General features: G+C 63.7%; 55 protein-coding genes (1 of these 55 only partly in view). 34 read left to right on the top strand and 21 right to left on the bottom strand.

The window, feature by feature from the left end:
* Positions 1-105: 105 nt before the first annotated feature.
* Complete coding sequence (locus AC0L2R_RS05280) at positions 106-684, bottom strand: histidine phosphatase family protein (RefSeq protein WP_473507955.1); 579 nt, start codon at positions 682-684, stop codon at positions 106-108.
* Between the two features lie 351 nt (positions 685-1,035).
* On the opposite strand from AC0L2R_RS05280, the gene AC0L2R_RS05275 reads away from it, so the two are divergent.
* The 3 genes from AC0L2R_RS05275 to AC0L2R_RS05265 all read left to right on the top strand — a co-directional run bounded on the left by AC0L2R_RS05275 (position 1,036) and on the right by AC0L2R_RS05265 (position 3,409).
* The gene (locus AC0L2R_RS05275; RefSeq protein WP_473507954.1) at positions 1,036-2,106 is read left to right on the top strand and encodes an alpha/beta fold hydrolase; all 1,071 of its coding nucleotides are present in this window, start codon (positions 1,036-1,038) and stop codon (positions 2,104-2,106) included.
* Positions 2,107-2,193: 87 nt separating this feature from the next.
* Positions 2,194-2,946, top strand: coding sequence for an OsmC family protein (locus AC0L2R_RS05270; protein ID WP_473507953.1), 753 nt, complete (start codon positions 2,194-2,196; stop codon positions 2,944-2,946).
* A 232-nt stretch (positions 2,947-3,178) separates the two neighbouring features.
* Positions 3,179-3,409: a tautomerase family protein gene (locus tag AC0L2R_RS05265; RefSeq protein ID WP_473507952.1), complete on the top strand. Its 231-nt coding sequence runs from the start codon at positions 3,179-3,181 to the stop codon at positions 3,407-3,409.
* A gap of 229 nt (positions 3,410-3,638) precedes the next feature.
* Here the strand turns inward: AC0L2R_RS05265 and AC0L2R_RS05260 are convergent, their stop codons facing one another.
* Positions 3,639-5,186 carry a bifunctional AfsR/SARP family transcriptional regulator/alpha/beta hydrolase gene (locus AC0L2R_RS05260; protein WP_473508078.1) on the bottom strand — a complete coding sequence of 516 codons (1,548 nt, stop codon included), beginning with the start codon at positions 5,184-5,186 and terminating at the stop codon, positions 3,639-3,641.
* Positions 5,187-5,296: 110 nt separating this feature from the next.
* Between AC0L2R_RS05260 and AC0L2R_RS05255 the strand changes: the two genes are divergently transcribed.
* The 8 genes from AC0L2R_RS05255 to AC0L2R_RS05220 all read left to right on the top strand — a co-directional run bounded on the left by AC0L2R_RS05255 (position 5,297) and on the right by AC0L2R_RS05220 (position 12,512).
* Entirely contained in the window at positions 5,297-6,103 is an 807-nt protein-coding gene (locus AC0L2R_RS05255) for an alpha/beta fold hydrolase (protein ID WP_473507951.1), read from the top strand.
* A 3-nt stretch (positions 6,104-6,106) separates the two neighbouring features.
* Positions 6,107-6,778, top strand: coding sequence for a class I SAM-dependent methyltransferase (locus AC0L2R_RS05250; protein WP_473507950.1), 672 nt, complete (start codon positions 6,107-6,109; stop codon positions 6,776-6,778).
* Positions 6,779-6,791: 13 nt separating this feature from the next.
* Positions 6,792-7,892, top strand: a complete 1,101-nt coding sequence (locus AC0L2R_RS05245; protein WP_473507949.1) for a phosphatase PAP2 family protein — start codon at positions 6,792-6,794, stop codon at positions 7,890-7,892.
* 6 nt (positions 7,893-7,898) lie between these two features.
* Entirely contained in the window at positions 7,899-8,183 is a 285-nt protein-coding gene (locus AC0L2R_RS05240; protein ID WP_473508077.1) for a phosphatase PAP2 family protein, read from the top strand.
* Between the two features lie 31 nt (positions 8,184-8,214).
* Positions 8,215-9,045 (top strand): class I SAM-dependent methyltransferase, encoded by an 831-nt coding sequence (locus AC0L2R_RS05235; RefSeq protein WP_473507948.1) that lies wholly within the window; start codon positions 8,215-8,217, stop codon positions 9,043-9,045.
* Between the two features lie 99 nt (positions 9,046-9,144).
* Entirely contained in the window at positions 9,145-10,305 is a 1,161-nt protein-coding gene (locus tag AC0L2R_RS05230; protein WP_473507947.1) for an acyl-CoA dehydrogenase family protein, read from the top strand.
* 82 nt (positions 10,306-10,387) lie between these two features.
* The gene (locus AC0L2R_RS05225; protein WP_473507946.1) at positions 10,388-10,840 is read left to right on the top strand and encodes a nickel-binding protein; all 453 of its coding nucleotides are present in this window, start codon (positions 10,388-10,390) and stop codon (positions 10,838-10,840) included.
* A 268-nt stretch (positions 10,841-11,108) separates the two neighbouring features.
* A complete protein-coding gene (locus AC0L2R_RS05220) occupies positions 11,109-12,512 on the top strand; it encodes an MATE family efflux transporter (protein ID WP_473507945.1) in 1,404 nt (467 codons plus the stop codon).
* A gap of 40 nt (positions 12,513-12,552) precedes the next feature.
* Here the strand turns inward: AC0L2R_RS05220 and AC0L2R_RS05215 are convergent, their stop codons facing one another.
* The 5 genes from AC0L2R_RS05215 to speB form a co-directional block, all read right to left on the bottom strand.
* Positions 12,553-12,918: a hypothetical protein gene (locus AC0L2R_RS05215; protein WP_473495071.1), complete on the bottom strand. Its 366-nt coding sequence runs from the start codon at positions 12,916-12,918 to the stop codon at positions 12,553-12,555.
* 112 nt (positions 12,919-13,030) lie between these two features.
* A complete protein-coding gene (locus AC0L2R_RS05210; protein WP_473507944.1) occupies positions 13,031-13,678 on the bottom strand; it encodes an amino acid ABC transporter permease in 648 nt (215 codons plus the stop codon).
* Positions 13,675-14,343 (bottom strand): amino acid ABC transporter permease, encoded by a 669-nt coding sequence (locus tag AC0L2R_RS05205; RefSeq protein WP_023801531.1) that lies wholly within the window; start codon positions 14,341-14,343, stop codon positions 13,675-13,677. The genes AC0L2R_RS05210 and AC0L2R_RS05205 overlap by 4 nt, the downstream gene beginning before the upstream one ends.
* A 21-nt stretch (positions 14,344-14,364) precedes the next feature.
* Positions 14,365-15,162, bottom strand: a complete 798-nt coding sequence (locus AC0L2R_RS05200) for a transporter substrate-binding domain-containing protein (RefSeq protein WP_473507943.1) — start codon at positions 15,160-15,162, stop codon at positions 14,365-14,367.
* Between the two features lie 77 nt (positions 15,163-15,239).
* Positions 15,240-16,301 carry an agmatinase gene (gene speB / locus AC0L2R_RS05195; RefSeq protein ID WP_473507942.1) on the bottom strand — a complete coding sequence of 354 codons (1,062 nt, stop codon included), beginning with the start codon at positions 16,299-16,301 and terminating at the stop codon, positions 15,240-15,242.
* A gap of 223 nt (positions 16,302-16,524) precedes the next feature.
* Here speB and gcvA point away from each other — a divergent pair, with 223 nt between their 5' ends.
* The 8 genes from gcvA (at position 16,525) to AC0L2R_RS05155 (ending at position 25,422) form a co-directional block, all read left to right on the top strand.
* The gene (gcvA, locus tag AC0L2R_RS05190; RefSeq protein WP_236393237.1) at positions 16,525-17,499 is read left to right on the top strand and encodes a transcriptional regulator GcvA; all 975 of its coding nucleotides are present in this window, start codon (positions 16,525-16,527) and stop codon (positions 17,497-17,499) included.
* Positions 17,500-17,689: 190 nt separating this feature from the next.
* Entirely contained in the window at positions 17,690-18,994 is a 1,305-nt protein-coding gene (pncB, locus tag AC0L2R_RS05185) for a nicotinate phosphoribosyltransferase (RefSeq protein ID WP_023801535.1), read from the top strand.
* A gap of 194 nt (positions 18,995-19,188) precedes the next feature.
* Positions 19,189-20,646 carry a hypothetical protein gene (locus AC0L2R_RS05180; RefSeq protein WP_473507941.1) on the top strand — a complete coding sequence of 486 codons (1,458 nt, stop codon included), beginning with the start codon at positions 19,189-19,191 and terminating at the stop codon, positions 20,644-20,646.
* Positions 20,647-20,812: 166 nt separating this feature from the next.
* Positions 20,813-22,117 (top strand): ABC transporter substrate-binding protein, encoded by a 1,305-nt coding sequence (locus AC0L2R_RS05175; RefSeq protein WP_473507940.1) that lies wholly within the window; start codon positions 20,813-20,815, stop codon positions 22,115-22,117.
* 26 nt (positions 22,118-22,143) lie between these two features.
* Positions 22,144-23,025 (top strand): branched-chain amino acid ABC transporter permease, encoded by an 882-nt coding sequence (locus AC0L2R_RS05170; protein WP_473507939.1) that lies wholly within the window; start codon positions 22,144-22,146, stop codon positions 23,023-23,025.
* The gene (locus tag AC0L2R_RS05165) at positions 23,022-23,984 is read left to right on the top strand and encodes a branched-chain amino acid ABC transporter permease (protein ID WP_473507938.1); all 963 of its coding nucleotides are present in this window, start codon (positions 23,022-23,024) and stop codon (positions 23,982-23,984) included. The genes AC0L2R_RS05170 and AC0L2R_RS05165 overlap by 4 nt, the downstream gene beginning before the upstream one ends.
* Positions 23,981-24,706, top strand: coding sequence for an ABC transporter ATP-binding protein (locus tag AC0L2R_RS05160; protein ID WP_473507937.1), 726 nt, complete (start codon positions 23,981-23,983; stop codon positions 24,704-24,706). Before AC0L2R_RS05165 ends, AC0L2R_RS05160 begins: the two co-directional genes overlap by 4 nt.
* The gene (locus AC0L2R_RS05155; RefSeq protein WP_473507936.1) at positions 24,703-25,422 is read left to right on the top strand and encodes an ABC transporter ATP-binding protein; all 720 of its coding nucleotides are present in this window, start codon (positions 24,703-24,705) and stop codon (positions 25,420-25,422) included. Before AC0L2R_RS05160 ends, AC0L2R_RS05155 begins: the two co-directional genes overlap by 4 nt.
* Here AC0L2R_RS05155 and AC0L2R_RS05150 read toward each other — a convergent pair whose 3' ends face one another.
* Both AC0L2R_RS05150 and pncA read right to left on the bottom strand, forming a co-directional pair.
* Positions 25,423-26,853 carry a sodium:proton antiporter gene (locus AC0L2R_RS05150; RefSeq protein ID WP_473507935.1) on the bottom strand — a complete coding sequence of 477 codons (1,431 nt, stop codon included), beginning with the start codon at positions 26,851-26,853 and terminating at the stop codon, positions 25,423-25,425. It abuts the gene before it with no gap.
* Between the two features lie 41 nt (positions 26,854-26,894).
* The gene (gene pncA / locus AC0L2R_RS05145; protein WP_473507934.1) at positions 26,895-27,494 is read right to left on the bottom strand and encodes a bifunctional nicotinamidase/pyrazinamidase; all 600 of its coding nucleotides are present in this window, start codon (positions 27,492-27,494) and stop codon (positions 26,895-26,897) included.
* Between the two features lie 305 nt (positions 27,495-27,799).
* On the opposite strand from pncA, the gene AC0L2R_RS05140 reads away from it, so the two are divergent.
* From AC0L2R_RS05140 to AC0L2R_RS05115, 6 genes are read left to right on the top strand one after another with little or no spacing between them, the layout of a single operon-like run.
* Positions 27,800-28,663, top strand: coding sequence for an FAD binding domain-containing protein (locus tag AC0L2R_RS05140; RefSeq protein ID WP_473507933.1), 864 nt, complete (start codon positions 27,800-27,802; stop codon positions 28,661-28,663).
* A 59-nt stretch (positions 28,664-28,722) separates the two neighbouring features.
* Entirely contained in the window at positions 28,723-31,602 is a 2,880-nt protein-coding gene (locus AC0L2R_RS05135; protein ID WP_473507932.1) for a molybdopterin-dependent oxidoreductase, read from the top strand.
* Positions 31,599-33,140 carry a 6-hydroxynicotinate reductase gene (locus tag AC0L2R_RS05130; RefSeq protein WP_473507931.1) on the top strand — a complete coding sequence of 514 codons (1,542 nt, stop codon included), beginning with the start codon at positions 31,599-31,601 and terminating at the stop codon, positions 33,138-33,140. Before AC0L2R_RS05135 ends, AC0L2R_RS05130 begins: the two co-directional genes overlap by 4 nt.
* A gap of 2 nt (positions 33,141-33,142) precedes the next feature.
* Complete coding sequence (locus AC0L2R_RS05125) at positions 33,143-34,024, top strand: UPF0280 family protein (protein WP_473507930.1); 882 nt, start codon at positions 33,143-33,145, stop codon at positions 34,022-34,024.
* On the top strand, positions 34,017-34,601 hold the full coding sequence (locus tag AC0L2R_RS05120) for an amino acid synthesis family protein (protein ID WP_023801548.1): 585 nt from the start codon (positions 34,017-34,019) through the stop codon (positions 34,599-34,601). The genes AC0L2R_RS05125 and AC0L2R_RS05120 overlap by 8 nt, the downstream gene beginning before the upstream one ends.
* Positions 34,598-35,059 carry a MarR family winged helix-turn-helix transcriptional regulator gene (locus tag AC0L2R_RS05115; protein ID WP_473508076.1) on the top strand — a complete coding sequence of 154 codons (462 nt, stop codon included), beginning with the start codon at positions 34,598-34,600 and terminating at the stop codon, positions 35,057-35,059. Before AC0L2R_RS05120 ends, AC0L2R_RS05115 begins: the two co-directional genes overlap by 4 nt.
* A gap of 138 nt (positions 35,060-35,197) precedes the next feature.
* Here AC0L2R_RS05115 and AC0L2R_RS05110 read toward each other — a convergent pair whose 3' ends face one another.
* From AC0L2R_RS05110 to AC0L2R_RS05100, 3 genes are read right to left on the bottom strand one after another with little or no spacing between them, the layout of a single operon-like run.
* Complete coding sequence (locus AC0L2R_RS05110; protein WP_473507929.1) at positions 35,198-36,166, bottom strand: substrate-binding domain-containing protein; 969 nt, start codon at positions 36,164-36,166, stop codon at positions 35,198-35,200.
* Positions 36,163-37,479, bottom strand: a complete 1,317-nt coding sequence (locus AC0L2R_RS05105) for an ABC transporter permease (RefSeq protein ID WP_473507928.1) — start codon at positions 37,477-37,479, stop codon at positions 36,163-36,165. Before AC0L2R_RS05105 ends, AC0L2R_RS05110 begins: the two co-directional genes overlap by 4 nt.
* Entirely contained in the window at positions 37,476-39,065 is a 1,590-nt protein-coding gene (locus tag AC0L2R_RS05100; RefSeq protein WP_473508075.1) for a sugar ABC transporter ATP-binding protein, read from the bottom strand. Before AC0L2R_RS05100 ends, AC0L2R_RS05105 begins: the two co-directional genes overlap by 4 nt.
* Positions 39,066-39,284: 219 nt before the next feature.
* Between AC0L2R_RS05100 and AC0L2R_RS05095 the strand changes: the two genes are divergently transcribed.
* Positions 39,285-40,316 (top strand): LacI family DNA-binding transcriptional regulator, encoded by a 1,032-nt coding sequence (locus tag AC0L2R_RS05095; protein WP_287246847.1) that lies wholly within the window; start codon positions 39,285-39,287, stop codon positions 40,314-40,316.
* Positions 40,317-40,342: 26 nt separating this feature from the next.
* Here AC0L2R_RS05095 and AC0L2R_RS05090 read toward each other — a convergent pair whose 3' ends face one another.
* From AC0L2R_RS05090 to AC0L2R_RS05080, 3 genes are all read right to left on the bottom strand, one after another.
* A complete protein-coding gene (locus tag AC0L2R_RS05090; protein WP_473507927.1) occupies positions 40,343-41,344 on the bottom strand; it encodes an LLM class flavin-dependent oxidoreductase in 1,002 nt (333 codons plus the stop codon).
* A 161-nt stretch (positions 41,345-41,505) separates the two neighbouring features.
* Positions 41,506-42,669, bottom strand: a complete 1,164-nt coding sequence (locus tag AC0L2R_RS05085) for an AI-2E family transporter (RefSeq protein ID WP_473507926.1) — start codon at positions 42,667-42,669, stop codon at positions 41,506-41,508.
* Between the two features lie 214 nt (positions 42,670-42,883).
* Positions 42,884-43,945, bottom strand: a complete 1,062-nt coding sequence (locus AC0L2R_RS05080) for an LLM class flavin-dependent oxidoreductase (RefSeq protein ID WP_473508074.1) — start codon at positions 43,943-43,945, stop codon at positions 42,884-42,886.
* A 234-nt stretch (positions 43,946-44,179) separates the two neighbouring features.
* Here AC0L2R_RS05080 and AC0L2R_RS05075 point away from each other — a divergent pair, with 234 nt between their 5' ends.
* Entirely contained in the window at positions 44,180-44,608 is a 429-nt protein-coding gene (locus tag AC0L2R_RS05075; protein WP_023801556.1) for a DUF6481 family protein, read from the top strand.
* A 187-nt stretch (positions 44,609-44,795) separates the two neighbouring features.
* Here the strand turns inward: AC0L2R_RS05075 and sugE are convergent, their stop codons facing one another.
* Both sugE and AC0L2R_RS05065 read right to left on the bottom strand, forming a co-directional pair.
* Positions 44,796-45,110 (bottom strand): quaternary ammonium compound efflux SMR transporter SugE, encoded by a 315-nt coding sequence (sugE, locus tag AC0L2R_RS05070; RefSeq protein ID WP_091596354.1) that lies wholly within the window; start codon positions 45,108-45,110, stop codon positions 44,796-44,798.
* A gap of 179 nt (positions 45,111-45,289) precedes the next feature.
* Positions 45,290-45,415, bottom strand: coding sequence for a hypothetical protein (locus AC0L2R_RS05065; protein WP_023801558.1), 126 nt, complete (start codon positions 45,413-45,415; stop codon positions 45,290-45,292).
* Between the two features lie 211 nt (positions 45,416-45,626).
* Between AC0L2R_RS05065 and AC0L2R_RS05060 the strand changes: the two genes are divergently transcribed.
* Both AC0L2R_RS05060 and AC0L2R_RS05055 read left to right on the top strand, forming a co-directional pair.
* Positions 45,627-46,457 carry a transglutaminase-like domain-containing protein gene (locus tag AC0L2R_RS05060; protein WP_473507925.1) on the top strand — a complete coding sequence of 277 codons (831 nt, stop codon included), beginning with the start codon at positions 45,627-45,629 and terminating at the stop codon, positions 46,455-46,457.
* Positions 46,458-46,556: 99 nt separating this feature from the next.
* Positions 46,557-46,961 carry a GFA family protein gene (locus tag AC0L2R_RS05055; protein ID WP_091596532.1) on the top strand — a complete coding sequence of 135 codons (405 nt, stop codon included), beginning with the start codon at positions 46,557-46,559 and terminating at the stop codon, positions 46,959-46,961.
* Between the two features lie 4 nt (positions 46,962-46,965).
* On the opposite strand, the gene AC0L2R_RS05050 is transcribed toward AC0L2R_RS05055, so the two are convergent.
* Positions 46,966-48,225: a DNA recombination protein RmuC gene (locus AC0L2R_RS05050; RefSeq protein ID WP_473507924.1), complete on the bottom strand. Its 1,260-nt coding sequence runs from the start codon at positions 48,223-48,225 to the stop codon at positions 46,966-46,968.
* A gap of 105 nt (positions 48,226-48,330) precedes the next feature.
* Here AC0L2R_RS05050 and def point away from each other — a divergent pair, with 105 nt between their 5' ends.
* From def to truA, 5 genes are all read left to right on the top strand, one after another.
* Positions 48,331-48,876 carry a peptide deformylase gene (def, locus tag AC0L2R_RS05045; protein ID WP_128170220.1) on the top strand — a complete coding sequence of 182 codons (546 nt, stop codon included), beginning with the start codon at positions 48,331-48,333 and terminating at the stop codon, positions 48,874-48,876.
* 94 nt (positions 48,877-48,970) lie between these two features.
* A complete protein-coding gene (locus AC0L2R_RS05040) occupies positions 48,971-49,276 on the top strand; it encodes a plasmid stabilization protein (RefSeq protein WP_473507923.1) in 306 nt (101 codons plus the stop codon).
* A 29-nt stretch (positions 49,277-49,305) separates the two neighbouring features.
* Positions 49,306-50,241: a methionyl-tRNA formyltransferase gene (gene fmt, locus AC0L2R_RS05035; RefSeq protein WP_473495114.1), complete on the top strand. Its 936-nt coding sequence runs from the start codon at positions 49,306-49,308 to the stop codon at positions 50,239-50,241.
* Positions 50,238-50,747 (top strand): GNAT family N-acetyltransferase, encoded by a 510-nt coding sequence (locus AC0L2R_RS05030; RefSeq protein ID WP_473495113.1) that lies wholly within the window; start codon positions 50,238-50,240, stop codon positions 50,745-50,747. The genes fmt and AC0L2R_RS05030 overlap by 4 nt, the downstream gene beginning before the upstream one ends.
* Positions 50,748-50,764: 17 nt before the next feature.
* A complete protein-coding gene (gene truA, locus AC0L2R_RS05025; RefSeq protein WP_473507922.1) occupies positions 50,765-51,526 on the top strand; it encodes a tRNA pseudouridine(38-40) synthase TruA in 762 nt (253 codons plus the stop codon).
* 276 nt (positions 51,527-51,802) lie between these two features.
* Here truA and AC0L2R_RS05020 read toward each other — a convergent pair whose 3' ends face one another.
* The 3 genes from AC0L2R_RS05020 to AC0L2R_RS05010 form a co-directional block, all read right to left on the bottom strand.
* The gene (locus AC0L2R_RS05020) at positions 51,803-52,408 is read right to left on the bottom strand and encodes a hypothetical protein (RefSeq protein WP_023801567.1); all 606 of its coding nucleotides are present in this window, start codon (positions 52,406-52,408) and stop codon (positions 51,803-51,805) included.
* A 2-nt stretch (positions 52,409-52,410) separates the two neighbouring features.
* A complete protein-coding gene (dapE, locus tag AC0L2R_RS05015; protein WP_473495111.1) occupies positions 52,411-53,610 on the bottom strand; it encodes a succinyl-diaminopimelate desuccinylase in 1,200 nt (399 codons plus the stop codon).
* Between the two features lie 289 nt (positions 53,611-53,899).
* Positions 53,900-54,705: the 3' portion of a diguanylate cyclase domain-containing protein gene (locus tag AC0L2R_RS05010; RefSeq protein ID WP_473495110.1), read on the bottom strand. 202 nt of this gene lie beyond the right edge of the window; the window shows 806 of its 1,008 coding nt (coding positions 203-1,008); its start codon lies beyond the right edge, outside the window — the gene reads right to left on this strand; the stop codon is at positions 53,900-53,902.

Raw genomic sequence — 54,705 nt, 5'->3', positions numbered from 1 at the left:
GACAGATCACCCGCGCTACGTGAGAAAGACTTCAACGCGCGCTGCCTGGCAACTCTCCAGTATGGACGATAGGTCACCGCGATAGCTCCGCCTGCAATGCGTCTGCTATCTTTGGTTCCACCGCCGGATGATTGGTTCGCTGAGGTCGTGGTCGTAGCCGAGCACGCTTATGCTGGCGGTATCCAGCACGAACAGAGCGCCATCTTGCGGCGGCAGGCCGAGCCAGCGCGCGGCCAGCACCCTCAGGAAATGCGAGCTTGAAAACACCAGCACGTGATCGTTGACGTCACGCAGTTCGTCGACGATCCGATCCGCCCTTGCGCCGACGTCGTCTGCCGCCTCGCCGTCAGGGCAGCCGTCGCGAAACAGACGCCAGCCGGGGCGTTCGATGCGGATCTGCTTCGTGGTCAGCCCCTCGTAAGCGCCGTAATCCCATTCGGCCAGATCGGCCTTCTTCACGCCGGCCGAACCGAAGCCGGCCAGCGCGCAGGTCTTGAAGGCGCGCTGCGACGGGCTCGACCAGACGGCCTGGAACGAAAGCCCCTGCAACCGCTCAGCGACCCGTCCGGCGGCCGCCTCGCCGGCCGGCGTCAACGGTATGTCGGTCAGGCCGGTGTGCTTTCCCGACGCGCTCCATTCCGTCTCGCCATGTCGAACCAGATGGATTTCGGGAAACGCGCTCATCCGCATGCCTTTCGATTGAATCCGATGTGATGACCGCTCTTCAAATCGGCCAACGACGCGATCATAGCTGTAGCGGAATTGAGATTGTCCGCGGTCGGGCGCGAGATCATCGCGATTCCTGGCTCACTCTATTTGTACTCGAAGCGAAGTCGAGCAGCGAGAGAATGACGTAGTCGAGCAAGGCGTCTGTTCGATTGGTTAAGGATGAACGTCGTCTGATATGCTGATGAGCGCTGATGAGCTACCATTGATAGGCGGCTGCGTTCTGATAGCTGTTGCTGGCGCGGTGTGCCTGATAACATTGCGGCTCTCTTGCAGTGGTTGCGGACAAGGACAAGCAGGAAAGCTCCGATGACGCAACGGATACAGTTCTGCACGTCGCGGGACGGGGTTCGAATCGCCTTGGCGACGGCAGGCCACGGCCCGCCACTGGTGCGGGTCAACAACTGGTTCACGCACCTCGATATTGATTGGGAAAGCCCCGTCTGGCGGCATTGGCAAGAGACTCTCAGCGATCGACGGATGCTTGTCCGTTATGACCCGCGCGGGTCAGGCCTTTCGGACCGGGATGCGACCGACTTCTCGCTCGATGCCTGGGTAGCCGACCTGGAAGCGGTCGTCGATGCGCTCGGTTTGCATCGCTTTCCCATCATCGGGCTCTGTCAAGGTAGTCTGGTGGCGATTGCCTTTGCTGCGCGCCACCCCGAGCGTGTCACGCGGCTCGTCCTCTACAGCGGCTATCTACACGGCGCCTATGTCGACGGTGTGGGCGAGAAACTCGCCAAGCAGGCGCGGACGCTCTCGCAGATGATCGAAGTCGGATGGGGCCGTGAATCTGGAGCGTTCCGTGAAGTTTTTGCGAATCTTCTGATGCCGGACGGAGGCAAGGAGCAGCTCAAATGGATCGGTGAACTGCAGCGGCTAAGCGCGTCGCCTGAAACCGCATGCCGGCTGTGGAATGCCTTCCATGCATTCGACATCCGGGAAGAGGCACCCAAGATCACTATGCCGACGCTGGTCTTTCACGTTCGTGGCGACGGCATGGTACCGTTCGAGGCCGGCCGTAGCCTTGCTGCGATGATACCGAATGCCCGCTTCGTGCCGCTCGAAAGCAAGAACCACATCCTGCTGCCGCGCGAGAAGGCCTGGAGGAAGTTTCGGAAGGAACTCGACAATTTCCTTGATGCCGACGAGCCGATCAGTATGGCGCGGGGCAGCGAATTGTTCGACCTGACAGAGCGCGAAAAGGAACTCCTGGACCGCATCGCGCGCGGCCTGACCAATATCGAGATTGCACGAGGGCTGAACATCTCGGAAAAGACCGTGCGCAATCACATATCCAGCATCTTCTCCAAGCTTGGTGTCGAGCATCGTTCCCAGGCTATCGTGGCCGCGCGCAAGGCGGGATTTGGCCACGACTGAGCCGTTTTGGCTCGCCCACTGGGGCCGGCGCCCCAGAAAACCCGCCCCTTCTGGCAAAATAAGCAAGATCGGTAGGGCTCTCGCCCCATGACCGGGGCCCGTCGTTGCCCCATTTTTGCACCAGGATTGCAGAACTTGGGACACGGACCCATGAGCCAAACCTCAGCAGGCATCGTCAAGCAACGCCAGGATCCGCTTCGCGAGCGCTATCGCAGCGCTGCGGAAGAAGCCCTCATCACCGACCGCGCGAGAACGATTGATGATCGCGCAGATCCTTTCCACGGCAGCGTTGCTCTCGGGGAAGGAGATGGTTCGCCATGGCGGTTCGGTATTCATCGGGCGGTCGGCGGTTATCACGATCTGCCGAATCCGGGCGACATGCTGTGCGCCGCGCTCGCCGCCTGTCTCGATTCCACCCTTCGAATGGTTGCCGACCGGCTCGAGATTCGCCTTGAGTCGCTGGAGGTCGCCGTAAGCGCCGACGCCGACGTGCGAGGCGCGCTGCTCGTCGATCGCTCCGTTCCGGCAGGCTTCCAGCGCATAGGCTGCCGCGTGCGATTGCAGCCGGCTTCTGATGCCGATCCCACGAAGCTGCAGGTGCTCTTCGCGGCGGCCGAACACAGTTGTGTCGTGCTGCGGACCCTGCGCCACGGCGTTCCGGTGCGAACGCGCATCGGCGCGCCCTTCGACGAGGTGGCAGGTTCGCCGCCCGATCGACCCGGTCAACACGATTCCACGTCGCCTCCCGCGTCCGCGCCCATGGACTGGCCTCATCATTCACAAGCAGATCATTGGGCGTCTTTGGCGCCGGACCAGCGCCCGAGAGGAGAAGCGTCATGACCACACTGCTTGTCCGAACCAATAAAACAACCGCGCGAGCCCGCAAGTTTCGTTCGCCCCAGCAGAGCGCAGGCCATTCCCGTGGCCTCATTGGCGGATGCGACGGCAGACGAGCACAGCAACAGGGGGTGACTCATGACACCGCCACGGAGGCTTCACCGACCGCAGAATGAGTCGTGCGAACAAGTCCACGACGATCGAAAACGCCAACCCTGAAATGGAGGAACAGACTATGCCACTCGTCGACATTCACGTCATCCGAGACGTTTTCACGCCCGCCCAGAAGCACAAGCTGATCGAGAAGGTGACCGAAGCGATGGTCGCCGTCGAAGGCGAAAACATGCGCGGCGTCACCTGGGTCAAGATCAACGAAGTCGCAAGCGGCGACTGGGCGATCGGCGGAGAGATGCTGACGTCCGAAAAGGTCAAGGCCATCGCTGCCGGACGCGGTGCTGCGGCATAACCCGTGCTGGACCTGGTCCGATTGTCCAGATCAACGAAACGGATCCCTTCGACATCACTTACGTCGATCCCGGACCAATTGAGCGCGATGCCCGGACACCGGGCTGCGCCGGCCAGCGCAAGCTCAAGTGCTTGACCCGCGCCGCGGGCGACCTCGTCCCGGGCAACAGAATGAGACAGTGGCGGTGATCAGATTCGACGCCATAACTGCGGGCGCTCGCTGCGCTGGTTCACCGGTGGCGTTCCGCAAACTCGCTGATGCCGCGCAGCAGCTGGTTCTGGTCGCCGACCCAGAACCAGTGGTCGTCGCCGGCGACCTCCACGAACCGCCCTCCGGGTATCTTCGCAGCAAGGAAGCGACCCGCCTCCGAGTGGACCGCGCGGTCGCCCGAGCGATGCAGCACCAGTGTCGGGACCGAGACCCTTGCGAGCAAATGGCGGACGTCGGTGTCGCGCAGCGCATCGATCACACCTGCAACGGCACCTGGACTGGACGCCGCCCGCAGCAACCCGGCCCACCAGGCTTCCGCTTGGCGGTCGCCGACCAGGCTCGGGGCAAAGGTTTCGATCTCGGCCGGTCCGCCCCAGTTGGCGACCAGGCGGCGCTTCCAGAGGTCGTATTGCTCGGAGGTCAAGGCGAAAGCGTATTCGGGCGTCCGGCTGCCTTTGGCCAGGGAGCCCCACAGAACGAGCCCGATGAGGCGATCGGGATGATCGACTGCAAAGCGGATGCAGCCGGGACCGCCTTCCGACGAACCGATGAGGAGCGCAAGGCGGCTTCCGGCCGCGTTCATGACCGCCAATATGTCCTGCGCCGTCGCGTCGACGGTTGGACGCGCTCCGACCCGGTCGGAAAGGCCCACGCCGCGCCGGTCGAAGAGGATAAGGCGACCGATACGCGAAACCGCCGCAATCCACGCGCGGCAGCGGCTGTCTTCCCAGATCCGCTCCACATGCGAAACGAACCCGGGAACGAGCACGATGTCCGGCGGACCACTGCCGACGGTCTGGAACGCGAGGTGGATCCCATCCACCTCGACATAACGCGTTCGCGGCGCTTCCGGAGCAGTGGTCTTGCTTGGCTCTTGTAACAAGGCAACGGTTGCAGGGTCAGGTGTCACGCCAAGCTCTTCTTGCAAGTGCCGGGCGCATGCTTCGAATTGGCGCTCGGCTGCCGCCCTGTTCCCGACCGCCAAGTGGGCACGGATCAGATGGCGGTGCGCATTTTCGCTCAGCGGATCCAGTCCCACCAGACGCGTCGCATGCACAACTGCGGTGAGAGGTTCTCCAGCGGCGATCTGCGTTTCGACCAGGCGCTCCAACGCCTGTGTCAGGCGGCTGCGCAGGGCCTCGCGCCTGAAGAACGCCCATTCCTCGAATTCCTGACAATCCGGCAGGGAGAAACCCGCAAGAAAATCGCCCGTGTATATGTTGGCCGCCGTTTCAAGAGAGCCGTGGTCGCAGGCGTGCTCAAAAATTCTGGAGTCAATCTCGACGGAAAGCTCCGGGTGCAGGCTGAGGGAAGTTCCGCTCACGGCGACGAGTTCGCTGCGAAAAGCGATCCGGATCTTGTAAAGGATACGCCGAAGGCGCGCCCGAGCAGTCTCTTCGTCGGCTTCGGGCCACAGCAGCGTGGCCGCAGTTTCACGCGCGACGGGCCGACCGGCCTCGGCAAGAAAGATGAGCAGCGCGGCTGCCTTGCGCAGGGCAAGTGGCATCGGCTGTCCGTCCAAGCGGAACTCCGGAAAGCCCAAAAGTCGAAACTCCAATTTCTCCATGGATCCGCTCGCGACAAATCGCACCAGGCAGGGGACGTTGAGGGGACGCCTGCCGTCTATCGTTGCCCCTGCGACTTTCGGGCCAACTGCGCCCAACTTTGGAGCGATAAATGTCACTGGTCAATTCTATCATCCCCCACCACCCATCCGAGGCTGTTGCCGCGGATGGCGTCTCGATTGCTTATGAACACATTGGCTGCGGCGAGCCGCTCATGCTGCTTCACGGCGTAACTGAAAGCCGTGAGTCCTGGCATGAGGCCGGTTATGTCGAGCAATTCCTGCAGCGCGAACGGCGGCTGATCCTTGTCGATTGCCGCGGCCATGGCCGCAGCGGCAAGCCGCACGATCCGGCTGCCTATTCGGGCCGCAGGCGGGCGGCCGATATCATCGCGGTCCTCGACCACGCCGGCATTCGCCGCGCTGCACTAATGGGTCATTCGATGGGCGGTGTCATCGCACTTGCCACCGCCGCGTATCATCCGGACCGCGTCGATGCACTGATCGTCAATGGCGCGCATCCCTTCGCGGAAGACCTTACTCCCTTGCGAGCCGCACTCAAGGATAACTTCGAAGCGTGGCTTGCCTTCGTGAAGCAGTTGGCCCCCGACCTTTCGCCGGACAGCTGCCGACGCATCCGAGATAATGATCTCCCTGCTGTTCAGGCAAGCCTCGCCAGGGATAGAGCGGATTTCTCAGCGGCTCTTGCGAAGCTCGATATCCCAGTGCTGGCAATCAGCGGCACGCTCGATCCCCGATGCGATGCCACCCGAAAGTTCGCAGAACTGGCCGGAGGTGAATTCCTACCGCTTGAGGGCAGGAACCATGTGACGGCCTTTCTCGATGTCGAGACGATCGTGCCGGTTGTCGACCAATTCCTCGGCAGTATCGGCACCCGCAATGCAGGGCGAGGAGGGTGAGCCATGTGTCGGTCATGTCTCTCCTGGTACGGACGACGCATCGCGCCGTACGTCGTCCACGCCGGCTGTTCGGCGACCGCTTTCTCGCGCATGCGGCAGCGCATGGTGCCGCTGGCGGAGGGCGTTGTGGTCGAAGTCGGCTTCGGGTCCGGCCTGAACCTGCCTTACTACGATGCAGCCAAGGTGAGGCGGCTCGTCGGCGTCGATCCTGACGGCACTATGCTCGCTTTGGCGAAACGACAGAACCGCGCTTTGCCGTTCGATGTCGAATGCCTCCAGGCCTGCGGCGAAAGCATGCCACTTGTGAGTGGATTCGCCGACACAGTGATCGTCGCTTACGCCTTCTGCACCATTCCGAAGCCGGCGGCTGCGCTGACGGAGATCCGGCGCATCTTGAAGCCCGGCGGGCGGTTGATCTTCCTCGAACACGGGCAAGCGAATGCCGGCTGGCGGAGAAGGTTGCAGGATCGGCTCAACCGCTTCTGGGGCGTTCTTGCCGGCGGATGCAATCTCAACCGCAACCCGTTTCAGCTCGTGGCGAGCGCCCACTTCGACATTCGAGACGCATGGCAGGAGGGGTTTCCGCCCACCTTCTGGCTGTTGGGCAGCCACTACGCGGGCGTCGCCATAAGGCAGCCTGACTGCCAGCCATCACAACCGAGAACGTCAACCTGAACAGGAGGAAGTCATGCCACTTGTCGACATTCACCTGAGTAGGAACACTAGCTACACGATTGCCGGACTGCTTGCCGTGCTCGTGATCATGCCGGATCCGGCCAATGCAGCCGACGAGGCGGAGGTAGCGCCTTCAAGCGATAGGGGTTGGCTGACGACGTCGTTCGCCGTCCTCGACGTGCCCAACCCGCCCGCCGACGCTGGCGCCGAACTCGACGAGGTGAAGGCGTTTGTCGCACGGCGGAGCGCTGCCGACGTCGAACGCACCCGCTGGTGGAACGTCGGCGGACCGGCCTACCGGTGGAATGAGATCGCCGTCGACACGATGCTCGCCGACTTCGTCACCTCGCTCGCCGCGGGACGTGGTCTCGCCTTGATGCACGCGGCGATCGACGACGCGGTCGCGGCCGCATCAGCGATGAAGCAAACGCCCGGCAGGGCGCGCCCGGCCAGGGCCGATCCATCGATCGACACGGCGATTCCGACGCCGGACAGTTCGTCCTACCCGTCCGAGTATGCGGCAGCGGCGGCAGCGGCCGCAGGCGTGCTCGGCGATCTCTTCTCTAATCGCGCGAGCGCATTTGCCGAGAAGGCGGAAGAGGCCATGCAGAGCCGGCTCCTTGCAGGGGTCGAATTTCCAACCGACATCGCCGCCGGCCGGGCGCTCGGAGAGAAGATGGCCGCGCTTGCGATAGCGCGCGGCGAGGCCGATGGGTCAGATGCCAAATGGACAGGAAGCGTTCCGCAGGGACCAGGCAAATGGCAAGGCAGCAAGCCGATCGCCCCGCTCGCCGGCACCTGGCGTCCCTGGGTGCTCGACCGTCCGGACGAGTTCCGCCCCGCCCCGCCGCCTGCCTTCAATTCCGAGGCGGTCGCCGCGGCCCTGGCGGAGCTCAAGAGCTACGAGCGCACGCCGGCGAGCAACCACAAGGCCCTCTATTGGGAGGTGTTCGGCGGCGGCCGTGACTTCTCGCTTTGGAACGAGATCGCGCGGACGAAGCTCCTGGAATACGGCCCGGCGTTCGGCCCGCAGGCGTCGGCCCGCGCGCTGGCGGCTCTGAACGTCGCCCATGTCGATGCCACCATTGCCTGCTTCGACGCGAAGTATGTCTAATGGTACATCCGGCCCTCGCAGCTCGACCCCGAGCTCGAGACCGTGTTCCCCTCGCCCAATCACCCGAGCTACCCAGCCGCTCACTCTTGCCTGTCGACCGCCCGCGCGACGGTGCTGGCGCACCTCTTCCCGCGCGACCGCGAACGGCTTTTCGCCCGCGCGACGGAGGCGAGCGAGTCGCGGATCTGGGCCGGCATCCACTACCGCTTCGATATCGAGGCAGGGGAGACCGTGGGCCGGCAGGTCGCCGAGAAGGTGCTGTCGCGCGCCTTCACCGACAGGGAGGAGTGAGAAGCTTACCGTTCCCATTGGAGTTAGAACCATGTCCACGATGTTTACTTTCAACCAAGCGATGTCGGTCGCTGCGAAACCGCGGACAGCCAAAATCAACGGCCGGCTGTGGGGTGCGCGCGCCAGGGACTGGGCAGAGATCCAGGAGGGCACGGTTCGTCCAGTCTACGAGGCGGTGCTGGAGCACACGCACATGAGGGAGGGGACGCACTACCTCGATGTTGGCTGTGGCGCCGGCATGGCGGCGCAGATCGCCGCGGCGCGCGGCGCCGAGGTGTCGGGCATCGACGCCGCCGAGGCGCTCCTCGACATCGCGCGGCTGCGGACGCCGGAAGGCGATTTCCGCCAGGGCGATATGGAGGAACTGCCTTTCGATGACGGCAGCTTCGACGTGGCCACCGGCTTCAATTCATTCCAGTACGCCGGCAATCCCCTTGTCGCGCTCCGCGAAGCGCGACGCGTGACCCGGCCCAACGGTTCCGTCGTAATCATGACCTGGGGCAATCCTGAAGGCATGCAGGCAGCATCGCTATTGGCCGCCCTGCGCCCGTTGATGCCGCCACCGCCGCCGAATGCGCCCGGACCTTTCGCACTGTCCGACGAGCAGGCTTTGCGCAAGTTCGCCTCCGAGGCCGGCCTCACACCGGTGGACGTGTTCGATGTCGACAGTCCCTTCGTCTATCCGGACGAAGCCACGGCGGTACGCGGCCTCAACTCCGCCGGCGTTGCGGCACGCGCCATGGAATACTCCGGCGAGCAGGCCGTGACTCGGGCGCACACCGAGGCGATCGCGCCCTTCCGCCAGCCCGACGACAGCTATCACATCGAGGCGACTTTTCGCTGCCTGCTGGCGCGGCCGTAACGACTTGGCGTAGCCGACATGGTGACATCACGCCGAACTGTCGAGATCGCAGTGAACATTGCGCGCTTGAACGAGAGGTTTCACCGAAAGGAGGCAGATATGACCGCCGCAGCTCGAAAGCATACCGTCGAAGACCCCCTCGAGGCAGTACGCCGGCTGGGCCCGACCATCGCCAGTCGCGCCGCAGACATCGAGAGTGCCCGCCGCATACCTCGCGATCTGCTTGATGAACTGACAGGCGCCGGCTGTTTTCGTGTCCTGACGCCAACCTCGCACGGTGGTCTCGGTGCCGACCTGGCGAGCGGGATGAGGGTCTTTGAGGCCCTCGCCCGTGCCGACGCATCGGTGGGCTGGACTGTCATGATCGGCAGCGCCTCGTGGATCGACCTGGTGGGGCTTCCCCGTGCCACATTCGACAACCTGTTTGCTTCGCGCCGCAACGTCATCTTTGCCGGCGTATTCAGCCCGTCTGGCTCGGTCACGGCCGTCGAGGGCGGCTACAATGTCACGGGGCGGTGGAGCTTCGCCAGCGGCTGTGAGCACGCCGACTGGTTGTTCGGCAACAACGTCGAGAGCATCGAGGATGGAGTACCCCACCTGCGCACGGTGGTGTTCTCTCCCGACCAGGTTGTGATCGAGAATACCTGGAACGTCTCGGGCCTGTGCGGGACCGGAAGCCATCACTTCCGTGTCGACGACGTCTTTGTGATGTCCGAGCGGACGCTCGTTCCGCTCGTCGACAAGCCATGCATCGACGCCGTCATCGTTAATATCCCGCCGCCGGTCCTGGCATCACTCAGCATCGCGTCGATCGCTGTGGGCATTGGGCAAGGCGCGTTGGACGACATCATCGAATTGGCAACCAAGAAGACTCCTCTCCTCGCCGAAAGCACTCTCGCCCGAAGCGGCTATTTCCAATTCGAGCTGGCCAATGCCGACGCAGCACTCCGTGCGGCTCGAGCATTGTTGTACGAGAGCGCCGAATCGGTGTGGGCGACCGTGGCAGGCGGATCACCGCTGGCTATCGAGGATCGGGCACGCATCAGGGCGGCGGCAGTGTGGGCAACCAACCGCACCGCTGAGGTGGTGACCAGCGCCTATCGCGCCGGCGGCGGCAGTTCGCTCTATGCCTCTTCGCCTCTGCAAAGGCGTCTGCGCGACGTCAATGCCCTGACGCAGCACTTCCTGGTCAAAAACGACACGCTGACAACGGCCGGCGCCATTCTCGCCGGCCAGGACGTATCGGTGATGGTGTTCTGAAAGGAGCAAAAAGACGGATCTCTACGTCATCCGTCGCCGAGGAGCCTAGGCCGATCTGGATGTATTGGGTACGGCCGCCGAGATGTCAAAGCGTGTCGGCGAGGAAATGTCCGACCAGGTTCGCTGGATTCGCAGCCACGTCGTCAACGAGTCCGACGGCCGTATCGGGTCGGTCTGCATCTATCAGGCGCCCGACGAAGAATCGCTCCGCGAGCACGGCCGTCGCATCGGCGCACCGGGTGAGGAGTTCGCCGTCGTCCAAAACACAGTGGTCGTGCGGGACGACCCGGCCGGCAGCGACGGGATCGAGGCTGTTCATCAATTTTTCCGCTTCCTCGTGCGTCTTTGCGGCCTGACCGTCATAGAGGTCGATCGCGATCGCCCTGATCCCAGATGCCAACATCGACGCCTTGATCGAACTTGCAGCGCTGGACCTGCTGGCGTCCAGATTAAGCACGCCGCTCCAGTTCGCCGAGCATCTCAACCGCGCCTTCGAGCAGGGCTTCAAGCTGGGCGACAAGCCAATCACCCCTGAGATCGTCGCATCCACGCTCGCGCCCGACTTTGACGATCTCGCGATGATCTCGCGCCCAACCCCAGATGATCTCAATCCGCTAATCATAGCGGCTTCTGCGCTCTCTGGCTCAACTCTTCCCCTGAGCCAGCCCCCTTGCCATAGCTGCCCATTTCGTGGACAAGCCGTGCGGATAATGCGGAATCCGGGCCGATCACGGCCATTTTCCGCGCTGAGACGCGGCTTCCGGCCCTTTTTGCCGACGCGCCGCAATCGGATAGGCGAAATAATGTCTGCGATCGAAGCCGGCGCGCGCGCGCCGGAAAATCTTTGGCGTCGGGAAATCAAGGCGACGCTGGCGCTCGCGTGGCCGATGGTGCTCACCAATCTCGGCCAGACCGCGATGACCGCCACCGATGTCATGATGATGGGGCGGCTGGGTCCGGACACGCTGGCCAGCGGCGCGCTCGGGGCCAACCTCTATTTCATGCCGCTGATCTTCGGGCTCGGCCTGATGCTGGCGACCTCGCCGATGATCGCCACGGAACTCGGCCGCCGTCGCCACTCGGTGCGCGATCTGCGCCGCACCGTGCGGCAGGGCCTGTGGCTGGCAATCCTCATCTCAATCCCGATCTGGATATTTCTCTGGTACGGCGAGGCCGTGTTGCTGGCCATGGGCCAGGAACCGGCGCTGGCGCATCAGGCCGGCATCTACCTGCGCTGGCTCGAATGGGCGGTGCTGCCGTTCTATGGCTATATCGTCCTGCGCTCGTTCATCTCGGCGCTGGAGCGGCCGGGTTGGGCGTTGGTCATCGTCTTCGTTGCCGTTGCCTGCAATGTGTTCTTCAACTGGGTGTTCATGTTCGGCAATCTCGGCGCCCCTTCGATGGGCATCGCCGGCTCCGGCCTCGCCACCACGCTGTCCAGCATGCTGATGTTCGCCGGCATGGCGGCGGTGGTGACGATTGAGCCAAAATTTCGCCGCTACCAGCTGTTCGGGCGCTTCTGGCGGGCCGACTGGCCGCGCTTCAAGGGCCTGCTGCGGCTCGGCCTGCCGATCGCCGGGCTTCTCGCCTTCGAGGTGACGATCTTCAACGCGGCGGCCCTTCTCATGGGCCTGATCGACGCCGCCTCGCTCGCGGCGCATGCCATCGCCATCCAGATCGCTTCGATCAGCTTCATGGTGCCGCTCGGCCTCAACCAGGCGGCGACGGTACGCGTCGGGCTCGCCCATGGCGCCGGCAATCCGGAAGGTGTTTCCCGCGCCGGCTGGACCGCCTTTGTCATCGGCGTCTCGTTCATGGCGCTGATGGGGCTGGTGATGATCCTGTGGCCGCAACTGCTGATCAGCGCCTTCATCGATCTCGGCGACCCGGCCAATGCCACTGTGATCGGGCTTGCCGTGTCGTTCCTGGCCTTTGCCGCGCTGTTCCAGATTTTCGATGGCGCCCAGGCCGTGGCCGCCGGCATGCTGCGCGGCCTGCACGACACCCAGGTGCCGATGATCTATGCCGCGATCGGCTATTGGGGCATCGGCCTGCCGCTCGGCGTGCTGCTCGCCTTCCATTCCGGGCTCGACGGCGTCGGCATCTGGATCGGCCTGTCGTTGGGGCTGGCGGTGGTGGCGGCGCTGCTCCTGGCGCGCTGGCTGCGGCGCGACAAGATCGCGCCGCCGCTCTCCTTTGGGCATTGATGAAAGCGGCTTCGTCACGAAGCAGGACGGGTCGTGACGTCTATGGATATTTCGTCTGATTTGCAGTTGCGGCCTGTGGGCTTAAGTCGCTGTGCAACTCCTTTGGCAGTGGAAGGCTTGAGCACCGCAAGTGCACCGCGCGGGCGAACAATTTTCGTTGCTTCTGCTGGTGCTCCTTGATGGCTGCTGCGAGCCCTAATCCGTACGGGCCAAGAAAGACGCCGGTTCCCCAGCCCGGCTGCTTTTTTTCGCGAGCGTCGTAGTCGGAAGCCTCCATGCGGGCTTGCTGGCATTCCGGCGACGCCCATTTCCGGTCTTGCTTCGAAAGCGACGCTCCATAGTCGACCGGAGAGGTCGCGCATCCGGCCACTGTCGCGGCCAACGCGACGAACATTGCAATTCTCATCCCCAAGCCCTTGATAACGCATTGTGAGAGTACACAGAACTCTTCTTCCAACAAGGAGGTAACTCCGAAGGAGCGAAGAAGGCATTCGAACGCTAAGCGCAGAGGCGGCTTGCTAGTGTGAAGTCGCCCGTCGTTCAAGCGAACGTGCATATTGCGTCAGCGGGAAGCACATGACGAAGAAGATCAAGGCGACCAGCCCATAGACGGTGAACGGCTCGAAGGTCGCATTGTTGATGGCGTTGGATGTCCTGACCAGTTCCTCGAAACCGATGATCGAGGTCAGCGCGGTCGACTTGATCAGCTGCACCAGGAAACCGACGGTCGGGGCGCGGGTGATCGAAAACGCCTGCGGCAGGATGATCAGCCTCAGTTCCTGCAGATAGTGAAGGCCGAGGCTGGCGCCGGCGTCCCACTGGCCGCGCGGCAGCGCATCGACGCCGCCGCGCCAGATCTCGGCGAGATAGGCGCTGGCGAAGAAGGTCAGGCCAAGCGCTGCAGCGGTCCACGGCTCGATGCGCAAGCCCAGCATCGGCAGGCCGAAGAACATCAGGAAGAGCTGCATGAGCAGCGGCGTGCCCTGGAAAAGCGCAATGTAGCCCGACGCAAGCCGCCGCGCCCATTTATTTTTGGCGATCCGGAAGAACAGCACGACCATGCCGACCACGCCGCCGCCGACGAAAGCCGCCAGTGACAGAAGCACCGTCCAGCGCGCGGCGAGCAGAAGGTTGCGGACAATATCCCAGAAGGTAAATTCGATCATGACACGCCGGCTCCCAGAGCGCGGCGGCCGCCGCTGACCAGCAGCCGGCGCAGCCCCATCGACAGGACGAGATAGACCATCGTCACCACGAAATAGGTCTCGAAAGCACGGAAGGTGCGCGCCTGCAGCATGTCGGCCTCGTAGGTCAGTTCGCGCACCGCGATCTGCGACACCACGGCGGACTCCAGCATCATGATGATGATCTGGCTGGTCAGCGCCGGAAAGATCACCTTGAGCGCTTGCGGCAGCACGATCTTGACGAAGACCTGACGCAGCCTGAGCCCAAGCGCAAGGGCTGCTTCCGTCTGCCCGCGCGGCACCGCGTCGAGCCCGGCGCCGACGATCTCGATCGTGTAGGCCGCCATGTTGAGCGTCATTGCCAGCATGGCGGCCAGCAGCGGATCGAGCCTCACGCCGATGCTGGGCAACCCGAAGAAGATGAAGAACAGCTGCACAAGGAACGGCGTGTTCCTGATAATTTCGACATAGACGCCGATTGCCCGCTTGAGCAGCAAGGGGCCGTTTCGCCGCCCTGCTGCGCCGAGGATGCTGAGGAACGTTCCCGCCAGCGTGGTCACGGCGATCAAAAGGATCGTCATGGCCGCCCCGCGCGCGATCGCACCTGTCGCATCGGCAAGCCAGCCGAAGTCGAGGCTGTAGCCCATGATAGGTCCTTACCTCGGAGATCAATCCTTGAGGTTGTCGGGATTGAGCGGTGTTTTGAGCCAGGCTTTCGAGCTTTCGTCCAGCTTGCCGTCGGCCAGCATCTTGGCGACCGCGTCGTTGACCGCCTGCTTCAGGCGGTCCTCGTTCTTGTTGAGGCCGATATGCGAGGGCGAGGTGAGAAGCTGGAACTTCTGCTCCGGCTTCAGTGCCTCCTGGCGGGCGAGCACCTGGGCGCCGACATCGTTGCCGACGACCATCAGTTGGGTCTGACCCGAGATGAAGGCCTGGATGACGGAATTATAGTTGTCGAAACGGCGGATGTCGGCCGAGGCGGGTGCTGCCTCGGTCAGCGACGTATCTTCCAGCGTGCCGCGGTTGACGGCGATCGACTTGTCGGCGAGATCGTCCTTGCCTTCGACCTTGAGCGCGGCCGGGCCGATCACGGCGATATAATAGGGCGCGTAGGCGGCGGCGAAATCGATCACCTGCTCGCGCTCCTTGGAGTAGCCGACGCTCATCAGGATATCGACGCGCTTGTCGGTAAGATACGGGATGCGATTCTGCCCGGTCACGCTGACCAAGTTGAGCTTGACCTTGAGCTGGTCGGCGATGAACTGCGCCACGTCGACGTCATAGCCCTTGATGCTCATATCGGCACTGGCCGAGGAGAAGGGCGGAAAGTCGGAGAAAATGCCGACATTGATCGCGCCGGCCTTAGTAATGTCGTCGAGCGCGTCGGCATTGGCGGCCTGGGTGGCAAGACCGAGGCCGGCGAGCAGCAGCACGGCGGCGATGGATGATTTCATGTGAAATGTCATTGTCGTTCCCCTGCTGGAAGCTTGTTTTGTTTGAATGCGGCCGCCGGCTCCAGCGCGGCGGTCGCCTTGGATGTGCGTTAAGCTCGCTTGCCTGAGATCGCCGGGCTGAACACCATCAGGCTGAGGATTTCGAACAGCACCTGCGCGCCGGCATGGGCCGTGTTGCTGGTTGCGTCATATTGCGGCGCCACCTCGACGACGTCGCCGCCGACGATGTTGAGCCCTTTGAGGCCGCGCAAAAGTTCAAGCACTTCCCGCGTCGTCAGCCCGCCTACTTCCGGCGTGCCGGTGCCCGGCGCAAAGGCCGGGTCGATGCTGTCGATGTCGAAGGACACATAGGTCGGGCCATCGCCAACGATCTGGCGCGCCTTCGCGATGATGGCGGGCATGCCGAGGCCGGTCACCTCTTCGGCATGCACGACGGTCATCCCGGATTCGTAGGTGAACTCCCACAGATATTCGGCCGAGCCGCGGATGCCGATCTGGATTGTGCGCGACGGATCCAGCACCCCGTCCAGCACCGCGTTGCGGAACGGCCCGCCATGGTGGAACTTGGTCATGTCGAACAGGCCGCTGGTGTCGCAATGGGCGTCGATATGGATCATGCCGACCGGCGCCTTTTTGCCGACAGCCTTCAGGATCGGATGGCTGATCGAGTGATCGCCGCCGACCGAAAGCGGAATGACGCCGGCGTCGACGATCTGGTTGGTGCGGCGCTCGATGTCGTCATGGCTGGTCTCCAGCCGGTAGCGGCTCTGGAACGGCACGTCGCCGATGTCAGCCACCTTCAGTTCGTGTGTCGGCGCGCATTCCAGCACATGGTTGTAGGGGCCGATGCGCTCGATGGCGCGCAGTGCCCTTGGCCCGAAGCGGGCGCCCGGCCGGTTGGTCACGCCAAGGTCCATCGGCACGCCGATCATCGCCACCTGCAGATCGCCGAAATCAGGATTGTCGGCGGCGATTTCCCGGTAGGGCGCGCTGAGGAAGGTCGGGATGCCGGAATAGGGCGCCAGCCGCGTGCCGCTCTTGGAAAAAATCTTGTCGGCGACGCGCCGGAATTTTGGGTCGAACATCTCGCCGCCATGGCTTTCGCCATATTTGCGGCGCAACGCTTCGAGCTTGCCGCTGTTATAACCCATGTCGGTCCTCCATGGCTGGTGCAGTGCGGCCATCAATGACGGTCGCCATTCCTGCCGGCTGCCTGCGGATTTCACGTCTTGATGCTGTACGAGCCAAAGTGTCTTGCAGCTGCATTGAAAAATCAATTGATATTGTTAGGGTGTTTGCTGTGAGAAAATCTCACATTAATGTCGAGCACGGTCTTATCCAAAACCGGGGGGATCGTGTTCCTTTGAGGCTCCGATGGCCAAGCGTCTGCCTCCCCTGAATCCATTGCGGGCCTTCGAGGCGACGGCGCGCCATGCCTCGCTGACCAAGGCGGCGGCTGAGCTCAACGTCACCCACGGCGCCGTCAGCCATCAGATCAAGGCGCTCGAACAGTCGCTGGGCGTCAAGCTGTTCCAGCGCGCCGGTCAGCGGGTGAAGCTGACGCCGCACGGCGCCGAATTGCTGCCGGCGGTGTCGACTGCCTTCGACGGCATCGCCGCCGCCACGCAGCGCATGACGAGGCCGGCGAGCACCGGCGCCCTGTCGGTGTCCTGCGTGCCGGCACTGCTGCTGCTGTGGATGATCCCGCGGCTCGGCAGCTTCACCTCGCAGTATCCCGATATCAGGCTGACGCTGATCCCGTCGAATGATGCCAAGGACGTCCGCGCGCCACATATCGATATCTGCGTGCATTATGGCGATGGCAGCTGGACCGATTGCTGGATGCGCAAATGGTCGGGCCTCGAACTATTCCCGGTGGTCAGCCCGACCCTGATCAACAACCGTCCGATCCGCACCGTGCGCGACCTCGCCGATCACGTCTTCCTGCACGGGGACGACGGCCGCGAATGGCACACCTGGCTGGCCGCCGCCGACGCGCTGGATCTGGAGCGCGGCCGCCGCCATCATCTCGGAGACGCGCGCATGGCGAGCGAGGCGGCGGTCCACGGCCATGGCGTGGCGCTGGGCGATACGGTGACAGCAAGCGGACTGCTTGCCAGGGGACTGCTGGTCGCGCCGTTCAGCCTGTCGGTGCCGGCGGTCGACGATTTCTATGTCGTCTGCCGCAACGAGATGAGGTCGGCGCCGATCGTGCAGCTGTTCATCGACTGGCTGTTTGCCGAAAAGGAGCAGGCCGACGGCCGCGCCGATGCGCCGGTGGCGGGCCGCATCGGCATCCGCAGGAAGCGTCCGGCGCTGAGGGTGATCGGCGCCAAGACCGCGCCCTGAGTTGCTGCAGCCGACGCAGCGCGCTTCCCGCAGCCTTTTCTTTTTGTCGGGCCAGCCGGCAAAGCGGGAGGCGCATTCAAAAATTCAATGCTAAGAGGCATTTGGAGCAATTCCCGGAATAGTGCGCAGCGGCTTCCCGGGAAAAGCGCTAAACAAAAGCTAGGGCGAGCAGCGAAGGCGGCATCGAGACATGACCAAGACCGATATAGCGCGGCGCGTCTACAACCACACCTGGAAGCTCGACCCGATTGTCCGCAGCCTGCTCGACACCGATTTCTACAAGCTGCTGATGCTGCAGATGATCTGGGGCATGTATCCCAAGATCGACACCACGTTCTCGCTGATCAACCGGACCACCTCGGTTCGCCTTGCCGAGGAGATCGACGAGGCAGAATTGCGCGATCAGCTCGACCATGCCCGCACCTTGCGCTTCTCCAAGAAAGAGATGATCTGGCTTGGCGGCAACACCTTCTATGGCCGCAAGCAGATTTTTGAACCGGAATTCCTCGCCTGGCTCGAGAATTTCCAGTTGCCGGAATACGAGCTTTCCAAGCGCGATGGCCAGTACGAGCTCACTTTCAGCGGTCCGTGGATGTACACGACGCTGTGGGAGATCCCGGCGCTGGCAATTATCAATGAACTTCGCTCTCGCGCCGCCATGCGGGCGTTCGGGCCCTTCGCGCTCGACGTGCTCTATGCCCGCGCCAAGGCCAAGATGTGGGCCAAAACCGAGCGGCTGAAAGCGCTGCCGGATATCCGCATTTCGGATTTCGGCACCCGCCGCCGCCATTCCTTCCTGTGGCAGCGCTGGTGCGTCGAAGCGCTGAAGGAAGGCATCGGCGAGGCTTTCACCGGCACCTCCAACGTGCTTTTGGCCATGGACAACGACCTCGAGGCGCTCGGCACCAACGCGCATGAACTGCCGATGGTGTTCGCCGCGCTCGCCAATTCGGAAAAGGAAATGAAGCAGTCGCCCTACAAGGTGCTGCAGGACTGGCAGCGCTACTATGGCGGCAATCTGCTGATCGTGCTGCCGGACACCTTCGGCACCGCGGCGTTCCTGCGTGACGCGCCGGACTGGATCGCCGACTGGACCGGTTTTCGCCCCGACAGCGCGCCGCCGATCGAAGGCGGCGAAAAGATCCTTTCCTGGTGGCGCGGAAAGGGCAAGGATCCCAGACAGAAGCTGCTGATTTTCTCCGACGGGCTCGAGGTCGAGACCATCGAGGAAACCTACCGCCATTTCCACGGCAAGGTGCGCATGTCCTTCGGCTGGGGCACCAACCTGACCAATGATTTCGAGGGCTGCGCGCCGACCAAAACCAACCGGCTCGACGCCATCTCGCTTGTCTGCAAGGTCACCGAGGCCAATGGCCACCCGGCGGTCAAGCTCTCCGACAATCCCGCCAAGGCCACCGGCGACGAAAAAGAGATCGAGCGCTATTTGCGCATATTTGGCGAGAAAGACCGCGTGGAGCAGCTGGTCAAGGTGTAAGGGGCTGCGGATGGTTTCGCCTCGCCAAAAGGGAAATCTCGGATAGCGTGAGTTCCCGCCCACCCCCCTCTGTCCTGCCGGACATCTCCCCCGCAAGGGGGGAGATCGGCAGTTCGTTCGAACGGCGCCCTTCCTGCAACGTTGAAGATTGGCGAAAGCCGGCAAGCCAGCCAATCTCCCCCCTTGCGGGGGAGATGTCCGGCAGGACAGAGGGGGGTGCGAAGGATCACTGCGGGCGAGCATATTCTTTCTGGACGGGAGCTTTCATCTGTTCGGCTTTCATCGCATCACCCACCCCAGCCTTCGCCCATGCCTCCGATCGCGGCCACGTCCTGCTTCTGCCCACCGTCTACTACGTCGCCGGCGGCGCGTTCGCGGTCGCAGCCAGTTTTCTTGTCCTGGCGCTGCTGCCCTCAGACTTTCCTGCCCGCTTCTGGCGGCGGCGCCTGCCGCTGTTCGCATTCGGCGACGGCGCGCGGGCGGTCGTCAGCTTGATATCCTTTGCCGGCTTTGTAATTCTGATTGCGGCCGGCCTGTTCGGCAGCCGTGATCCGCTCTCCAACCCGCTGCCGCTGGCGATCTGGACGCTGCTCTGGGTTGGCCTGGTTTTGCTGCAGGGGCTGTTCGGCAATCTCTGGTCATGGCTCAACCCGTGGTACGGGCCCTGGCGTGTCATTTCGCGCCTGTCCGGCAATCGCAAGGTCGTCAATCGCAAGACATGGCGACCGCCTGCGTGGCTCGGCTGCTGGCCGGCTTTCGCGCTGTTCTTCGCCTTCGCCTGGTTCGAGTTGATCGACCCGGCGCCCGACGACCCGGCGCGGCTCGCCTGGGCCGCCGGCCTTTATTGGCTGCTGAGTTTTGCCGCCATGCTGGTGTTCGGCTACCGCGACTGGACCCGGCGCGGTGAGTTCCTGACCGTCTTCCTCGCCATGGTTGCGCGCTTCGCCCTGCTTGAGCGCAAAGGCGGTCGGCTCAGTCTGTGCTGGCCGGGCGCCAAGCTCGGCAATGCCGCGCCGCTGTCGCTCAGCGGCATTGCTTTCCTGCTGCTGGCGCTGTCGTCGGTGTCGTTCGACGGCCTGTCGAAAACCTTCTTCTGGCTCGGCCTGTTCGGCATCAATCCGCTGGAAGTCCCGGGCCGCACGGCGCTGATCGGCATCGGCACCTTCGGGCTCGTGCTGACGTTCGTCCTGCTTGCAGCCGCGTTCATCCTTGCCAGTGTCCTCGGCCAGCATCTTGCAGGCAGCCCGCATTCCCTCAGTCAGGCCGCAGGGCTGCTGGTCTGGTCGATCGTGCCGATCGCGCTCGCCTATCATTTTGCGCACTATCTGACGGCGCTGCTCGTCGACGGCCAATATGCGCTGGCTGCGCTTTCCGACCCGTTCACGCTGGGCTGGAACCTGTTCGGCACCGCCGGCATGCCGATCGAAGCCGGCGTCGCTGCCGGCGCCGGCTCGGCATGGTGGCTGTGGAATTTCCAGGCCGGCGTCATCATCATTGGCCACATGCTCGCCGTGCTCGTCGCGCATGGCCTCGCCTGGCGATTGCATCCGCGTCCCGCGGGCGCCGCGCTCAGCCAGTTTCCGCTCACCGTGCTGATGATCGCCTATACGGTCTTCGGCCTGTGGTTGCTTGCCACGCCTTCGGTCGGGTGAGACAAAACCCGGCTTCGATGACGTCGATCAGTCCCCGGGGGAAAGCTCGCTTGCCACGTCAGGGCTTTGATGATTTAGTTTGTACACATGCAATTTCGGCGCTCTCACCAAGAGGGGCCCGTCTCGCTACAGCCATTGGTCAAACTCAAAAACAAGGGGAACTGCCGTGACTGACAAGAATGGGTTTTTCGATCTCTCCAAAACCGTTCTCACCCGCCGCACCGCGCTCAAGGGGTTGGCCGCGGGCGCCGGCTTTGCCGTCGCGCCTGGGTTCGTGCGCTACAGCCAGGCGCAAAGCTCGGCGCCGATAAAGATCGGCTTCCAGTGCCACCGCACCGGCATCGGCGCCGCCTATGGCCGCTGGTACGAGCGGACCACCGCAGCCGCGGTCAAGGCGATCAACGAAGCCGGCGGCATCAACGGCCGGCCGGTCGAGGTGATCATCGAGGATGACGGCACCGATCCCGGCCGCGGCGCCGAAGTGGTCGGTAAGTTCGCCACCCAGCACAAGACCGACATCGTCTACGGCACGCTGTTTTCGCATGTCGTCATCGGCTCGGCGCCGGCCGCCGGCGAGGCCAAGATGCCCTATTTTGTCGTCAGCGAAGGCCACCACGTCGCCTCGACCAAACTCAACCGCTACGTCTTCCAGCCCGGCATCACCGACGTGAAGAGCCAGATCCAGGCGATGGCGCCGTGGATCGCGGCGAATGCCGGCAAGAAGGTGACGCAGATTTTCCCCGATTTCGCCTTCGGCTACGACCATCGCGACTACCTGCCGCCGGCGCTGAAGGCGCAGGGCGCCGAGGTCATCGCCCAGATCGCCATCCCGCCGACGGAATCGTCCTTCACCAAATATTTTCCGCAGATCCCGGCCGAGACCGAGGTGATCTACCACGTCATGGTCGGCCCTGCGGTGCTTACCTTCGTCAAGGAACTCGGCGAGTTCTACGGCTCCAGCCGGCCGCAGCTGTTCGGCTTCATCGATTCGCTCGAAGCCACCGACATCAACAGCCCCGGCCTCGAATTCCTCGACGGCAGCCATTTCTGGGAAGGCTCGCCGCGCTACGCACAGCCAGATGATTCCGCCGCGCAGAAGGCCTATCGCGCCGCCGTCGGCATCGACGACAATGGCGCTGCCGTCGGCGATCCCAAGGACGTCTCCACCGCCGCGCACATGTTCGGCTGCTGGGAAACGCTCTATGTCGTCAAGAAGGCGATGGAGGATGCCGGCTACAAGGGCCCGGAAGACCGTGCCAAGCTGGTCGAGGCGACCGAGGCCTTGCCCGAGTTCGCCGAGGGCCCCGAGCATCCGCAAGGGCCGAAGACCTTCAACGGCAAGATCCACCAGTGTTTTGGCATCCAGAACATCTCCAAGGTCGAAGGCGGCCGGCTGAACGTCGTCCACAAGACCAAGATCGAGGACGGCCTCTACGAGCCGGAAGGGGATTACACGACCCAGGCGCTGTGAGCTTGCACCCCGCCAGCGTATAGCCAATGCACTTCGGACCTCATCTTCTTCTCGCCGCCCTCGAAGGCCTCGTCACCTCGGCCGTGCTGGCGCTGACGGCGCTTGGCCTGTCGCTGGTGTTCGGCGTCATGCGCGTCGTCAATGTCGCCCATGGCGAGTTCTTCATGCTCGGCGCGGTGCTTGCCTGGGCGATCTCCACGGCGATATCAGGCCATCCGGCGCTCGGCTTCCTCGCAGCCCTGGTGCTGGCGCCGCTGATCGTCGGCCTGATCGCGCTGGTCTCCGAACGGCTGGTGCTGCGCCGGCTGAATTACAATCCGGAAGCCACCATCGTCGCCACCATCGGCATGCTCTACATCATCCAGCAACTGGCGCTGACCTTTTATGGCCCGGAGGCACGGCCAGTGGAGCCGCCCTTCAGCTACCGCATCCTTTTGCCGTGGTTCGGCTACTCCGGCTACAAGCTGTCGATCATCGCCGCATCCGCGCTTCTGCTGGTGGCGACCTGGTTCGTGATGACGCGTACGAAAATCGGCCTTGTCATGCGCGCCACGCAATATGACAGCGAAACGGCGCAGGCCTTTGGCATTCCGGTCGACCGCGTCTATGCCGGCGTCTTCGCGCTCGGCGCCATGCTGGCGGCAGTGGCCGCGGTGCTGATCGTGCCGATCAGCCAGGCGCATTATCTGATGGGACAAGACCCGTTGCTGCTGTCCTTCATCGTCGTCATCATCGGCGGCCTCGGCTCGCTGCGCGGAACCGTGGTCGCCGCCGTGCTCATCGGCCTGTCGGACGGCATCATCTCGGTGTTCTTCTCGCCGACGCTGGCCAAGATCATCGCCACGCTGCTGGTGGCCATGGTGCTGGTGTTCCGGCCGCAAGGCCTGTTCGGGACGGCATCGCGATGAAGGAGGCTTCACCGTCAAAGGCCTATGCGTTGCATCTGGGCGTCATCGTCCTGCTGTTCGCCCTAAGCTTCGTCCTGCCGGAATATCACCACGGGCTGCTCGCCCGCATCATGGTGCTGGCGGTTTTCGCCATGGGCTACAACCTGCTGTTCGGCTATGTCGGGTTGCTCAGCCTCGGCCACGCCATGTTCTTTTCGGCTGGGCTCTATGGCGCAGGCCTTGCCGTCATCCACCTCGGCTGGAGCGTGCCGGCCGCCTTCGCCGCCGGCCTTGCCTGCGGCGCGCTTCTCGCGCTGGTGATCGGGCTGCTGGCGCTGCGCACTTCCGGTGTCGCCTTCATGATCGTCACCATGATGTTCGCGCAGGTGTTCTATCTGATAATCCTCTATCTCGCGGCCTGGACCGGCGGCGATCAGGGCCTGGTGGTGCCGCAGTCGGCGCGTGTGCTTGTTTTGGGCGACACCTCGCTCGGCCTCACCAATCCGACCGTGCGCTACATGAGCGCGCTGGTCCTGTTCTCGATCGTGCTGCTGGTGACGCTCGGCATAGTCCGCTCCAGGTATGGCCGTGTGCTGGTCGCCATCCGCGAAAACGAGGAGCGGACCAAAATGCTCGGCTACGACATTTTTTCCAACAAGCTTGCCGCGGTCGTCGTCTCCGGCACCATCTGCGCGGCTTCGGGCGCCGCCTACGCGCTGCTGTTCGGTTATGTCGGCTCGACCTTCGCCTCGGTGCAATATTCCATCCTGCCGCTGCTCTGGGTGCTGCTCGGCGGTGCTGCCACCACGCTCGGTCCGCTGATCGGCACTCTGTTCATGTACTATGTCGTCGACGTCACCAGCGGCTACACCTCGGCCTATCTGCTGATCGTCGGCATCGCCCTCATCGCGCTGGTGCTGTTCTTTCCCAGGGGCATTCTCGGCACCATCCGTCAGCGCTGGCTCGGATGGCTGCCATGATGCCGCTGCTGACGACCAAAGGCCTGTCCCGCAATTTCGGCGGCCTGCGCGCTGTCGATGGTGTCGATTTCGCCCTCATGCCGGGCGAGATCCGCGCCGTCATCGGCCCCAATGGCGCCGGCAAGACCACCTTCGTCAGCCTGATCAGCGGCCGCATCCAGCCGTCATCGGGCATGATCGTCTTCGACGGCGCCGACATTACCAACCTGCCGGCCTACGCCAGGGTCCGCCTTGGCATCGCCTACACCTTCCAGATCACCAGCGTCTTCGCCAACCTCACCGCCTACGACAATATCGCGCTGCCGGTGCAGCGCACGCTGACCGACGGCCGCTCGAAAGGTGCTGTGCATGCCGGCGTCATGGCGGCGCTGGAGCGCACCGGCCTTGCCGACCGCGCCCATATGCCGGCCGGGCAATTGTCCTATGGCCATCAGCGCCTGCTCGAAGTGGCGATGGGGCTGGCGCTGAAACCGCGCCTGCTGATCCTCGACGAGCCGACGCAGGGGCTGGCCGACAGCGAGATCGACAATTTCATCGGGCTGGTGCGCGAGATCGCCAAAAGCGCGACCGTGCTGCTGATCGAGCACAACATGCCGGTGGTCATGCAGCTTGCCGACCGCATCACCGTCTTCAACGCCGGCAAGATCCTGGCCGAAGGCACGCCCGAGCAGGTCCGCGCCAATACGCAAGTGCAGGACGCCTATTTGGGGACGACCCCATGACGCAACCACGGGCTGAAGCACTGACCATCTCCGGGCTCGACTGCTTCTACGGCGAGGTCCAGGTGCTCTACGGCCTCGACCTCGTGTTGAACAAGGGCGAGGTGCTTTGCCTGTTCGGCCGCAACGGCGCCGGCAAGACGACGACGCTGAAGGCGATCATGGGACTCGTTCCCACACGCGCCGGCTCGATCAGGCTCGACGGCAGGGAATTGACCGGCCTGCCGGCGCACGACGTGCCGAAGGCCGGCGTCGCCTATGTGCCGCAGGGCCGGCGGCTGTTTGCCGAGATGACGGTGGCCGAAAACATCGAGATCGGCCTGATGGCCCGCGGCAAGGGCAAGGTGACGCGCGAAAACGTGCTCGACCTCTTCCCGCTGCTGCGCCAGCGGCTGAGACAACGCTCCGGCACGCTGTCGGGCGGCGAGCAGCAGATGCTGGCCATGGCGCGGGCCCTGTGCCTCGATCCGCAGGTGCTTCTGCTCGACGAGCCGACCGAAGGGCTGATGCCGTCGATGATCGCAAAAATCCGCGAGACGGTAGCGAAGCTGCGTGTATCAGGCGTCTCGACGATCCTGGTCGAGCAGCGCGTCGATGCTGTGCTGTCCGTCGCCGACCGGGTCTCGTTCATCGAAAACGGCCGCAACCGCGAGACCGTCGATGTCGAGGAGCTCCGCGCCGATCCGTCGGCGGTCCGCCGCTATGTCGGCGTCGGCTGATCAGCGAAAGAACAGGAAACCCGCGATCAAAAAAATCGGGATCAGCACCGCGCCCGACCATGCCATGTAGCCGAAGAAGCCCGGCATTTTTACGCCGCGATGCCTGGCAATGGCGTAAACCATGAAATTCGGCGCATTGCCGATATAGGTGTTGGCGCCCATGAACACCGCGCCGGCCGAGATCGCCGCCAGCGTCGAGGCGAAGGTGGTCATCAGATGCTGCGGATCGCCGCCGGCGAGCTCGAAGAACACCAGATAGGTCGGCGCATTGTCGAGGAAGGACGACAGCACCCCGGTCATCCAGAAATACGCAAGGTCGTTGGGCTCGCCGGTGGGCGAGCTGACCAGCGAGACCAGCGGCGCCAGCGCGCCGCCGGCACCGGCCCTGAGAATGGCGATGACCGGAACGATGCAGATGAAGATGCCGGCGAACAGTTTTGCCACTTCTGATATCGGCTCCCAGTGGAAGTTGTTCGCCCGCCTGTGGCTCTTGCTTGAGACAGCGAGCGAAAGCAAGGCGAGGGCCAGGATGATGGCGTCGCGCACAAGGTTCTGCAATTCAAGGCTCACGCCCTGGACGGAGAACGCCACGCCCGGGTTCCAGGTCGCGGAAAGCAGGATCGCGCCGATCACCCCGGCCAGCAGCGGGAGGTTGGCCAGGCCTCGGATGCGCACCTTGGTGTCCGGTGTCGGATCCTTGATTTTCGGTGCGCCGGCCTCGCGGTGATGCAGGATGATGTCCATGGCCAGGAAGACGGCCAGCACCAGGCCGCCGACGAACAATGTCTCCTGATAAAGATTGGCAGCGGTCCAGAAGAAATCGATGCCGCGCAGGAAGCCGACGAACAGCGGCGGATCGCCGAGCGGCGTCAGCGAGCCACCGATGTTGGACACCAGGAAAATGAAGAAGATGACGACATGGGCGTTGAACGGCCGGTTGTCGTTGGCGCGCAGGATCGGCCTGATCAGGATCATCGAGGCGCCGGTCGTGCCGATGACCGAGGCGAGCATCGCCCCGATCAGCAGCAGTCCGGCATTCACCAGCGGCGTGCCGTGGATGTTGCCGGCGACGAGGATGCCGCCCGAAATGGTGAACAGCGCAAACAGAAGAATGATGAACGACATGTATTCGGTGAGCAGCGCATGCAGCACCGCCTCTGCAGCCGAAGCCATGCCGAACGCCAGCGCCAGCGGCACGACCGCAAGCGCCGCCCAGAACAAGGTGATCTTGCCGTAGTGATGCTCCCAGACATGGTGGAAGAGCAATGGCCCGGTGGCGATCGACAGAAGCAGGCCGGCAAAGGGCAGCGCCCACCACAGCGACATTGCTTCGCCGGGCAATTCGTGGGCCTCGGCTGCAAGCACTGTTCCCGGAAACAGGGTTGCGACTGCCACCACAGCGCCCGCCGTCAAAGCCGCCGCAAACCGCATGATACCCCCTCTGGAATTGTGTCGAATGCGATTGGTGATGTTCAAGCCAGCGTCACGCCGGCATCGCGCATTCGGTTCAGCATCGTCTCGAGTGAGCCATTGAGATCGATGCCGCGGCAGGCGTCGAGCCGCACTGTCGTGTGAAAGCCGCGCTTGACCGCGTCGAGCGCCGAGAAGGCGACGCAATAATCGGTCGCCAGGCCGACCAGGGTCAGCGTGTCGATGCCGCGCTCCTTGAGATAGCCGGCAAGGCCGGTCGGCGTCGCATGGTCGTTCTCGAAGAAAGCCGAATAGCTGTCGATCTCCGGGCGGAAACCCTTGCGGATCACCAGTTCGGCCCTGGTCCAGGCAAGGCCCGAATGGAAATCCGAACCCAGGCTGCCCTGGATGCAGTGGTCGGGCCACAGCGTCTGCGGGCCATAGGGCATCTCGATCGTTTCGAACGGCTGCTTGCCGGGATGATTGGAGGCAAAACTCGAATGGCCGGCGGGATGCCAGTCCTGCGTCAGCACGACATGTTCGGTCCGCCGGATCAGGTCGTTGACCAGCGGCACGATCTCGTCGCCGCCGGCCACCGCCAGCGCGCCGCCCGGACAGAAATCGTTCTGCAGGTCGATGATGACAAGCGCTTCGTCGGCCATGGAGCCTCCCTCTTGTTTGTCCCGGAGGCATGAAGTCTGCCGAAACGAATCCGGTGTTCGAACCCGCCGAAAATGCCGCTGACGCAACGGATGCAGAAACTTGACCAGATGGCCGGCTGCGTCAACTCCAACGGTATAACAAATGCGTGCCGTCGCGCCGATGCGGGCGCCGGCGCAAAACTCTGGCTTTGACAATTCCTGCCGGCTTGATATCATTTGCATACGAATGAATTTGACCGGCTCGGAGGCCGGCAGGTCCGTCGGCGACCCTTACTTTTGGGAAGGCCCATTTTGGGAAGGCAAGCGTGATCCGTTACGCGAAACCCACCACGATCGACGAGGCGCTCGCTTTGCTTGGCGAGGCTCCGTGGCGCATCCTTGCCGGCGGCACCGATTTCTATCCGGCACAAGGAGCCAAGCCTTTCCGCGACAATGTCCTCGATATCAACGGCCTGGCGACGCTGCGCGGTATTGCTGAGACCGACAGCCATTGGCGCATCGGCGCGCGCACGACCTGGACCGATCTTGTCCGTCATCCGCTGCCGGCGGCCTTCGACGCGCTGAAGCAGGCGGCGCGGGAAGTCGGCTCCGTCCAGATCCAGAACGTCGCCTCCATCGCCGGCAATCTCTGCAACGCCTCCCCGGCGGCCGACGGCGTGCCGGCGCTGCTCGTCCTCGACGCCGAGGTCGAACTGCGCGCGGTGGCGATGGTCCGCCATCTGCCGCTGGAAAAATTCATCCTGGGGAACCGCCGCACGGAACTGCAGCCGGGCGAAATGGTCACCGCCATCCGCGTGCCGAAAGAAGCGGCCACCGGCACGTCGGTTTTCGAAAAACTCGGCGCGCGCCGCTATCTCGTCATTTCGATAGCCATGGCGGCGGCTCGCTTGACCATTGAGGATGGCATCGTCGCCAACGCCGCCCTCGCCGTCGGCTCCTGTTCGGCGGTCGCCAGGCGTCTTGCAAGTGTCGAAGCAGCCTTGCGCGGCCTCCCGGTCAACGACGCTCTCGTCGCTGCGATCCAGTCCGCACCGATGGACGAGCTTTCGCCGATCGACGACGTGCGCGGCAGCGCCGAATACCGGCTGGACGCCGCGCGCGAGATTGTCGCCCGCGCCGTTCTCGGTGCCGCGGGTCACGCGTCGGTCGAGAAGGTAGCGGCGGCATGAGCCAAGCTCAACCTGGCATGACCAAAACTCAGCCTGGCATGAGCGGAGCTCAGCCTGGCATGAGCGGAGCTCAGCCTGGCATGGGCATGGAGCGCGCCGACATCGCCTTCGAGGTCAACGGCGCCGCCGTCTCTGTCTGCGTGCCGCCGGTTCGCCGTCTCTCTTCGGTGCTGCGTGACGAATTGCGGCTGACCGGCACCAAGGTCGGCTGCGACGCCGGCGACTGCGGCGCCTGCACGGTGCTTGTCGACGGCGAACCTGTCTGCGCCTGCCTGATGTCTGCGGCTTCTGCCGCTGGCACCGTGGTGACCACGGTCGAGGGTCTCGCCAACGGCAGATTGTCGGCGCTGCAGGCCTCGTTCCTCGACCATGGCGCGGCGCAATGCGGCATCTGCACACCCGGCCTGCTCATCGCGGCGACAGCGCTTCTGGACAGCAACCCCAATCCAACCGAGGCCGAAACCCAGGATGCCTTGGGCGGCGTCCTCTGCCGCTGCACCGGCTATCGCAAGATCATAGCTGCGGTGATGGATGCTGGACGGTTCGCGAGCGAATTTTCGACCGACGGCGCTGCCCCTCATCCGCCTGCCGGCACCTTCTCCCCGTATAGTGACGGGGAGAAAGGACAAGTTTCTGCGCTGGCGACCCGTTCTCTCGATCTTGACCGCAGAATGCCAATCTCAGGCCACGCCGTCGGCTCCTCTCCAATTCGCCTCGACGGCCTGCCGAAAGTCACCGGCGGCGAAAGATTCGGCGGCGATTCTTTCCCGGCCGAAGCGCTGGCGGTGCTGGTGGTCCGCTCGCCGCATTATCACGCCCGCTTCGCCTTCGGCGATCTCGACGCCTGGGTGAAAGTCCATCCCGGCATCGTCGGCGTCTTCACCGCTGCCGATATTCCGGGAAGGAACTGCTTCGGCGTCATTGCACCTTTTGCCGACCAGCCAGCGCTGGCCGAAAATTTTTCGCGCTTTCGTGGCGAGGCGGTGGCGCTGGTTGCCGGCGAGCGCGAGGCCATCCTCGATCTCGATCTTGCGGATTTTCCTGTTCGATGGACCGAGTTGCCGCATGTCCTGCAGCCTTGCGAGGCGCAAGCCGGCGGCGTGCGGCTGATCCACGACAACCGGCCGGCAAACCTGCTCACATCGGGCTTTGTCGAGCGTGGTGACCCCGACGCCGCCCTTGCCGGCGCCGCCTTCACTGTTTCCGGCGCCATCGACACGTCCTATGTCGAACATGCCTATATCGAGCCCGAGGCCGGCTATGCCTATATGGACGGCGACACGCTGGTCGTCGTCGCCTGCACGCAGGCGCCCTATATGGACCGCGACGACGTGGCAAAAGTGCTTGGCCTTGCCGTCGACAAGGTGCGGATCGTACCGACCGCCACCGGCGGCGGCTTCGGCTCCAAACTTGACGTTTCGTTGCAGCCGCTGATCGGTCTGGTCGCGATGAAGACCGGGCGGCCGGCAGCGCTCGCCTATACCCGTCATGATTCGATGATCTCGACCACCAAGCGTCATCCCGCCGAGATGACGGCGATGATCGGCGCCGATGCCGATGGTCGCGTCACCGGCATGGTCTTCGCAGGCGATTTCAACACCGGCGCCTATGCGAGTTGGGGACCGACCGTCGCCAACCGCGTGCCGGTGCATGCCTCCGGTCCCTATGCGACCCCGAATTATCGGGCCGAAGGCCGCGCCATCCACACGAATGGCCCGATCTCCGGTGCCTTCCGCGGTTTCGGCGTGCCGCAGGCGACGATCATGCAGGAGACGCTCTATGACGAACTTGCCGCAAAGCTTGGGCTGGATCGGCTCGATTTTCGTGTGAAAAACTGCCTTCGTAACGGATCCGAAACGGTCACTGGCCAGAGGCTGGAATCGGGCGTCGGCATCGCCGACTGCCTCGAAGCGCTGCGCCCGCATTGGATGCGTGCGCTTGTCGATGCCGATGGGTTCAACAGTGCCAATGACAGCAGGAAACGCGGCGTCGGTGTCGCCTCCTGCTGGTACGGCTGCGGCAACACCTCCCTGCCCAATCCGTCGACCATCAGGGTCGGCATCTCGGCTGAAGGCGATGTCGTCCTGCATCAGGGCGCGGTCGATATCGGGCAAGGTTCGAACACGGTCATTGCCCAGATCTGCGCCGACGCGGTCGGCCTGCCGCTCGAAAAATTCCGCTTGAAAAGCGCCGACACGGCGATCACGCCGGACGCCGGCAAGACGTCGGCCTCGCGCCAGACCTTCGTGACCGGCAAGGCCGCCGAAAAAGCCGGTCGCGCCTTGCGCGAGACGATGCTGCGCTTCGCCAATGTGTCGGAAAAAGCGGCGATCGCTCTCGATGGCGCAAGCCTGGTCATCCGCGAGGGCGAAGCGACACGGCATATCGATTTGTCCACGCTGAAGGCCGATGCCGACGGCTTGGTCTTTCGCGCTGAGGAAAGCTATGACCCGCCGACCCTGCCGCTCGACGCCAGGGGCCAGGGCAAGCCTTACGCCGTCTATGGCTACGGCGCGCAGATCGCCGAACTGGAGGTCGACCTCAAGCTCGGCACGGTCAAGCTGATCAAGATCACCGCCGCGCATGATGTCGGCAAGGCGATCAATCCGCTGCTCGCCGAAGGCCAGATCGAGGGCGGCATCGCGCAAGGCATCGGCATGGCGCTGATGGAGGAATACATCCCCGGCCGCACCGAGAATCTGCACGACTACCTGATCCCGACGATCGGCGACGTGCCGCCGATCGAGACCATCCTGATCGAAGTTCCGGATCCGGAAGGACCCTTTGGCGCCAAGGGGCTGGGCGAGCATGTGCTGATCCCGACGGCTCCGGCGATCCTCAATGCCATCCGTCATGCCACCGGTGTCCTGGTCAGCAAAATTCCGGCGACGCCGACCCGAATCCGCGCCGCGATACGCGACAAGGAGGCACGCCGATGAGCGAGCTTGCCGAACGCTTCGAGACGCATGATCCCGGCGAGAAGCAGGTGGCGGAAAAGATCCGCTGCGATGCCTGCCCGGTCATGTGCTACATAGCAGATGGCCGCACCGGCGCCTGTGATCGTTACGGCAATGTCGGCGGCAGGATCGTGCGGATGGATCCGCTGACCATCCTCGACCACGCGACCGAGACCGGCGGCGCTGTCGTGCCGTTTGTCGCCGAGGGCGAAGAATGGGACGGCGAACTGGTCAACACCGGCCGCCGCTTCGTCACCGCGATCGGCGCCGGCACCACCTATCCCGACTACAAGCCGGCGCCTTTCATCGTCAGCCAGGAGGTCGAAGGCGTCGATCTCGTCACCGTCGTCACCGAGGGCATCTTCTCCTACTGCGGCGTCAAGGTGAAGATCGACACCGACCGGCATATCGGCCCCGAAACGGCGACGGTCCGCGCGGCGGGCGAGGCGATCGGCCATGTCACGACAGGCGAATATGGCTCGCAGATGCTGTCGCTGGGCGGCGTGCATCATCTGACCGGCGGATCCAAGGCCGAAGGTCGCGCCACCTGCGATGCGCTGCTCCATCTATGCAACCGCAAGCCGGTCGAGCTCACCATCGACGGCGGCGCTGTGGTCATCGTCGAAGCCGGCAAGCCGCCGGTCATCGACGGCAAGCTCGAGCAGCGGATGCGCGTCGGCTGCGGCTCTGCCACCATCGGCATGTTCGCCACCCAGTGGCGCGGCCTGGTCGACGAGGTGGTGGTGGTCGACGACCACATCACCGGCGTCGTTTCCGAGCATCAGGCAGGCAAGGTGCTCGGCTGGCAGGATACCGGCATAAAAATCATCGGCCGCCGTTCGACGCCGGGCCGCTATTTCAAGGTGTCGGAGCCCGGCCTCGGCTGGGGCGGCACCAGCATTTCCGACCCGCTGTCGATCCTTGGTGAGTGGAACGCGAAGAAGGGCGCACATCCCGGCCTGTCGCTGCTGATGGTCTCGACCACCGGCGAGCAGTTCGCCTATTACGAGCTCGACGACGCCTTGAAGCCGGTGCAGAAACCGTTCCCCGAGCGGCTGCAGAAATCCGTCGGCCTGATCGAGGACAATTGCGAGCCGGCGCTGTGCACCGTGCTGTTCGTCGGCGGCGCCGGCGGCTCGCTGCGTGCCGGCGTCACCGAGAACCCGGTCAATCTGACCCGCTCGGTGCAGGGCCTGACGACGTATGTGACGGTCGGCGGCGCGCCGGTCTATGTCTGGCCGGGCGGCGGCATCACGCTGATGGTCGACGTCACCCGCGTGCCGGAAGGCGCCTTCGGCTATGTGCCGACGCCGGCGCTGGTGGCGCCGATCGAGTTCACCCTGCGCCGCGACGATTATATCAGGCTCGGCGGCTACGAAGCCGAGATCCGCAGCGTTGACGACATTCTCGCCAAAGGCGGCGAGTATCTCAACCCGCGCCGCGGCACGTCTGCGCCGGCCAGCAATCCATGGCCGCCGCTGGCGCAGTTGCGGCGCGCAGCGGCAGACGGGGCAAAGTAGTGATGAACGGCCCGCAGGCGCATTGGCTTGAGGACGGCAGGCGGCTGCATCTCAATCATGGCCCGATCGACCTGATCGTCGAGGCATTTGGCGATGCGGACGAACGCCGCGCCGCCTATGGCCAGGCGGTGGCGCGGTTTCAAACAATCCTGCAGGAGCTCGTCGACGAACTGCCGGAACTGCGCCGCCCGGCCTCGTCGCGACCACGTGCTTTCGCTGGCCCGACGGCGCGACGCATGGAAGCGGCGGTTGTTCCGCTGGCGAAACAATTCATCACGCCGATGGCTGCGGTCGCCGGTTCGGTAGCCGACGAAATGCTTGGCGCGCTGCTGGCCGGTCGCCGGCTCGATCGCGCCTATGTCAACAATGGCGGCGACAGCGCGATCCATCTCGGCAATGGCCGGTCCATGACGCTTGCCATTGCCGGGACAGGTCATGAACTGGCAGGCCGTATCACGATCCTTGCCGAAGACGGGATCCGCGGCATCGCGACCAGCGGCTGGCGCGGCCGTTCCTTTTCGCTCGGCATCGCCGACGCTGTTACCGTACTGGCGCGGACCGGTGCTGAAGCCGATGCCGCCGCGACCCTGATCGCCAACGCCGTCGACCTGCCCGGTCATGGCGCCATCGAGCGCATGCCGGCGCGCGATCTGGCGCCCGACAGCGACCTTGGCGATCGCCTGGTCACCCAGGCCGTCGGCGCGCTTTCCTCCAGCGAAATCGGTAAGGCGCTGGATAGCGGGCTCGCTATCGCCGAAGATATTCGGCGACATGGCCTGATTGCCGCTTCAGCGCTGTTCCTTGCCGGTCAGGCACGGATCGCCGGTCCCATGGCGCTCGTTGCGCCCAACGAGAAATCGAGGAAGGAAATTGCCCATGCCTGAGTTTGCGATCCGCAAGATTGCGGTGCTGACCGAGGAGATATTTCATGAGGGCGGGCCGGTGGCGAAGGTGCCGCGCCGCCGCGCCGCCGCCATGGCGGTGGTGAACAACCCATTCGCCGGCCGCTACGTGGAAGACCTGCAGAGCGCCATGGACGATCTGAAGCCGCTCGGGCTGCTGCTCTCGGACAAACTGATCGCCGCATTGGGCGGCGACGTGAAACAGATCGACGGCTACGGCAAGGGCGCCATCGTCGGTATCGCCGGCGAACTGGAGCATGGCGCGCTGTGGCATGTGCCTGGCGGCTATGCCATGCGCGAGCGGCTCGGCGACGCCAAGGCGATCGTGCCGTCGGCAAAGAAGGTCGGCGCCTTCGGCGCGCGGCTCGACGTGCCGCTCGGCCATATCAACGCCGCCTATGTGCGCAGTCATTTCGATGCCATGGAGGTCGGCATCAGCGACGGGCCTCGTCCCGACGAGATCCTGTTCTGCCTCGCCATGACCTGCGGCCCGCGCGTGCACGACCGCATGGGCGGTCTCGCGGCAAAGGACATCAAGGCATGGGACGGACTGCGGTGAGCGCCGAAGACATCAAGCTCAAGCTGGTCGGGGCCGAGGAGCCCGACGAGAACGATTACCGCCTGCAGGAGCAGGTCGGCTTCATCCTGCGGAAGGCGCACCAGCGCCATGTCTCGATCTTCGCCGCGCACATCGCCGACCTGACGCCGCCGCAATTCGCCGCCCTGGCCAAGTTGCACGATGTCGGCGAGACCTCGCAGAACCAGCTTGGCAGCCTGATCGCCATGGACGCGGCGACGGTGAAAGGTGTCATCGACCGGCTCAAGGCGCGCGGCCTGGTCGAGCTTTCCAAGCATGAGGTCGACAAAAGGCGCCTGCTGGTCAATCTGACCGCTGAAGGCCGAAATGCCGTCGAGCGGCTGATCCCGATCGCCCGCGAGATCACCGAGGAAACGCTGGCGCCGCTTTCGGCCAAGGAGGCCGCCATTTTCATGAGGCTTTTGGCCAAGCTGGCGTGAGCGCGGCCTTGATCAAAAAGGGTGCCGGCCCTGCGGCAGTCCCCTTCTCACCGTCACTATACGGGGAGAAGGTGCCGGCAGGCGGATGAGGGGCAGCGCCATGCCGCGTCCCTCAAGCGCCCTCACCGGCGACACGCCTCAGAGCCCGTGCTCCTTCAGAATCTCCGCGGCATTTTCCTTGGTGATCTTCTGCGTCGGCAGCGTGATGGTCTTTTCGACCTTCTCGCCGTTCAGGAACTTGATCGCCTGCCGCAGCCCTTCGGCGCCCGGCGTCACATAGGTGAACGTTGCCGTCAGCTCGCCATTGGCAACAAGCTGCACGCCTTCATTAGGCAGGCCGTCGATGCCGATGAACTTGATGTCCTTCTCGCGGCCGACATCCTTGGCGGCAAGATAGGCGCCGTAGGCCATCGGATCGTTGTGACCATAGACGAGGTCGATCTTCTCGTTGTTGCGCAGTGCCGTGGCCATGATGTTGTAGGCCTGGTCCTGCTTCCAGTCGCCCGACTGTTGGTCGAGCAAATATTTTATGCCCGGCTCCTTGTCGGTGAATTCATGGAAGCCGTCATGGCGGTCATGTGCCGGCTGGGTGCCCATGCCGCCCCAGATCTCGACGACATTGCCTGATGCCTTGCCCTTGCCGCCGAGCAATTCGACGGCGTATTCACCGGCAGCCCGGCCGATCAGCTTGTTGTCGCCGCCGACGAACTGCGTGTAGTCCTTGGTCTCGACGTTGCGGTCGAGCACGAAGACCGGGATCTTGGCGTCGATCGCCTGCTGCACGACACCGGTCAACCCCGCCGATTCCTTCGGCGACACCAGCAGCGCATCGACTTCCTGGCGGATCAGGTTTTCGACATCGGCGACCTGCTTTTCCGTCTTGTCCTCGCCGTCGGTGACGATCAGCTCGACTTCCGGATGCTTGGCGGCCTCAGCCAGGATGTCCTTGTTGAACTGGGCGCGCCAGGGCTCGATGGTCGTCACCTGCGAGAAGCCGATCTTCCACTTCTTGTCCTGCGCGTAGGCGTTGCCGCTGGCCAAAAGCGCGGTCGTGGTCAGCAGTGCCGCGGTGACAGCGGCAAGCTTCAGCAATTCACGTCGTTTCATTTCTTGTTTCCTCCAAGATTTAGAGACGGGGTCTCTTTTGACGGCCGCTTTGCTGCGGTCGTTTCCTTGTGCGCCGTTCGTCCACCAGGCAGGCGCAGATAGAAGAGAAGATCAACGGCATTGCGCTCCTGGACGAGCACGGTGCCGATGATGATCATCCCCTTCAGCACGAGCTGAAGGTTCGAATTGATGTTGTGCAATTGCAGGATGTTCGAGAGCAGTCCGAAGATCAGCACGCCGCAGAATGTGCCGATAAGGCTGCCGCGACCGCCCATCAGGCTGGTGCCGCCGATGACCACGGCGGCGATGGCATCGAGCTCCAGCCCGGCGCCGGCATCCGGCTTGCCTTGCCTGTATTGCGCGACATAGAGCACCGCCGCCACGCCGGCCAGCAGCCCGGACACGGCGTAGGTGGCGATCTTGACGCGGCCGGCGGCGATGCCGGACAGCCGCGCCGCCTCTTCATTGCCGCCGATGGCGTAGACATAGCGGCCGAACGGGGTGAAGCGCAGAACCGCGCCGTAGATCAGGATCGCTCCGAGGAAGAACAGGCCCGGCATCGGGATCACGCCGAACACCAGCGAGCGCAGGATTTCGAAATCGGCGGTGGCGTTCGACCCGGTGTAGACCGGCAGCACCGCATTGTTCTGGCCGGCGGTCAGCCGGGCGATGCCGAGCGCCGTCACCATCATCGCCAGCGTGACGATGAAAGGCTGCAGCCGCCCGGCAACGATGATGACGCCGTTGAGCGCGCCAAACAGCAGGCCGACGCAAGGCGCCACCAGTAGCACGCCGAGCACGCCGAATTTCGAGCCGACCTGCGGCAGCAGGTACCACAGCACGAGACTGCAGAGGATCACCCCGACAATGCCGGGCGTGACCAGCCCACGAACGCTGTCCAGCCTGATGGCGTGGGTGGCCTGCGGGCCGGCGCGCGATTTTTCGATGTTCAGGAAGATGAAGCGGGTGACCAGGATGCCGAGGCAAAGGGCGACTACGGCAACTGTCGGCACCCCCAGCACCACCGCCGGCGTGACGCCCGGAACCGTCAGCAGCATGGCGCAGACCACGGTGCAGATCGCCATCAGCGAGCCGACGGAAAGATCGATGCCGCCGGTGATGATCACCGCCGTCATGCCGGTGGCGATCAGGCCGGTGGTCGACACCTGGCGCAGCACATCGAGCAGATTGCCGTAGGACAGGAAGATGTTGTTGCCCTTGGAGCTGATCGGCGAGCCCAGCACGCCGATCAGGAAGATGGCGATCAGGCCCCAATAGAGCTTCGTCCGCGACAGGATGTTCAAGATGCTCATGCTGCGGGTCTCGTCATGGTCCGGCGTGGCGCCGCGAGCCGCATGATGGCCTCCTCGCTGGCTTGCGCGCGCGACAGGATCCCCGTCTGGCGACCATCGGCCATGACCAGGATGCGATCGGAAAGAAGCAGCAGCTCCGGCAATTCCGAGCTGATGACGGCGATGGCGAGCCCGTCTCGCGCCAGCTTGAAGATGAGGTCGTAGATCTCCCGCTTGGCACCGACATCGATGCCGCGTGTCGGCTCGTCCAGCAGCAGCACCCGCGGCTGCGTCGCCAGCCACTTGCCGATGACGACCTTCTGCTGGTTGCCGCCGGACAGGGTGCCGGCCGGCTGCTCGATGGTCCCGCAGCGAATGCCGAGCGCCTTGACCGCCTGCCGCGCCAGGCCTTGCTCGGCGGCCCGCGAGCGAAGCCCGAACCGCGCCAGCGTGCCGACCAGCGGCAGCGCGACATTGTCGGTGATCGACGCCTGAAGATGCAGGCCCTGCGTCTTGCGGTCCTCCGTCACCAGGGCGATGCCGAGCCGGCGGGCGTCGCGCGGCGAACGGATTTCCACCGGCTCGCCGTCGAGCCGGATTTCGCCGCCGGCGCGGCCGCCGCTGGAGCCGAAGATGGTCTCCAGGATTTCGGTGCGTCCCGAGCCGAGCAGTCCGCCTATCCCCAGAATTTCGCCTTCGGCAAGATCGAAGGCGACGCCGTCGAGCGCGGTGCGCCAGCCGTGGCGGTCTGGTTTCGACAGCGATAGGCCGCCTACGGAGAGAACGACCTTGCCGCTGGGACCACGCTCTTCCTGGGAAGAGGCAAGCAGGTTGCGCCCGACCATCGCCGATATGATGGTATCTTCGTCGAGCTTTGCCATCGCCTCGGTCAGCACGCGGCGTCCATCGCGAAACACGGTGACCCGGCTGGCCAGATGCATGACCTCGTCGATGCGGTGCGAGATGTAGACGATCGCCACGCCGTTGTCGGCGAGCTGGCGGATGATCCGGAACAGCCTCTGGCATTCTGCCGGCGAAAGCGCGGAGGTCGGCTCGTCCATGATCAGGATGCGCGCCGACATCGACAGTGCCTTGGCGATCTCGACCAGCTGCTGCTCGCCGACGCGCAGGCTGCCGACCCGCGCTTCCGGGTTGAGCTCGATGCCGAGCCTCTGCAGCAGGCCGCCGGCGGCATGGCTGCTTGCCTTGCGGTCGACGATAAGTCCGGCGATCAGCTTCTCGCGCCCCAGGAAGATATTATCGGCAACGCAGAGCTCGGGGACGAGATTGAGCTCCTGGTGGATGATGGCGATGCCGGCATGCTCGGCGTCGCGGACCCCGGCGAAACGCACCGGATGGGCATCGACGTTCACCGTTCCGTCGTAATCCGTATAGATGCCGGAGAGGATTTTCATCAGCGTCGACTTGCCGGCGCCGTTTTCCCCCATCAGCGCATGGATCTCGCCGCGCCGCAGCTCGAAGCCGACATCGACAAGTGCGGCGATGCCACCGAAGGTCTTGGAGATGTGCTCGGCGCTCAGAACGACCGCCGAGCCGCCGGCGGCGGCCGCATCATCTCCGGACGTGATGGAATTGCCATGCTCCATGACAAGAACGGCCTCCCTTCCGTCGTCGTCGAACATCTCAAACGCTAATCTAAACGTTTCGAACATGTCAAGTCGCTATCTGATGAGGCGGGATTGATCCATTTCAATTCTTGCACAAATCCGCAGGATTCCGTAGGTATTGCAGCCAGAGGGCGATGAAACGTTTCGAAAATGATGGCGTCAGGGCGAAAAAAGCAGCGAAAGTCCACGGCCCCGACCATGCTGCACGTGGCTGAAGCGGCGCGTGTTTCGGTTGCCACCGTCTCGGCGCTGATCAACGGTACCGCGACCGTCAGTCCCGAGCTCAGCCAGCGCATCGAACAGGCGATCCGCGACATCGGCTACAAGCGCAACGCGATCGCCCGCAGCCTGAAGATGGGCACGACCCGCACCATCGGGCTTACCGTTCCCCACATCACCAATCCGTTTTTCACCGATGTCGTTTCGGTCATCCAGCAGGCATTCGACCGCGCCGGCTATGCGGTCATGCTGTGCTGCACGGACGAGGACCTGAACACGCAGGACGACCAGATCAGGCTGCTGCTCGACCGAATGGTCGACGGACTGATCGTTGCGCGCGTCGGCGACGGCGCGATCCTGAAGAGAATTGTCGACGACGCCAACGTGCCGGTGGTGCTGCTCGACCGCGTTTGCGAAGGCGTCGATACCGACACCGTCGTTCTCGACAACCAGCGCGCGGTGTTCGACGCCATCACCCATCTGATCGATCTCGGCCACCGGCGGATCGGCTACATCTCCGGATCGTTCGACATCTCGCCCATGCATGACCGCATGACGGGATATCGCGAGGCGCTCCAGGCTGCCGGCCTGCCGGTCGAGAGCGAGCTTGTCCGCTTCGGCAATTTCCATGAAGTCGACGGCTACAACGCGACGATGCAGCTGCTTTCGCTGCACGACCGCCCGAGCGCGATCTTCTCGGCCAACAACCCGATGGTGATCGGCACCATGAAAGCGATCCGCGATATCGGGCTGTCTTGCCCCGAGGACATTTCGGTTGCCTGCTTCGACGATTTTCCGTGGTCGGACGTGTTCCAGCCGCAACTGACCACGGTCGCACAACCGGTCAAGGCGATCGGCGAGCAGGCGGCCAATCTGTTGCTCGACCGCCTAGCCGGAAACAGGGACGCGCCGCCGCGCAAGCTGACGCTCAAGGGACGCCTGATGATCCGCAATTCATGCCGGCCCCTTGGCGCGCCGCTGGGGGCGATCGCACAAAGCGTCAGCGCCTAACGCGCCTTCGCAGCGTCGCAAAAAAGTCAGGCCGCTTCCGACAGCGATTTGTGGACGTTGGCCAGGATCTCGAAGGATCGCACCCGCGCTGCGTGGTCGAAAATCTGCGCGGTAACCATCAGCTCGTCGGCGCCGGTGCGCTGCACGAACGCTTCGATGCCTTGCCTGACCGTTTCCGGGGCGCCGACGACGGCGCAGGACAGCGCCTGGTCGAGCATGGTTTTGGCCATCGGGTCGAGGTCGCGCTCATATCCGTCGACCGGCGGCGGCAAGCGGCCGGGCCGGCCTGTGCGCAGATTGACGAAGGCCTGCTGCAGCGAGGTGAACAACAGCCGCGCCTCGGCGTCGGAGGGTGCAGCGAACACGTTGAGGCCGAGCATGACATAGGGCTTGTCGAGCTGTTTCGACGGCTGGAAGCGCGAGCGATAGATCTCCAGCGCGTGGTCGAGTTCGGCCGGCGCGAAATGCGAGGCGAAGGCGTAGGGCAGGCCGAGCATGGCTGCGAGCTGCGCGCCATAGAGGCTCGAGCCCAAAATCCAGATCGGCACCTGCTCGCCCTCGCCGGGCACGGCGCGGATACGCTGACCGTCTTCGACCGGCTGGAAATAGCCCATCAGTTCGACGACATCCTGCGGAAAACTGTCGGCGCCGGCCTCGAGGTTGCGGCGCAGCGCACGCGCCGTGCCCATGTCGGTGCCCGGCGCTCGGCCGAGGCCGAGATCGATGCGGCCCGGGTGCAACGCGTTAAGCGTGCCGAACTGCTCGGCGATGACCAGCGGCGAATGGTTCGGCAGCATGATGCCGCCGGCGCCGACGCGTATCGTTGTGGTGCCGCCGGCGACATGGGCAATGACGACGGAGGTGGCGGCGCTGGCGATGCCCGGCATATTGTGATGCTCGGCCAGCCAATAGCGCCTGTATCCCAGCCGCTCGGCATGGCGGGCGAGATCGAGCGAATTGGCGAGCGATTGCGAAGCGTTGCTGCCTTCGACGATCGGCGACAGGTCGAGAACGGAAAGAGCGGTCATGGGCGGCGAGGATCCTGTGGACGGGAGGGATGTAGGAACCGACCGCGATGGCCGCAAATTCAAAAAATTGAACTGACGCCCATGAGTCCACCCAAGCAAAAAGGGGCGCTCTGGATTTTACAATCCACGGTTCCCTGCCGCAGCTTATCCCGCTTCTCGGATCATACGCCCGCAGCCGTGTCGGTTTCTGAAATCTCTTCGTCCTCAACCGCCGTATGTTGCGCCGCCAGGAAATTGCCGACATGGCTGAGGCCGTCGAAATGGTCGCAGAACACCTTGATGACGACCAGCAGCGGCACCGCCATCAGCGCGCCGACGAGACCCCACAGCCAGGACCAGAAAGCAATGGCGATGAGGATCGCCACGGCATTGATCTCTAGGCGGCGGCCGACCACCGTCGGCGTCACGAATTGGCCTTCGACGGTATCGCACAACAGCACGAAGGCCGGCGCCAGCAGCGCGTAGGAGATGCTGTCGAAGCTGATCAGCGCGATGATCGTGACCAGCGTGATGGTAATCAGCGCCCCGATATAGGGCAGGAAATTGAGCAGAGCCGCTGCTGCGCCCCAGACCTGCGGGTTGGGCATGCCGAGTGCCCAGAGGCCGAGTCCGATGATCACGCCCAGGCATGTATTGATGACGGCGACGGTAAGCAGATAGTGCGAGATTTCACGCTCGACGTCATAGACGACGCGCAGTGCCCGCTTCTTTTCGCTGAGACTGGGGAAGGATTCGACGATCTTCTCATAAAACATCGTGCCGGAGGCGAGCAGGAACAGCGACAGGACGAAGACGATGATGAGGCTGGTGCCCGCCGACAGCAAATTGCCGGCGGCTTGCGAGAGGATGCCCGATTGCGCCATGGCTACCCTCTGGACGCCCGGCCCTTGGGAGGTCTGCGTCAGTCCCTCTATCTGCCGCGAAATCTCCATGATCCTTTCGAAAGGACGCCGCAGTTGCGCGAGACGTTCGGTCAGCTGCTGGCCAATCACCGAGGTGTTGTTGATGAGGTCGATGACCGGGCCGCTGAGCAGATAGCCGGCCACGGCAAGGATGCTGACCGACAGCACCACCAGCAGTGTCGCCGCTATCACATCGGGCATGCCGTGTTTGCGCAGGAAGCGGACGATCGGCGTCAGCGTCAGCGCCAGCAGGAAAGCCAGGATGACCGGCATGAAGAAGGCACGGGCGAAGGAGAGCGCGTAGATCGCCATAAGGATGAAGATGCCGACTAGCAGCGAACGTATCAGGTGCATGTCCGCACGCGCCTCGACGCGCGGATCGGGGCTCTCGGCAGCGCCCGAAGCGGCGGGTTCGGCTTTCATTCTGGCCCTCGGCGGCACACTGCGATTGGTGTACGCTGTTGGCGGAAACGCCTTTGCGGCTTCAAGGTTCCGTTGGAGCGACGTGCGTCCACTCGGACGCTCAAAGTACGCTCTAACGCTTTGAATTTACCATCGGCCCGAAAATCGATTCCGATTTTCGGCCGATGCGTTAGCCGGTGCTGACGATGACCTTAGGCCCTACCTGGCCGGCGAGTCAGGCGGCCGGCGCGGCAACGGCGGGGATCGCCTTCGCCGTTTCCTTGCGCACGATCGGTGCCACCTTGGTGCCGTAGAGTTCGATCGCCTTCATGATCTTGGCGTGCGCCATGGTGCCGATCGCCATTTGCAGCAGGAAGCGGTCGTTGCCGAATATCCTGTGCTGGGCAACGATCTTTTCGGCCACCTGTTCGGGGTTGCCGACGAACAGCGCGCCGTTCGGGCCGCGCGACTGGTCGAAATGTGCTCTCGACGTCGGACCCCAGCCGCGCTCGCGGCCGATGCGGTTCATCACCTCGGCCTGCGGCCCATAAAAATCGTCGGCCGCCTGGTCGGTGGTCGTGGCAATGAAGCCGTGCACGTTGAGGCTGGTGGCCAGACCAGCCGGATCGTTGCCAGCCCGTTTGGCCGCTTCCCTGTAAATATCGAACAGCGGCGCGAACCGCGCCGGCTCGCCGCCGATGATGGCCAGCGCCAGCGGCAGGCCGAGCGCACCGGCCCGCGCGGCGGATTGCGGCGTGCCGCCGATCGCGATCCAGATCGGCAATCTGTCCTGGAACGGGCGGGGGTAGACGCCGCGATCGTTGATCGGAGCGCGCAGCCTGCCCGACCAGCTCACCTTGACATGATCGCGGACGGCAAGCAGCAGATCGAGCTTTTCGGCAAAGAGCTCGTCATAGTCCTCAAGATTGTAGCCGAACAGCGGAAAGGATTCGATGAACGAGCCGCGCCCAGCCATGATCTCGGCCCGGCCGCTGGATAGAAGGTCGAGCGTTGCAAACTGCTGGAAGACACGGACCGGGTCGTCGGAGGATAGCACAGTGACCGCGCTGGTCAGCTTTATGCGCCGGGTGCGTTCGGCGGCTGCGGCCAGGGCTACGATCGGCGCTGAAGCCGCATAATCGGGACGGTGATGCTCGCCCAACCCAAACACGTCGAGGCCGACCTGGTCGGCCAGCTCGATCTCCTCGATCAGGTTGCGCAGCCGCTCATGCGCACCGATGGCGCCTGGGCCTGATTCTGGGCTGACGTCGGCGAAGGTGTAGAGACCGAGTTCCATCATCTGTCATCCTGGTGTTTTGTTCTGGTGTTTTGTTTTTCGCGCTACAGGTAGCGACCAGCCCGCCGCGTCGCCAGAGGGTCGGATGGTGAACAGTGCATGTCCGTTTCAGCCGAAAAGGCGTCTCCCGACTGCAACAGCTCAGAATTTCATGGCTGGCATACCGTTTTGGCGCTTGAACTCTGGGTTTTCACGCGTATGTAAGCGTCGCAAATTGACTCCAGGGAAGTGGACTTGGCTATCTATAGGGAAAAAGACGTTTTCGAGCGGCGCAATGCCGCAAACGAGGCAAAGAAGGCGCTTCTCGAGCGCTTCAAGGCAAAGCCGGCAGCGGACGATCCAGCGGTGCTGGCACGACAGGCCGAACGCAAGGCGATCCTCGAAGCCCGTGCGATACGCGAGGCCGAAAAGGCCAGGCTGAAGCAGGAGAAGCTGGCGCGCGAAGCGGCCGAAAAGGCCGAGCGCGAAGCTGCTGCCGAAGCCGCGCGGATTGCTGCGGAAGAAGCGGCGCAGGCGGAAGCGAAGATCCGGGAAGCCGAAGAGAACGAGCGCATCGCTCGTTTGCTTGCCGACGAGGCCGAGCGCAAAGCCAAGCGCGACGCGCGCTATGCGGCGCGCAAGCAGCGCACCGGCCGGACGCCTCCGGGCTTTTCCGCTCGCTAGCGCTCCAAGCGCGATTCACCAATCAAATTCAGGGCCGCCTTGCAGCGGCCCTGAAGGCGTTTGTGCTGCTGCCTTGCAGCAAGAACTAATGCATGTCGCCCAAAAGTGCGCAGCGGTTTTGGGACGACGACATGCATAAAAAAAGAGCGTAAAGCGCGTCGCATGAGTCCCTTCAGACGCACGCGCTTTACGCCGCGAGTTTCAATCCCATGATGCCGCAGACGATGAGTGCGATGCAGGCCAGCCTGATCGCGGTCGCAGGCTCACCGAGCAGCCAGATGCCAAGCAGCGCCGTGCCGACGGTGCCGATGCCGGTCCACACCGCGTAAGCCGTGCCGACCGGCAGCGTCTTCAGCGCCAGTCCGAGCAAGGCGAGACTGACGACCATCGAGGCAACCGTCAGGACGGTCGGAAGCGGCTTCGAAAAACCGTCAGTGTATTTGAGGCCGATCGCCCAGCCGATCTCGAACAGGCCAGCGAAGAAGAGAAGAATCCACGACATCGGAACGCTCCATTGGACTGCGGGTCGTCCCGGTCTTTTCGGAAAGCGCGAAGTCGTCTTCGCGGCATTGATTTAGAAATGCCCAATCAACAGCAGCGCCGACAGCATTTCAGGACCAGTCGCTGAATGTCGATGGTCCTGGAATGCCGTCGGTCATGACTGCGCCGAAACGCCGAGGCCTACTTGTCCTTGAGTTTGGTCGCCTTGACGGGCGGCGCTTTCAGGGTCGGGGCAGCGGCAGGTTTCTTCGCGTCCTTCTTCGGCTTGCGGGCTTCCTTGCCCGCCTTCATCGCACCTTTAGCCATGATTCGTTTCCTCCAATTGTGGCAAGCGAAATGAACCAAGAGAAACGCCCGACCGCAAGAGGCATAATCTGGCGCCGGCGCCAGCCGTCGGCTGTCAACCGTTTCTAATTCGCTCGTAAACCGCGCTGGTCCGTGCGATGATCTTTTTTGCACTGCAGCAACGGCCCGTGCCTTCGCCGGGTGGTAATCCGGCAGGACGGTCAGGACGACAATGCGAATCCATATCGGCTGCGAGATGAGCTTCGACTTTCCGCAGGAAACGCCGCTGATCGCGATGCTCAACGTTCACTATTCCCGCGCGTCCGATCTCGAGCGGCCGGATTTCCTGACTTCCAACCCACCGGTGCCGATCGAGAGCTACCGCGACAGTTTCGGCAATTGGTGCAACCGCCTTGTCGCCCCGCCTGGTCGCTTCACCTTCGGCACGGACGCGGTGATCCGCGATCCCGGAAGTTTTGAGATGAGCGATCTGGTGGCGTGGCAGCACGAGGTGCGCGACCTGCCGTCGGAGACGCTGCTGTTCCTGCTGCCGAGCCGCTACTGCGAGAGCGACGTGCTGGCGAACGAGGCGTGGCGGCTGTTCGGCCACTCACCGCTCGGTATTCCACGCGTGCAGGCGGTCTGCGATTTCGTCCACAACCACATCATCTTCAACTACGGCAACGCGCGGCCGACGCGCACGGCAGCAGAGGCCTATCGAGAGCAAAGCGGCGTTTGCCGCGACTTTGCCCATCTCGCCGTCGCCTTCTGCCGCGCCTTGAACATCCCGACGCGCTATTGCACCGGCTACATCAGCGACATCGGCCTGCCGAAACCTTGGTCGGACATGGACTTCGCCGCCTGGATGGAGGTCTACCTCGGCGGTCGCTGGCATGCCTTCGATCCGCGCAACAATGCGCCGCGCATCGGCCGCATCCTGATCGCCTCCGGCCGCGACGCGGCCGATGTGCCGCTGACCCATATCTTCGGGCCGGGTATGCTGGCCGGTTTCAAGGTCTGGACGGAAGAAGTCATCGAAGAGGCGTCGGCGCAGCAGCCTTGAACCAGCGGATGGTTTGCCGCGTTGTGAATGCCTGTGTGGAGCTTCGCGGTGCGCCGTTAAGCTCCAACGCGTCGAGGCGCGCTGAAGGGAGGAGCGAAGATGAAAATCGACGGCGGGTGCCATTGCGGCGCCATCACTTACGAGGCGGAGGTCGATCCGGACAAGACCAGTATTTGTCACTGCATCGATTGCCAGCAGCTGACCGGAACAGCGTTTCGGGTGACCGTGCCGGCGCCGGAGGAGCGCTACCGGATCACCAAGGGCACGCCGAAGATCTACATCAAGACCGCAGCGAGCGGCGCCAGGCGCGCCCAGGCCTTTTGCGGCGAGTGCGGTACGCACCTCTATGCCACGTCGGTTGGCGACGGGCCGAAAGTCTATGGCATCAGGGTCGGCACGGCGCGGCAGCGCGAACAACTGATCCCGAGAAAACAGATCTGGCACCGCTCGGCGCTGCCTTGGCTGCCGGAGTTCGAAGGCACGATGATCGTCGAGGAGCAGTAGCCTCTCAGTCGTCTCCTTCGACCACCCTTAGCCTCAATTGGCCGGTCTTGGAGTCGGCGACGCGCGCACCCGCTTCGGTCTTCGCGTTGGCCGCCGATCCGACGTCGCCTTCCGCCGGTTGCGCGCCGAACTCCAGCGCCTCGATCTTCTGGCCGCGCTTGGTCACCTTCGAGGTCGAGACGAGAATATCGTCGATATCCTTGGCCGACTGGCCGAAATGGCTCTGCAGCTTGCGCACCCGCTCGTCGAGGCGCGAGACATCCTCCATCAGCCGGATGACTTCGCCCTGGATCAGATGCGCCTGCTCGCGCATGCGGGCGTCCTTGAGAATCGCCTGGATGACCTGAATCGACAGCATCAGCAGCGACGGCGAGACGATGACGATGCGGGCGCGGTGCGCCTTGTGGACAATCCCCTCGAAATTCTCGTGGATCTCGGCGAATACCGATTCCGACGGCACGAACATGAAGGCGGTGTCCTGCGTCTCGCCTTGGATCAGGTATTTGTCGGAAATATCGCGGACATGCACCTCGATATCACGCCGAAACGCTTGTGCGGCGACCTTCTGCAAATCGACGCCTTCGGCGGCACGGATGGCATTCCAGGCTTCCAGCGGAAACTTGGCGTCGATGGCGAGTGCGGGCGCGCCGTTCGGCATCTTCACCAGGCAGTCGGGCCGGCTGCCGTTCGACAGGGTCGCCTGGAATTCATAGGCGCCGTGCGGCAGGCCGTCGGCGACAATCGCCTCCATGCGCGACTGGCCGAAGGCGCCGCGCGTCTGTTTGTTGGAGAGGATTGCCTGAAGTTGCACGACCTGGCTAGCGAGCGACTGGATGTTGCCTTGCGCTGTATCGATGACCGCCAGCCGCTCCTGCAGTTTGGCGAGGCTTTCATGCGTCGATTTCGTCTGCTCGGTCATGGTCTGGCCGAGACGGCCGGTCATCGCGTCGAGACGCTGGCCGATCGACTGCGTGAGTTCGGCCTGCCGCGCCCCGAACACTTCGGCGATGGCGCCCATGCGGCCCTGCATCTCGGCCTGGCTTGCCAGGATGCCGGCCATCCGCGCCTCGGCGTCGCGGGCGTGGTCGGCGGCTTCCGCGGCAGCCACCGCACGCGCCTTGGCCGAGCGCCAGAGCGCGACGACGAGCGCCACGAACAGGCCCAGGAACAGGACCGCGCCGAATGCCAGCGCGTGGCCGAGCGTGATCGTGGTGGCGCCGAGCCGGGCGATCGGTTCGGACAGGATGGTGGTCAGGTCGTTCATATCGGACAGCATAGATGATTCGGCCTGACGACACAGATCAAAACGTGAACGCCGCTGCAAATGCCCCGGTTGACGCTTTTCGTGCGAGGTCTTAGGTGAGACGCCATGTCGATCAAGCCGCTCATCATCCTTCCCGATCCCGTCCTGCGCCAGGTTTCGAAACCGGTCGAGCGCGTCGACGGCGCTTTGCGCAAACTGGCCGATGACATGCTGGACACGATGTATGATGCGCCGGGCATTGGTCTGGCGGCGATCCAGATCGGCGAACCGCTGCGCATGCTGGTGATCGACCTCGCCAAGGAAGACGAGCCGCCGGCGCCGCATGTCTTCATCAATCCCGAGATTCTTGAGAGCGCCGATCAGCGCTCGGTCTACGAGGAGGGGTGCCTGTCGATCCCGGATTACTATGCCGAGGTCGAGCGCCCTGCCGCCGTGCGGGTGAAATATCTCGATCGCGACGGCAAACTGCAGGAGATCGAGGCCGAAGGGCTGATGGCGACTTGCCTGCAGCACGAAATCGACCATCTCAACGGCGTTCTGTTCATCGACCACATCTCGAAGCTGAAGCGCGACATGGTGGTGAAGAAGTTCAAGAAGCTCGCCAGGGACAAACCATCAGGCAGCAAGGCGCCGGGCAAGTTAGTGGGATAGGGCGATACTCGCGCAGTTTGATGCTGAACCTTTCGAAGATGTTGGCGGGACAGCGCCCCTCTACCCTGTTCCAGATCAGGAAATGGAGACGCCGATGAGCGACATGCTGATCAGAAATATTCCCGAACCCTTGAAGCGGGAAATCGAGCAGGCAGCGCGTAAGAGCGGCCAGAGCCTGTCGGGCAAGGCGATAGCTCTTCTGCGCGAAGGCATGGTCGCCGAAACGCAAGCCAGGCTGGAGCCGGGTCTTTCGGCATGGGACGCTATTCGCGCGACTTTCGCTGCTGAAAACGCAATTGGCGATGAATTCGCCAAGATCATGAACGAAATCGAAGCAGAAAGGAAACGCGACTTCGGTCGCCGACCCGCAAAGTTCGCGACTTCGACTGAGCCGACTTAACGCCAGACGAAGACCGGACCCGGAACAAAATGCCCTTGCGCGTCATCTTCATGGGTACGCCCGAATTCTCGGTGCCGACGCTGCGGGCGGTCGCGGATGCCGGACATGAGATTGGAGCCGTCTACACTCAGCCGCCGCGCGCCGCCGGTCGCCGCGGGCTGGAACTGACGCCGTCGCCGGTGCAGCGAGAGGCCGAGCGGCTGGGCCTCGAGGTGCGGACGCCGGTGTCGCTGAAGAACGAGACCGAGCAGCAGGCGTTCCGCGCCTTGCGGGCCGATGTCGCCGTCGTCGTCGCCTATGGATTGCTGTTGCCCAAACCCATTCTCGAGGCGCCGCGGCTCGGCTGCCTCAATGGTCACGCGTCGCTGTTGCCACGCTGGCGCGGCGCCGCCCCTATCCAGCGCGCCATCATGGCCGGCGATACCGAGACAGGCATGATGGTGATGATGATGGAAGAGGGCCTGGACACCGGCCCGGTGGCGATGGCCGAAAAATGCGCCATCGGCCCCAATATGACGGCCGGCGAACTGCATGATCGGCTGATGCACATTGGCGCCGCGCTGATGGCGGAAGCGCTGGCTCGTTTGGAACGGGATGCCCTGACTTTTACCGCACAAGCGACGGAGGGGGTGACCTATGCCAAAAAGATCGATAAAGCGGAGACGCGCGTGGACTGGACGCGGCCTGCTGGCGAGGTCCACGATCATATTCGCGGCCTGTCGCCCTTTCCCGGCGCATGGTGCGAGATCGAAATTGCCGGCCGCCTGGAGCGGCTGAAACTGCTTCGCTCGACGCTTTCGCAAGGCGCCGGCGAGCCGGGAGGAATTCTCGACGACCGGCTGACGGTCGCCTGCGGGTCAGGCGCGATCAGGTTGGTCGAAGTTCAACGTGCGGGCGGAAGGCCCATTGCCGCGCAGGAGTTTCTGCGCGGGGCCAAGCTCGAAAAAGGAACGAAATTCTCATGAGCATGATGTCGATACGCGCGGCAACGCCGCGGGACCGCGAGGCGATCCGCCTGGTCGAGGAACACGCATTCGGCCAGCAGGCGGAGGCCGGCCTGGTCGACGCGCTGGTCAGCGGCGGCGATGCCGTCGTCGAACTGGTGGCGGAAGATGATGGACAGGTGGTCGGCCATATTCTGTTTTCGCGGCTTTACGTGCAGAACGGCGGCAAGAGCTTTCCGGCGGTGGCGCTGGCGCCTCTGGCGGTCGAGCCGTCATTCCATGGCACCGGCATCGGCGGTGCGCTGGTCCGCGAGGCGCATATCCGCCTGAAGGATGCCGGCGAGGTGCTGGCGGTCGTGCTTGGCGATCCCGCATATTATGGCCGCTTCGGCTACAGTCACGCGCGCGCCGAAAAATTCGAAAGCGAGTTCCAGGGCGAAGCGCTGCAGGCGCTGGTCTGGGGCGAAGCGCCTGAGACCGGCAAGCTGGTCTACGCTTCGGCTTTCGGCACCGCGCTCGCCGCCTAACCTCATCCTTCTTAGGAATGCCGCGTTTTCGCCTCGACATCGAATATGACGGCAGCCTCTATGCCGGCTGGCAGCGCCAGGCAGACCAGCCTTCGGTGCAGCAGGCGATCGAACAGGCGATCGAGAAATTCTGCGGCGAACAGGTCTCGCTGCGCGGCGCCGGCCGCACCGATGCCGGCGTCCATGCGACCGGTCAGGTGGCGCATGTCGATCTCGTCAGGGCGTGGCCTGATGACAAGGTGCGCGATGCCGTCAACGCCCACCTGCAAACGGCCAAGGCGCGCATCGCCATCCTCAAGGCGGCTGTGGTGCCGGTTAGCTTCGATGCGCGTTTCTCGGCGATCGGCCGCCACTATCTCTACCGCATCGTCAACCGGCGCGCGCCGGCGGCGCTCGACAAGGGCAAGATCTGGTGGGTGCCGAAGCGGCTCGACGCCGAGGCCATGCACGAAGCGGCAAAGGTGCTGCTGGGGCGGCATGATTTCACCACGTTCCGATCGACCCAGTGCCAGGCCGACAACCCGGTCCGGACGCTCGACCGGCTGGATGTCAGTCGGCTGGGTGACATGATCGAAGTGCGAGCCTCGGCGCGCTCGTTCCTGCACAATCAGGTGCGCTCGATGGTCGGCTCGCTGAAGCGCGTCGGCGAAGGCGGCTGGACAATTGCCGACCTGAAAGCGGCGCTCGACGCGCGCGACCGTGCAGCCTGTGGCCAGGTGGCGCCGCCCGACGGACTTTTTCTTATCGGTGTGGACTACCCGCAGGCGGCTCACGACTGAGTAAAAATCAGTCCTCGTCGTCTTCAACCAATTGTGGGAGTTGGCGCTGCCCCTCATCGCCCTGCTGGGCACTTCTCCCCGTATAGTGCGGAGAGAAGAGGCTGCCGCAGCCGCAGCATCCTTCTTGCAACGTCTGTGGTTGGCAAAATCGTTGATGAGAGCTGCCCTCTCCCCGTCACTATACGGGGAGAGGGCAGCCGGCAGGCAGGTGAGGGGCGGCGCCAACGTCAGCAAGCGAAACCACACCGGGAATTCGGACAAATTCAATTGGATGCTTCAAGTGCCGGTTCCGCTCGGCGCGACGATGCCGAGCAGCGCCTGCAGCACGAACAGAACGACCAGCGACGCCACGAACATTCCGGCGAAGACAGCGCTGCCGACAGCCGCGCCCCTGCCGATGGCGACGTTTGTCATCCGCCAGGTCAGGATCATCGACAGCGCGAACAAAAGCAGCGACGCCAGTACGGCGAACTCGTTGGTGGACGGCAGGAAAAGCCTGATCAACGCCGCTGGCAGCATCATCCAGGCGATGATCGCCGACGCCCAGTTGCTGGCGACGACATAGTGGACGAAGCGCCCGCCGATGCCGGCGCGCGGCGCGACGAGGGCAAGGCCGACAAGCGGCAACACCCAGACGCCGATGTCGACTGTCGCCAGACGGATCAGCATGCTGAAGCGTCCGGCGAATGCATTCGGATCGCCGATCTCGTTGGCGAGGCCGACCCAACCGACGATCAGCGCCGGTGCCGCGACGACGATGGCGAAGAAGGAATTCCAGAAACCGTCGGCCGAAAGGTCGAACTGGCGCAGCCCATCGGCCTTGCCGAGCATCAGTCGCCAGGCGCCGTTGAGCGAAGCATAGGTTTCATCCGACGAAAGCATGATTACGATGCGCCTTGCTCGAACCAGTCTTCGATGAAGCGCTGATAGATCTGCGTCAGCGTCTCGAGGTCGGCAAGTGCGACGCGTTCATCGACCATGTGCATGGTCTTGCCGACCAGCCCGAACTCGACCACCGGACAATAATCCTTGATGAAGCGTGCGTCGGAGGTGCCGCCGGAGGTGGAAAGCGCCGGCTTCCTGCCGATCACCGCCTTGACCGAACCGCTCAGTGCTTCGATCAGCCGCTCGTCGCGGGTGAGGAAGACGTGGCTCGGCCGGTCGCGCCAGGCGAGTTCGTAATCGACCGGCGTCGTCTTGCCGGCCCGGTATTTCTTTCGCTTCGCCGCCTTGTCGAGACGGTTGTGGATTTCCGCCTGGATGGTCTCGGCGGTCCATGTGTCGTTGAAGCGGATGTTGAAGGTGGCGGTCGCCTTTGCCGGAATAACATTGGTGGCCGGATTGCCGACGTCGATCGAGGTCACCTCCAGATTGGTCGGCTGGAAGTCCTTGGTGCCCTTGTCGAAGACTGGCTGCAGCAAGGCGTCGACCAGCGTCATCAGGCCGCGCACCGGATTGTCGGCAAGCTGCGGGTAGGCGGCGTGGCCTTGGCGGCCGTTGACGATGATGCTGCCGGACAAAGAGCCGCGCCGGCCGATCTTGATCATGTCGCCCAGCGCATCGGGATTGGTCGGCTCGCCGACGATCGACGCATCCCATTTTTCGCCCTTGGCGACCGCCCATTCGAGCAGCTTTGTCGTGCCGTTGATGGCCGGCCCTTCTTCGTCGCCGGTGATCAGCAGCGAGACCGAGCCTTTCAGGCCGCCTTTCGACTCGAGATGGCGCGCCACGGCGGCGATGAAACAGGCGATGCCCCCCTTCATGTCGACGGCACCGCGACCGAACATCTCGCCCTTGGCGATCTCGGCAGCGAAAGGCGGATGCGTCCATGAGGTCTCGTCGCCGACCGGCACCACGTCGGTATGCCCGGCGAACATCAGGTGCGGACCGTTGCCGGAGCGCCGCGCATAGAGATTTTCGATATCGGGCGTGCCGTCCTCCGAGAACAACGGGCGCTCGACGGAAAAGCCGAGTGGTTTCAGCATTGTTTCCAGCGTGCTCAGTGCCCCGCCCTCGATGGGTGTCACGGAGGGGCAGCAGATGAGGGCGGCGAGATTTCCAGCGGGATCGGTCGGCAACGTCATGGGCAAAAGCGTTAGTCGAAAGCGCAAGGCCTGTCACGGCCAGACATAAGGGCCAGCCATCCCGCCGACACTATGGTTTTCATGGCGTATTGTCGCAGGCCTGATGCATGTCGCCCAAAAGGCATGGCCTCGGGCTTGACCCGTGCGGGCGCAGCGGTTTTGGGCAAATGCGCATAAAACAAACAAAGGCTTAAAAGTGCGTCGCAGGAGTCGCTTCAGACGCGACGCACTTAGGCGGGATACGGGATATTGCATGGACTGAGCGACAAAGGCCCAATAATCGCTGTGGTCAGTTCGCGGCCCGCACGTGCGCCCGGTAACGGCCCTTTCCGGTGCGTTTGGCTTCATATAGCGCGTGATCGGAGCAGGTGAGAAGAAGTTCCGGCTCGCCGCCGTCGGCAGGCGAGAAGGCACTTCCAATGCTCAACCCGATGCGTATTGCGGTGCCCACGCCAAGGTCGAAAGGTACCGAAATCTTCTCAATGGCCCGCTTTGCCAGCATGGTGGCTTCGATCTCGGATGTGTCGGGCAGCAGGATCACGAATTCGTCACCGCCGATGCGAAAGACCACATCCCCCGGTCGGAAAGCGCGCTTCAATCGTTCGGCTACCTTGCGCAGCAGCATGTCGCCGACCGCGTGGCCGAAGCGGTCATTGACGTGTTTGAAGCCGTCGAGGTCCATGCTGAGAACGGCAAACGGCCTGCCGCCGTTTGCTGCCGGCGTCGCAAGCTCGCTGCACATGCCGCGCAGTTTCTCCTGAAGGAAGATGCGGTTTGGCAGGCCGGTCAGCGCGTCCTTGATCGCCAGATCGCGATTGTCCAGTTCGGCGCGGATCATGCGGGCGTTGATCGCATGATTTTGAAGCAGCACGATGATGACGCCGGCCACATAGAAAGGCACTTGAAATCCGACGATCGACATTCCGGGCGCCGGAGATAACAGCGCGCCAACCAGGAAAGGCAGGCTTACGGCCAGCATGACGAATATGGCGTAGCGCGGGGTCGCTGCGTTGCGCGATGACACCACGCCGACGACGCCTGCGACGTTCAGGGCAGCCAGCACGGCAAGCGCCATATCCCCGCTGACGACGCAGC

Source organism: Mesorhizobium sp. WSM4820 (genome assembly GCF_055811075.1).
Note: the sequence above shows the minus strand (reverse complement) of the source record. Positions and strands in the feature narration are given on the sequence as shown.

Excerpts from the sequence above, each read along its gene's own strand:
- AC0L2R_RS05200 (WP_473507943.1), bottom strand. The coding sequence starts at position 15,162 with ATGACATTTCACATGAAATCATCCATCGCCGCCGTGCTGCTGCTCGCC.
- AC0L2R_RS05230 (WP_473507947.1), top strand. The coding sequence starts at position 9,145 with ATGACCGCCGCAGCTCGAAAGCATACCGTCGAAGACCCCCTCGAGGCA.
- AC0L2R_RS05155 (WP_473507936.1), top strand. The coding sequence starts at position 24,703 with ATGACGCAACCACGGGCTGAAGCACTGACCATCTCCGGGCTCGACTGC.
- AC0L2R_RS05100 (WP_473508075.1), bottom strand. The coding sequence starts at position 39,065 with ATGGAGCATGGCAATTCCATCACGTCCGGAGATGATGCGGCCGCCGCC.
- AC0L2R_RS05180 (WP_473507941.1), top strand. The coding sequence starts at position 19,189 with ATGTCCGGCAGGACAGAGGGGGGTGCGAAGGATCACTGCGGGCGAGCA.
- AC0L2R_RS05265 (WP_473507952.1), top strand. The coding sequence starts at position 3,179 with ATGCCACTCGTCGACATTCACGTCATCCGAGACGTTTTCACGCCCGCC.
- AC0L2R_RS05215 (WP_473495071.1), bottom strand. The coding sequence starts at position 12,918 with ATGAGAATTGCAATGTTCGTCGCGTTGGCCGCGACAGTGGCCGGATGC.
- AC0L2R_RS05105 (WP_473507928.1), bottom strand. The coding sequence starts at position 37,479 with ATGAGCATCTTGAACATCCTGTCGCGGACGAAGCTCTATTGGGGCCTG.
- AC0L2R_RS05260 (WP_473508078.1), bottom strand. The coding sequence starts at position 5,186 with ATGGAGAAATTGGAGTTTCGACTTTTGGGCTTTCCGGAGTTCCGCTTG.
- AC0L2R_RS05270 (WP_473507953.1), top strand. The coding sequence starts at position 2,194 with ATGACCGGGGCCCGTCGTTGCCCCATTTTTGCACCAGGATTGCAGAAC.
- AC0L2R_RS05030 (WP_473495113.1), top strand. The coding sequence starts at position 50,238 with ATGAGCATGATGTCGATACGCGCGGCAACGCCGCGGGACCGCGAGGCG.
- def (WP_128170220.1), top strand. The coding sequence starts at position 48,331 with ATGTCGATCAAGCCGCTCATCATCCTTCCCGATCCCGTCCTGCGCCAG.
- AC0L2R_RS05210 (WP_473507944.1), bottom strand. The coding sequence starts at position 13,678 with ATGATCGAATTTACCTTCTGGGATATTGTCCGCAACCTTCTGCTCGCC.
- AC0L2R_RS05040 (WP_473507923.1), top strand. The coding sequence starts at position 48,971 with ATGAGCGACATGCTGATCAGAAATATTCCCGAACCCTTGAAGCGGGAA.
- AC0L2R_RS05110 (WP_473507929.1), bottom strand. The coding sequence starts at position 36,166 with ATGAAACGACGTGAATTGCTGAAGCTTGCCGCTGTCACCGCGGCACTG.
- AC0L2R_RS05120 (WP_023801548.1), top strand. The coding sequence starts at position 34,017 with ATGCCTGAGTTTGCGATCCGCAAGATTGCGGTGCTGACCGAGGAGATA.
- AC0L2R_RS05165 (WP_473507938.1), top strand. The coding sequence starts at position 23,022 with ATGAAGGAGGCTTCACCGTCAAAGGCCTATGCGTTGCATCTGGGCGTC.
- pncA (WP_473507934.1), bottom strand. The coding sequence starts at position 27,494 with ATGGCCGACGAAGCGCTTGTCATCATCGACCTGCAGAACGATTTCTGT.
- AC0L2R_RS05020 (WP_023801567.1), bottom strand. The coding sequence starts at position 52,408 with ATGCTTTCGTCGGATGAAACCTATGCTTCGCTCAACGGCGCCTGGCGA.
- AC0L2R_RS05170 (WP_473507939.1), top strand. The coding sequence starts at position 22,144 with ATGCACTTCGGACCTCATCTTCTTCTCGCCGCCCTCGAAGGCCTCGTC.
- AC0L2R_RS05130 (WP_473507931.1), top strand. The coding sequence starts at position 31,599 with ATGAGCGAGCTTGCCGAACGCTTCGAGACGCATGATCCCGGCGAGAAG.
- AC0L2R_RS05050 (WP_473507924.1), bottom strand. The coding sequence starts at position 48,225 with ATGAACGACCTGACCACCATCCTGTCCGAACCGATCGCCCGGCTCGGC.
- AC0L2R_RS05060 (WP_473507925.1), top strand. The coding sequence starts at position 45,627 with ATGCGAATCCATATCGGCTGCGAGATGAGCTTCGACTTTCCGCAGGAA.
- AC0L2R_RS05150 (WP_473507935.1), bottom strand. The coding sequence starts at position 26,853 with ATGCGGTTTGCGGCGGCTTTGACGGCGGGCGCTGTGGTGGCAGTCGCA.
- AC0L2R_RS05255 (WP_473507951.1), top strand. The coding sequence starts at position 5,297 with ATGTCACTGGTCAATTCTATCATCCCCCACCACCCATCCGAGGCTGTT.
- AC0L2R_RS05250 (WP_473507950.1), top strand. The coding sequence starts at position 6,107 with ATGTGTCGGTCATGTCTCTCCTGGTACGGACGACGCATCGCGCCGTAC.
- truA (WP_473507922.1), top strand. The coding sequence starts at position 50,765 with ATGCCGCGTTTTCGCCTCGACATCGAATATGACGGCAGCCTCTATGCC.
- AC0L2R_RS05235 (WP_473507948.1), top strand. The coding sequence starts at position 8,215 with ATGTCCACGATGTTTACTTTCAACCAAGCGATGTCGGTCGCTGCGAAA.
- AC0L2R_RS05160 (WP_473507937.1), top strand. The coding sequence starts at position 23,981 with ATGATGCCGCTGCTGACGACCAAAGGCCTGTCCCGCAATTTCGGCGGC.
- AC0L2R_RS05275 (WP_473507954.1), top strand. The coding sequence starts at position 1,036 with ATGACGCAACGGATACAGTTCTGCACGTCGCGGGACGGGGTTCGAATC.
- AC0L2R_RS05095 (WP_287246847.1), top strand. The coding sequence starts at position 39,285 with ATGCTGCACGTGGCTGAAGCGGCGCGTGTTTCGGTTGCCACCGTCTCG.
- AC0L2R_RS05065 (WP_023801558.1), bottom strand. The coding sequence starts at position 45,415 with ATGGCTAAAGGTGCGATGAAGGCGGGCAAGGAAGCCCGCAAGCCGAAG.
- AC0L2R_RS05225 (WP_473507946.1), top strand. The coding sequence starts at position 10,388 with ATGTCAAAGCGTGTCGGCGAGGAAATGTCCGACCAGGTTCGCTGGATT.
- AC0L2R_RS05280 (WP_473507955.1), bottom strand. The coding sequence starts at position 684 with ATGAGCGCGTTTCCCGAAATCCATCTGGTTCGACATGGCGAGACGGAA.
- AC0L2R_RS05205 (WP_023801531.1), bottom strand. The coding sequence starts at position 14,343 with ATGGGCTACAGCCTCGACTTCGGCTGGCTTGCCGATGCGACAGGTGCG.
- AC0L2R_RS05220 (WP_473507945.1), top strand. The coding sequence starts at position 11,109 with ATGTCTGCGATCGAAGCCGGCGCGCGCGCGCCGGAAAATCTTTGGCGT.
- fmt (WP_473495114.1), top strand. The coding sequence starts at position 49,306 with ATGCCCTTGCGCGTCATCTTCATGGGTACGCCCGAATTCTCGGTGCCG.
- pncB (WP_023801535.1), top strand. The coding sequence starts at position 17,690 with ATGACCAAGACCGATATAGCGCGGCGCGTCTACAACCACACCTGGAAG.
- AC0L2R_RS05125 (WP_473507930.1), top strand. The coding sequence starts at position 33,143 with ATGAACGGCCCGCAGGCGCATTGGCTTGAGGACGGCAGGCGGCTGCAT.
- AC0L2R_RS05085 (WP_473507926.1), bottom strand. The coding sequence starts at position 42,669 with ATGAAAGCCGAACCCGCCGCTTCGGGCGCTGCCGAGAGCCCCGATCCG.
- sugE (WP_091596354.1), bottom strand. The coding sequence starts at position 45,110 with ATGTCGTGGATTCTTCTCTTCTTCGCTGGCCTGTTCGAGATCGGCTGG.
- AC0L2R_RS05090 (WP_473507927.1), bottom strand. The coding sequence starts at position 41,344 with ATGACCGCTCTTTCCGTTCTCGACCTGTCGCCGATCGTCGAAGGCAGC.
- dapE (WP_473495111.1), bottom strand. The coding sequence starts at position 53,610 with ATGACGTTGCCGACCGATCCCGCTGGAAATCTCGCCGCCCTCATCTGC.
- AC0L2R_RS05080 (WP_473508074.1), bottom strand. The coding sequence starts at position 43,945 with ATGGAACTCGGTCTCTACACCTTCGCCGACGTCAGCCCAGAATCAGGC.
- gcvA (WP_236393237.1), top strand. The coding sequence starts at position 16,525 with ATGGCCAAGCGTCTGCCTCCCCTGAATCCATTGCGGGCCTTCGAGGCG.
- AC0L2R_RS05245 (WP_473507949.1), top strand. The coding sequence starts at position 6,792 with ATGCCACTTGTCGACATTCACCTGAGTAGGAACACTAGCTACACGATT.
- speB (WP_473507942.1), bottom strand. The coding sequence starts at position 16,301 with ATGGGTTATAACAGCGGCAAGCTCGAAGCGTTGCGCCGCAAATATGGC.
- AC0L2R_RS05055 (WP_091596532.1), top strand. The coding sequence starts at position 46,557 with ATGAAAATCGACGGCGGGTGCCATTGCGGCGCCATCACTTACGAGGCG.
- AC0L2R_RS05135 (WP_473507932.1), top strand. The coding sequence starts at position 28,723 with ATGAGCGGAGCTCAGCCTGGCATGGGCATGGAGCGCGCCGACATCGCC.